Origin of the sequence: Cellulophaga sp. (genome assembly GCF_039943695.1) — a bacterium.
Classification (GTDB): Bacteria; Bacteroidota; Bacteroidia; order Flavobacteriales; family Flavobacteriaceae; genus Cellulophaga.
On the sequence record NZ_JBDVAA010000113.1, the window covers coordinates 1 to 57,671 of the forward strand.

The 57,671-nt window shown below is 33.1% G+C and carries 57 protein-coding genes, 1 rRNA gene and 1 riboswitch (1 of these 59 running past the window's edge); of the genes, 37 read left to right on the top strand and 21 right to left on the bottom strand.

From position 1 onward, the window contains the following. From rrf to ABJD66_RS07780, 5 genes are all read left to right on the top strand, one after another. Nucleotides 1-91, top strand: a 5S ribosomal RNA gene (rrf, locus tag ABJD66_RS07760); the annotation flags it as partial. 537 nt (nt 92-628) lie between these two features. Next, the gene (locus tag ABJD66_RS07765; RefSeq protein WP_348130087.1) at nt 629-3,433 is read left to right on the top strand and encodes a TonB-dependent receptor; all 2,805 of its coding nucleotides are present in this window, start codon (nt 629-631) and stop codon (nt 3,431-3,433) included. A gap of 9 nt (nt 3,434-3,442) precedes the next feature. After that, nucleotides 3,443-4,966, top strand: coding sequence for an SGNH/GDSL hydrolase family protein (locus tag ABJD66_RS07770; RefSeq protein WP_348130090.1), 1,524 nt, complete (start codon nt 3,443-3,445; stop codon nt 4,964-4,966). A 227-nt stretch (nt 4,967-5,193) separates the two neighbouring features. Further along, nucleotides 5,194-6,702: a F0F1 ATP synthase subunit beta gene (atpD, locus tag ABJD66_RS07775; protein ID WP_100894668.1), complete on the top strand. Its 1,509-nt coding sequence runs from the start codon at nt 5,194-5,196 to the stop codon at nt 6,700-6,702. A 67-nt stretch (nt 6,703-6,769) separates the two neighbouring features. Then, nucleotides 6,770-7,048 (top strand): F0F1 ATP synthase subunit epsilon, encoded by a 279-nt coding sequence (locus ABJD66_RS07780; protein WP_100894669.1) that lies wholly within the window; start codon nt 6,770-6,772, stop codon nt 7,046-7,048. 305 nt (nt 7,049-7,353) lie between these two features. Here ABJD66_RS07780 and umuD read toward each other — a convergent pair whose 3' ends face one another. The 4 genes from umuD to ABJD66_RS07800 form a co-directional block, all read right to left on the bottom strand. Next, a complete protein-coding gene (gene umuD / locus ABJD66_RS07785; protein WP_100894670.1) occupies nt 7,354-7,788 on the bottom strand; it encodes a translesion error-prone DNA polymerase V autoproteolytic subunit in 435 nt (144 codons plus the stop codon). A gap of 2 nt (nt 7,789-7,790) precedes the next feature. After that, complete coding sequence (locus ABJD66_RS07790) at nt 7,791-9,047, bottom strand: Y-family DNA polymerase (protein WP_348130095.1); 1,257 nt, start codon at nt 9,045-9,047, stop codon at nt 7,791-7,793. 61 nt (nt 9,048-9,108) lie between these two features. Next, entirely contained in the window at nt 9,109-10,230 is a 1,122-nt protein-coding gene (locus ABJD66_RS07795; RefSeq protein WP_348130098.1) for a C1 family peptidase, read from the bottom strand. Nucleotides 10,231-10,270: 40 nt separating this feature from the next. Then, the gene (locus tag ABJD66_RS07800; RefSeq protein WP_100894673.1) at nt 10,271-10,708 is read right to left on the bottom strand and encodes an ankyrin repeat domain-containing protein; all 438 of its coding nucleotides are present in this window, start codon (nt 10,706-10,708) and stop codon (nt 10,271-10,273) included. A 194-nt stretch (nt 10,709-10,902) separates the two neighbouring features. Here ABJD66_RS07800 and ABJD66_RS07805 point away from each other — a divergent pair, with 194 nt between their 5' ends. From ABJD66_RS07805 to ABJD66_RS07845, 9 genes are all read left to right on the top strand, one after another. Continuing rightward, complete coding sequence (locus ABJD66_RS07805; RefSeq protein WP_348130101.1) at nt 10,903-12,063, top strand: pyridoxal phosphate-dependent aminotransferase family protein; 1,161 nt, start codon at nt 10,903-10,905, stop codon at nt 12,061-12,063. Beyond that, nucleotides 12,060-12,434: a DUF2007 domain-containing protein gene (locus ABJD66_RS07810; protein ID WP_303545721.1), complete on the top strand. Its 375-nt coding sequence runs from the start codon at nt 12,060-12,062 to the stop codon at nt 12,432-12,434. The genes ABJD66_RS07805 and ABJD66_RS07810 overlap by 4 nt, the downstream gene beginning before the upstream one ends. A gap of 12 nt (nt 12,435-12,446) precedes the next feature. Next, complete coding sequence (bioD, locus tag ABJD66_RS07815; RefSeq protein WP_100894676.1) at nt 12,447-13,061, top strand: dethiobiotin synthase; 615 nt, start codon at nt 12,447-12,449, stop codon at nt 13,059-13,061. A gap of 137 nt (nt 13,062-13,198) precedes the next feature. Continuing rightward, complete coding sequence (gene bioA, locus ABJD66_RS07820) at nt 13,199-14,464, top strand: adenosylmethionine--8-amino-7-oxononanoate transaminase (RefSeq protein ID WP_348130106.1); 1,266 nt, start codon at nt 13,199-13,201, stop codon at nt 14,462-14,464. Between the two features lie 2 nt (nt 14,465-14,466). Beyond that, a complete protein-coding gene (locus ABJD66_RS07825; protein ID WP_348130109.1) occupies nt 14,467-15,621 on the top strand; it encodes a beta-ketoacyl synthase N-terminal-like domain-containing protein in 1,155 nt (384 codons plus the stop codon). A gap of 61 nt (nt 15,622-15,682) precedes the next feature. Beyond that, nucleotides 15,683-16,261 (top strand): hypothetical protein, encoded by a 579-nt coding sequence (locus ABJD66_RS07830; protein ID WP_100894679.1) that lies wholly within the window; start codon nt 15,683-15,685, stop codon nt 16,259-16,261. Nucleotides 16,262-16,265: 4 nt separating this feature from the next. Continuing rightward, on the top strand, nt 16,266-17,687 hold the full coding sequence (locus tag ABJD66_RS07835; protein WP_100894680.1) for a flotillin family protein: 1,422 nt from the start codon (nt 16,266-16,268) through the stop codon (nt 17,685-17,687). 134 nt (nt 17,688-17,821) lie between these two features. Next, entirely contained in the window at nt 17,822-18,916 is a 1,095-nt protein-coding gene (gene bioB, locus ABJD66_RS07840) for a biotin synthase BioB (protein WP_100894681.1), read from the top strand. A 141-nt stretch (nt 18,917-19,057) separates the two neighbouring features. Then, entirely contained in the window at nt 19,058-19,915 is an 858-nt protein-coding gene (locus tag ABJD66_RS07845; RefSeq protein WP_348130113.1) for a cupin-like domain-containing protein, read from the top strand. 8 nt (nt 19,916-19,923) lie between these two features. Here ABJD66_RS07845 and ABJD66_RS07850 read toward each other — a convergent pair whose 3' ends face one another. The 3 genes from ABJD66_RS07850 to ABJD66_RS07860 form a co-directional block, all read right to left on the bottom strand. Next, entirely contained in the window at nt 19,924-20,403 is a 480-nt protein-coding gene (locus tag ABJD66_RS07850) for a regulatory protein RecX (protein ID WP_348130116.1), read from the bottom strand. Nucleotides 20,404-20,530: 127 nt separating this feature from the next. After that, nucleotides 20,531-22,081 (bottom strand): ribonuclease E/G, encoded by a 1,551-nt coding sequence (locus tag ABJD66_RS07855; protein ID WP_100896809.1) that lies wholly within the window; start codon nt 22,079-22,081, stop codon nt 20,531-20,533. Between the two features lie 271 nt (nt 22,082-22,352). Beyond that, complete coding sequence (locus ABJD66_RS07860) at nt 22,353-22,643, bottom strand: HU family DNA-binding protein (protein ID WP_013620605.1); 291 nt, start codon at nt 22,641-22,643, stop codon at nt 22,353-22,355. 125 nt (nt 22,644-22,768) lie between these two features. Here ABJD66_RS07860 and mutY point away from each other — a divergent pair, with 125 nt between their 5' ends. The 4 genes from mutY to gldD are packed head-to-tail and all read left to right on the top strand — an operon-like array spanning nt 22,769 to nt 26,209. Next, complete coding sequence (mutY, locus tag ABJD66_RS07865; RefSeq protein WP_348130120.1) at nt 22,769-23,794, top strand: A/G-specific adenine glycosylase; 1,026 nt, start codon at nt 22,769-22,771, stop codon at nt 23,792-23,794. A gap of 34 nt (nt 23,795-23,828) precedes the next feature. Beyond that, nucleotides 23,829-24,311 carry a single-stranded DNA-binding protein gene (gene ssb / locus ABJD66_RS07870; protein ID WP_100894685.1) on the top strand — a complete coding sequence of 161 codons (483 nt, stop codon included), beginning with the start codon at nt 23,829-23,831 and terminating at the stop codon, nt 24,309-24,311. Nucleotides 24,312-24,330: 19 nt separating this feature from the next. Then, nucleotides 24,331-25,662, top strand: a complete 1,332-nt coding sequence (locus ABJD66_RS07875) for a gliding motility-associated protein GldE (protein ID WP_100894686.1) — start codon at nt 24,331-24,333, stop codon at nt 25,660-25,662. Continuing rightward, the gene (gldD, locus tag ABJD66_RS07880) at nt 25,652-26,209 is read left to right on the top strand and encodes a gliding motility lipoprotein GldD (RefSeq protein WP_348130124.1); all 558 of its coding nucleotides are present in this window, start codon (nt 25,652-25,654) and stop codon (nt 26,207-26,209) included. The genes ABJD66_RS07875 and gldD overlap by 11 nt, the downstream gene beginning before the upstream one ends. A gap of 90 nt (nt 26,210-26,299) precedes the next feature. Here gldD and ABJD66_RS07885 read toward each other — a convergent pair whose 3' ends face one another. After that, nucleotides 26,300-26,689, bottom strand: coding sequence for a heavy metal-associated domain-containing protein (locus ABJD66_RS07885; protein ID WP_348130127.1), 390 nt, complete (start codon nt 26,687-26,689; stop codon nt 26,300-26,302). Between the two features lie 222 nt (nt 26,690-26,911). On the opposite strand from ABJD66_RS07885, the gene ABJD66_RS07890 reads away from it, so the two are divergent. Next, complete coding sequence (locus tag ABJD66_RS07890; protein ID WP_348130130.1) at nt 26,912-27,097, top strand: hypothetical protein; 186 nt, start codon at nt 26,912-26,914, stop codon at nt 27,095-27,097. Nucleotides 27,098-27,208: 111 nt separating this feature from the next. Here the strand turns inward: ABJD66_RS07890 and ABJD66_RS07895 are convergent, their stop codons facing one another. Both ABJD66_RS07895 and ABJD66_RS07900 read right to left on the bottom strand, forming a co-directional pair. Beyond that, complete coding sequence (locus ABJD66_RS07895) at nt 27,209-29,266, bottom strand: pitrilysin family protein (protein WP_348130133.1); 2,058 nt, start codon at nt 29,264-29,266, stop codon at nt 27,209-27,211. Nucleotides 29,267-29,270: 4 nt separating this feature from the next. Beyond that, a complete protein-coding gene (locus ABJD66_RS07900; protein ID WP_100894691.1) occupies nt 29,271-30,593 on the bottom strand; it encodes a pitrilysin family protein in 1,323 nt (440 codons plus the stop codon). Between the two features lie 289 nt (nt 30,594-30,882). On the opposite strand from ABJD66_RS07900, the gene rplU reads away from it, so the two are divergent. Both rplU and rpmA read left to right on the top strand, forming a co-directional pair. Next, nucleotides 30,883-31,518, top strand: coding sequence for a 50S ribosomal protein L21 (rplU, locus tag ABJD66_RS07905; protein ID WP_100894692.1), 636 nt, complete (start codon nt 30,883-30,885; stop codon nt 31,516-31,518). A 42-nt stretch (nt 31,519-31,560) separates the two neighbouring features. Further along, a complete protein-coding gene (gene rpmA / locus ABJD66_RS07910; protein ID WP_100894693.1) occupies nt 31,561-31,821 on the top strand; it encodes a 50S ribosomal protein L27 in 261 nt (86 codons plus the stop codon). 196 nt (nt 31,822-32,017) lie between these two features. Here rpmA and ABJD66_RS07915 read toward each other — a convergent pair whose 3' ends face one another. Both ABJD66_RS07915 and ahcY read right to left on the bottom strand, forming a co-directional pair. After that, nucleotides 32,018-33,121: an SDR family oxidoreductase gene (locus tag ABJD66_RS07915; RefSeq protein ID WP_348130138.1), complete on the bottom strand. Its 1,104-nt coding sequence runs from the start codon at nt 33,119-33,121 to the stop codon at nt 32,018-32,020. A gap of 99 nt (nt 33,122-33,220) precedes the next feature. Then, nucleotides 33,221-34,537 carry an adenosylhomocysteinase gene (gene ahcY, locus ABJD66_RS07920; protein WP_348130141.1) on the bottom strand — a complete coding sequence of 439 codons (1,317 nt, stop codon included), beginning with the start codon at nt 34,535-34,537 and terminating at the stop codon, nt 33,221-33,223. 130 nt (nt 34,538-34,667) lie between these two features. Here ahcY and ABJD66_RS07925 point away from each other — a divergent pair, with 130 nt between their 5' ends. The 6 genes from ABJD66_RS07925 to ABJD66_RS07950 all read left to right on the top strand — a co-directional run bounded on the left by ABJD66_RS07925 (nt 34,668) and on the right by ABJD66_RS07950 (nt 40,902). Next, a complete protein-coding gene (locus tag ABJD66_RS07925) occupies nt 34,668-35,303 on the top strand; it encodes a 4'-phosphopantetheinyl transferase family protein (RefSeq protein ID WP_303545204.1) in 636 nt (211 codons plus the stop codon). Nucleotides 35,304-35,333: 30 nt separating this feature from the next. Beyond that, on the top strand, nt 35,334-35,594 hold the full coding sequence (locus ABJD66_RS07930) for a hypothetical protein (RefSeq protein WP_348130144.1): 261 nt from the start codon (nt 35,334-35,336) through the stop codon (nt 35,592-35,594). After that, nucleotides 35,578-36,216, top strand: a complete 639-nt coding sequence (gene pnuC, locus ABJD66_RS07935) for a nicotinamide riboside transporter PnuC (protein WP_348130146.1) — start codon at nt 35,578-35,580, stop codon at nt 36,214-36,216. The genes ABJD66_RS07930 and pnuC overlap by 17 nt, the downstream gene beginning before the upstream one ends. Then, nucleotides 36,171-36,737, top strand: a complete 567-nt coding sequence (locus ABJD66_RS07940) for an ATP-binding protein (RefSeq protein WP_100894699.1) — start codon at nt 36,171-36,173, stop codon at nt 36,735-36,737. The genes pnuC and ABJD66_RS07940 overlap by 46 nt, the downstream gene beginning before the upstream one ends. Then, complete coding sequence (locus tag ABJD66_RS07945; protein WP_348130149.1) at nt 36,734-38,272, top strand: DUF4301 family protein; 1,539 nt, start codon at nt 36,734-36,736, stop codon at nt 38,270-38,272. The genes ABJD66_RS07940 and ABJD66_RS07945 overlap by 4 nt, the downstream gene beginning before the upstream one ends. 201 nt (nt 38,273-38,473) lie before the next feature. Beyond that, nucleotides 38,474-38,568: riboswitch (TPP riboswitch) on the top strand. A 111-nt stretch (nt 38,569-38,679) separates the two neighbouring features. Further along, entirely contained in the window at nt 38,680-40,902 is a 2,223-nt protein-coding gene (locus tag ABJD66_RS07950; RefSeq protein ID WP_348130151.1) for a TonB-dependent receptor, read from the top strand. Between the two features lie 60 nt (nt 40,903-40,962). On the opposite strand, the gene ABJD66_RS07955 is transcribed toward ABJD66_RS07950, so the two are convergent. Beyond that, entirely contained in the window at nt 40,963-41,406 is a 444-nt protein-coding gene (locus ABJD66_RS07955) for a hypothetical protein (protein ID WP_100894702.1), read from the bottom strand. Nucleotides 41,407-41,517: 111 nt separating this feature from the next. Here ABJD66_RS07955 and greA point away from each other — a divergent pair, with 111 nt between their 5' ends. Then, nucleotides 41,518-41,994, top strand: a complete 477-nt coding sequence (gene greA / locus ABJD66_RS07960) for a transcription elongation factor GreA (RefSeq protein ID WP_100894703.1) — start codon at nt 41,518-41,520, stop codon at nt 41,992-41,994. Continuing rightward, on the top strand, nt 41,994-42,386 hold the full coding sequence (locus ABJD66_RS07965) for an HIT family protein (protein ID WP_303545224.1): 393 nt from the start codon (nt 41,994-41,996) through the stop codon (nt 42,384-42,386). Before greA ends, ABJD66_RS07965 begins: the two co-directional genes overlap by 1 nt. On the opposite strand, the gene ABJD66_RS07970 is transcribed toward ABJD66_RS07965, so the two are convergent. Together ABJD66_RS07970 and ABJD66_RS07975 are read right to left on the bottom strand one after the other, a co-directional pair. Then, the gene (locus ABJD66_RS07970) at nt 42,373-42,729 is read right to left on the bottom strand and encodes a hypothetical protein (protein ID WP_348130155.1); all 357 of its coding nucleotides are present in this window, start codon (nt 42,727-42,729) and stop codon (nt 42,373-42,375) included. The genes ABJD66_RS07965 and ABJD66_RS07970 overlap by 14 nt on opposite strands. A 2-nt stretch (nt 42,730-42,731) precedes the next feature. Further along, nucleotides 42,732-43,880: a HAMP domain-containing sensor histidine kinase gene (locus ABJD66_RS07975; RefSeq protein ID WP_348130158.1), complete on the bottom strand. Its 1,149-nt coding sequence runs from the start codon at nt 43,878-43,880 to the stop codon at nt 42,732-42,734. A gap of 106 nt (nt 43,881-43,986) precedes the next feature. On the opposite strand from ABJD66_RS07975, the gene ABJD66_RS07980 reads away from it, so the two are divergent. From ABJD66_RS07980 to ABJD66_RS08005, 6 genes are all read left to right on the top strand, one after another. Continuing rightward, nucleotides 43,987-44,883 (top strand): flavin reductase family protein, encoded by an 897-nt coding sequence (locus ABJD66_RS07980; RefSeq protein ID WP_348130161.1) that lies wholly within the window; start codon nt 43,987-43,989, stop codon nt 44,881-44,883. 39 nt (nt 44,884-44,922) lie between these two features. Next, nucleotides 44,923-45,306, top strand: coding sequence for a DUF3127 domain-containing protein (locus ABJD66_RS07985; protein WP_100894708.1), 384 nt, complete (start codon nt 44,923-44,925; stop codon nt 45,304-45,306). A 5-nt stretch (nt 45,307-45,311) separates the two neighbouring features. Continuing rightward, entirely contained in the window at nt 45,312-45,956 is a 645-nt protein-coding gene (gene aat / locus ABJD66_RS07990) for a leucyl/phenylalanyl-tRNA--protein transferase (protein ID WP_348130164.1), read from the top strand. A gap of 2 nt (nt 45,957-45,958) precedes the next feature. Beyond that, nucleotides 45,959-46,699 (top strand): GNAT family N-acetyltransferase, encoded by a 741-nt coding sequence (locus tag ABJD66_RS07995; protein ID WP_348130167.1) that lies wholly within the window; start codon nt 45,959-45,961, stop codon nt 46,697-46,699. A gap of 42 nt (nt 46,700-46,741) precedes the next feature. After that, entirely contained in the window at nt 46,742-47,563 is an 822-nt protein-coding gene (locus tag ABJD66_RS08000; protein WP_348130170.1) for an AraC family transcriptional regulator, read from the top strand. 74 nt (nt 47,564-47,637) lie between these two features. Next, complete coding sequence (locus ABJD66_RS08005; RefSeq protein ID WP_348130173.1) at nt 47,638-48,207, top strand: NAD(P)H-dependent oxidoreductase; 570 nt, start codon at nt 47,638-47,640, stop codon at nt 48,205-48,207. 100 nt (nt 48,208-48,307) lie between these two features. Here the strand turns inward: ABJD66_RS08005 and ABJD66_RS08010 are convergent, their stop codons facing one another. The 3 genes from ABJD66_RS08010 to tyrS form a co-directional block, all read right to left on the bottom strand. Next, nucleotides 48,308-49,603 (bottom strand): hypothetical protein, encoded by a 1,296-nt coding sequence (locus ABJD66_RS08010; RefSeq protein ID WP_348130176.1) that lies wholly within the window; start codon nt 49,601-49,603, stop codon nt 48,308-48,310. Nucleotides 49,604-49,608: 5 nt separating this feature from the next. Next, complete coding sequence (locus ABJD66_RS08015) at nt 49,609-51,981, bottom strand: prolyl oligopeptidase family serine peptidase (RefSeq protein WP_348130179.1); 2,373 nt, start codon at nt 51,979-51,981, stop codon at nt 49,609-49,611. 255 nt (nt 51,982-52,236) lie between these two features. Further along, nucleotides 52,237-53,532, bottom strand: coding sequence for a tyrosine--tRNA ligase (gene tyrS, locus ABJD66_RS08020; RefSeq protein ID WP_100894715.1), 1,296 nt, complete (start codon nt 53,530-53,532; stop codon nt 52,237-52,239). Between the two features lie 94 nt (nt 53,533-53,626). Here tyrS and ABJD66_RS08025 point away from each other — a divergent pair, with 94 nt between their 5' ends. Beyond that, nucleotides 53,627-54,634: an NAD-dependent epimerase/dehydratase family protein gene (locus tag ABJD66_RS08025; protein ID WP_348130182.1), complete on the top strand. Its 1,008-nt coding sequence runs from the start codon at nt 53,627-53,629 to the stop codon at nt 54,632-54,634. On the opposite strand, the gene ABJD66_RS08030 is transcribed toward ABJD66_RS08025, so the two are convergent. The 3 genes from ABJD66_RS08030 to ABJD66_RS08040 are packed head-to-tail and all read right to left on the bottom strand — an operon-like array spanning nt 54,600 to nt 57,126. Continuing rightward, nucleotides 54,600-55,025: a DUF4296 domain-containing protein gene (locus ABJD66_RS08030; RefSeq protein ID WP_348130185.1), complete on the bottom strand. Its 426-nt coding sequence runs from the start codon at nt 55,023-55,025 to the stop codon at nt 54,600-54,602. The genes ABJD66_RS08025 and ABJD66_RS08030 overlap by 35 nt on opposite strands. Nucleotides 55,026-55,061: 36 nt before the next feature. Further along, nucleotides 55,062-56,396 (bottom strand): dihydroorotase, encoded by a 1,335-nt coding sequence (locus tag ABJD66_RS08035; protein WP_348130188.1) that lies wholly within the window; start codon nt 56,394-56,396, stop codon nt 55,062-55,064. A gap of 1 nt (nt 56,397) precedes the next feature. Further along, complete coding sequence (locus ABJD66_RS08040; protein ID WP_100894719.1) at nt 56,398-57,126, bottom strand: polyprenol monophosphomannose synthase; 729 nt, start codon at nt 57,124-57,126, stop codon at nt 56,398-56,400. A gap of 185 nt (nt 57,127-57,311) precedes the next feature. Here ABJD66_RS08040 and ABJD66_RS08045 point away from each other — a divergent pair, with 185 nt between their 5' ends. After that, nucleotides 57,312-57,671 carry the 5' portion of a DUF4271 domain-containing protein gene (locus ABJD66_RS08045; RefSeq protein WP_100894720.1) on the top strand. It continues 294 nt past the right edge of the window, so the window shows 360 of its 654 coding nt (coding positions 1-360); its start codon is at nt 57,312-57,314; its stop codon lies beyond the right edge, outside the window.

Sequence of the window (57,671 nt, forward strand, 5' to 3'; positions counted from 1 at the left end):
AGGCTCACCCCTTTCCATTCCGAACAGGGAAGTTAAGCTCATCTGCGCCGATGGTACTGCCACTAGGTGGGAGAGTAGGCCGTCGCCTTTTTTTTGAGAAGCCCTTATCTAACGATAAGGGCTTTTTTTATACCCTAAAATTAAAGATTATAAATTATAAACTGCTTTGTATATGTTATACAAAGAATACTTTATAGTTGTAATAAGATTATACCAAACAAAACAAAAGTCCTAGAAGCTAACTTCTAGGACTTTTGTTGTTTATATGGGGTTGTAGTGAGTAATATCTAAGTTATCACTTAAAAGAGCTACAAAACCGTAGTGTAGTTTGTCTTGGGGAGTAGTTTTGAATCTAGTTACTATGTAATAGTGGAATAATTATTAAATTTTAGAATCTTATTAATATCTATCTATAATAAATTAAATCTTAAAGTTAACAATGTAGGTTTAAAACTACTAATCTTGTTATTTATTAATAATTAGCAACTATTTTTAGAGTATAAATAAATTTTTAGGTCTAAAAATGTTAAAAAATTACTATGCACGCATAATTTAATAGTGTTAATAGTTGTTAAAATCAAAAAAAAATATAACTTCACAATCAAAACTAACTTAATTCAATACTAGAATGAGAAAAATAATTCTTTTTTCTTTCCTTATTTTTAGTGTTTTGGGATATTCTCAGACCACAATAAAAGGAAAGGTTGTTGATCAAAATGATCAACCAGTGTCCTCGGCCAACGTTGTAATTGTTGGAAAGGCCGAAGGTGTAGTAGCTAATTTTGATGGACTTTTTACGTTAACCACGTCACAAGTTCCTCCATTTAAATTAAAAGTATCAAGTATTGGTTACTCTTCCGTTACAGTAGACGTAACAAAAAATAATCAAACATTAACCGTAACTCTAAACGAAGAGGCGGAACAGTTAGGTGAAATTGTAATTTCTGCTTCTAGGACTCCAGAACGTATTTTTGAGTCTCCGGTTTCTGTAGAGCGCTTTGGTTTAAAGGATATTAAGAATACTGCTTCTTCAGATTTTTATGATGGTTTAGAAAATTTGAAAGGAGTAGATATTAACACAAACAGTTTAACATTTAAGTCTATTAATACCAGAGGTTTTGCAACTTTTGCAAATACAAGGTTTATGCAAATGGTAGATCAAATGGATAATGCAGCTCCTGCCTTGAACTTTCCTTTAGGAAATTTATTAGGTATGACCGAGACTGATGTTTTGAGTGTAGAGTTACTGCCTGGTGCAGCTTCAGCATTATATGGAGCAAATGCATTTAACGGAATACTATTTATGAGGAGTAAGAGCCCTTTTGATTTTGAGGGTATTAGTGCTTATATTAAAAGAGGTGTAACATCTCAAGAAGTTTCAGGAGATAATACGTATACTGATTTTGGTATTAGAGCTGCGCATAAATTCAGTGAAAAATTTGCTGGTAAAGTTAACTTTGGTTATTTAAAAGGTACAGATTGGGGAGCTGATAATGAAACGGATAAGTTATTTAGAGGTTTTACTAGAGATGATTTAGATTATGATGGGGTAAATGTTTATGGTGATGAAGTAAGTCAGAATATGTTTAGTGTAGCACAAATACTTACCAAAACTAATAACCCAGCTACAGGAGAGCCAATTTTACCTGCTGGAGCAGAAGCACTAGTGCCTAATGTTAATGTGAGTAGAACTGGTTATAATGAAAAATATTTGACAGATTATAATGCAGAAAGCATTAAGGCTGATTGGGGACTTTATTATAGACCGTGGGAAAATGATTTTGAAATTTCTTATGTGGGTAAAGTAGGTTCTGGGTCTACAATTTACCAAGGAGCAAACAGGTATGCTATTGATGATTTCTTTTTACAACAGCATAAAATTGAAATTAAGAACGATAATTTTTTCTTAAGAGGATATATGACAGAGGATAAAGCAGGAGATTCCTATGATATGGTATTTACAGGGATTAATATAAACAGAGCTTGGAAATCTGACCCACAATGGTTTGCAGAATATGTTGGTACGTATGTACAGAGTACTTTAGGTGGTGCAACATCAGACCAAGCACATGCTAATGCAAGAGCACAAGCTGAATCAGGGAGATATCTACCGGGTACACCTGAGTTTCAGGCGGCATTTGAAAAAAGTATAAATGATCCGGATTTAAGTTCTGGTTCTAAGTTTCAAGATAATTCAAAAATTTATCACGCAGATGCAAACTATAATTTTTCTGAAATAATTGAATTTGCAGATATTCAAGTGGGTGGATCTACAAGAACATATGAGTTAAATTCTTCAGGTACAATTTATACAGATAATGACGGACCTATTAGGTATTCTGAATTTGGTATTTATACACAAATACAGAAAAAATTAATGGAAGATCGTTTAAAGCTAACAGGTTCTTTACGTTATGATAAGTCGGAGCTGTTTGATGGTTTCTTTTCTCCAAGATTAGCTGCTGGTTATACTTTAGGTGAAAATAAAAACCATAATTTAAGAGCATCTTTTCAAACAGGATTCAGAAATCCAACTACACAGGATTTATATATTGGGTTAGATGTAGGTAGAGCTATTTTAATAGGTGGAGCTAAGGATAACTTAGATAGAGATGTTAGAACATATAATGTAAGTACTGATGCACAAGATGATCTTGGTCAACCTGCAACTATAGAAAAATCAGGAGATGGTGCTTACAATAATTCTTATTTGGCAAGTTCTTTACAGGCTTTTGGAGCTTCAGGAAACCCAGCAGATTTAAAAGTGGCAAATTCAAACTTAGCAAAACCAGAGCAGGTAACTTCGTTTGAATTAGGATATAGAGGTAAAGTACATGGTGTTGTGATAGATTTGAGTGGGTATTACAATATTTATAAAGACTTTTTGTCTAATGAAACAGTGGTTTCTACTTATTATGGTGAAGCAGGTGATAATAGCTTATCTGTTTTAGCAATAGCAAATGGAGATTATCAGGCTTATCAAACATATACAAACTCTGAGGCAAATGTAAACTCTTATGGTGCTACATTAGGTTTGGATACTAAAGTTTTAGGCGGATTTGATTTAGGAGCAAATTATACATATTCTAAATTAGATTTTGACCAAGAGGCAAATCCTGATTTTAAAACAAATTTTAATACTCCAGAGCATAAGTTCAAAGCTAATTTTGGAAAAGCTGATTTGTTTGAAAACATTGGATTTAATGTAGCTTACAGATGGAGTGATTCTTACTTTTGGGAAGCATCATTTGGAGATGGTCAGGTGCCTTCTTTTAGCGTTTTAGATGCTCAGGTAAATATTACTGTGCCAAGTATAAAATCTAACTTTAAAGTTGGTGCTTCTAATTTATTAGGAGATGAGTATTTTACAGCATTTGGTACTGGTTACGTAGGTTCTCAATACTATGTTTCTTGGACAATTAATAATTTATAAGATTTAAATATGAAAACTAAATATATATGGCTAGTAGCCGCAATGGTGGCATTTTCTTCTTGTAGTGATGATGACGATTCGTCTACAATGAAGGAAGAACAATTACCGGAATTAACAGCAGGGACGGCAGATTTTTCAAATTATGTTTCATTAGGAGCTTCTTTTACTGCAGGATATACAGATGGAGCTTTGTTTAAAGCATCTCAGGAAATGTCTTTTCCAAATATACTTTCTCAGAAGTTTGTTAATGCGGGTGGTAGTACAACATTTACACAACCATTAACAAATGATAATTTTGGAGGATTAGCCTTAAACGGAGATAGAATTGCAGATCCTAGATTAGTTTTTGGTGGAGCAGGACCAGTGCCATTAGAGGTGGCGCTTCAAAGTTCTGTTACTGTTTCTACAGATATAATTTTAAATAACCCAACAGGTCCTTTTAGTAATATGGGAGTTCCTGGAGCTAAAAGTTTTCACTTATTAGCAAACGGATACGGAAATATATCTAATTTGTCTGCAGGAGCAGCCAACCCATACTTTGTTAGGATGACAGGTAGTACGCCAGATGCAAGTATGATAGAGTTAGCGGCAGCACAAAATCCAACATTTTTTACACTATCGGAAATAGGAGGAAATGATGTTTTAGGATTTGCTGTTTCTGGCGGTATAGGAGTTGATCAAACAGGTAATCCTAATGCAGCTTCCTATGGCTCAAATGATATAACAGATCCAGGTCTTTTTCAAGTTGTGCTAAGTGGTTTAGTAGATGCTTTAACTGCAAATGGAGCTAAAGGTGCTGTAACTAACGTACCTTATATTACAAGTTTGCCTCATTTTACAACCGTACCTCACAACCCTTTACCAATGGATGAAGCTACTGCTACACAAGTAAACAATGGTTACGCCCAATACAATGGAGGTTTACAGGCAATGGTTACAGCTGGTTTATTAGATGAAGAAGAGGCAAAGGCACGTACAATAGAATTTGTTGCATCTGCGACCAACGCAGTGGTTATAGAAGATGAAGATTTAACAGATTTAACAGCATTTGGATTGCCAAGTTATAGGCATGCAACAGCAGATGATTTATTAGTTTTGCCAGCATCATCTTTTATTGGAACTAAAGTAAATGATGACCCAACAATGGTTAACGGTGTATCTGTGCCGTTAAAAGATAAGTGGGTTTTAGTAGCAAGTGAGCTAGAATCTATAAAAACGGCAACAGACGCGTATAATGCAACAATTGCATCTGTTGTTTCTGCAAAAGGATTGGCGTTGGTAGATTTAAATGCTATTCTTATACAAGCGTCAGAATCTGGTGTCCCTTTTGATGAGTATACAGTGAATACAGATTTAGTATTTGGAGGCTTAATAAGTTTAGATGGTATACATTTAACTTCTAGAGGTTATGCATTAATGGCAAACAAATTTTTAGAGGCTATAGATGCAACTTATGAGTCTAATTTTGTGGCGTCAAAAAACTTAGCTAAAGCAGCAAATTATCCAACAAATTTTTCTCCTGCGTTGCAATAGAAAAATATAAATGTTATAGAAAAGCGCCTTATTTAATAAGGCGCTTTTTTTTATAAAATGTGTTTAAGAACTAAAAGGTTTTCAATAAGTTAAAAAAACAATAAAAAGTAGTTTTTATTTAAATTTGAAAAACTTATCTTTGCACCCTGAAAAACACGGGGTCTGTATTACAGGGTTTTATGTTTTTTAAAAAACGAAAAATTATATATAAATAAATACTGATAGCAATGTCTAAAGTTACAGGTAAAGTTTCCCAAATTATTGGCCCAGTTATAGATGTGGAGTTCCAAGCAGGGGTAGATCTTCCAAAAATTTATGATTCATTAGAAATTAAAAAAGCAGATGGATCAATTTTGGTTTTGGAAGTACAATCACACATTGGTGAAAATACAGTAAGAACTATCTCTATGGATTCTTCTGATGGTTTAAGCCGTGGAGCAGAGGTTAATGCAACAGGAAGCGCTATACAAATGCCGGTTGGAGATGACGTTTACGGACGTTTATTTAACGTAATTGGAGACGCTATTGATGGTCTTGGAAATTTACCAAAATCTGGTAAAGATGGTCTGCCAATACACAGACAGGCACCAAAATTTGAAGACTTATCTACTTCTACTGAAGTATTATTTACAGGTATTAAAGTAATTGACCTTATTGAGCCTTATGCAAAAGGTGGTAAAATTGGTTTATTTGGTGGTGCCGGTGTAGGTAAAACAGTATTAATTCAAGAATTAATTAACAACATTGCAAAAGGTCACGGTGGACTTTCTGTATTTGCTGGTGTAGGTGAGCGTACTCGTGAGGGTAACGATTTACTACGTGAGATGTTAGAGTCTGGTATTATTAAATACGGAGATGACTTTATGCACTCAATGGAAGAAGGCGGATGGGATTTATCTAAAGTTGATAAATCTGTAATGAAAGATTCTAAAGCAACTTTTGTTTTTGGACAAATGAATGAGCCACCTGGAGCACGTGCACGTGTTGCATTATCTGGTTTAACTATTGCAGAATATTTCCGTGATGGAGCAGGTGAAGGTCAAGGTAAAGATGTACTTTTCTTTGTAGATAACATTTTCCGTTTTACACAAGCTGGTTCTGAGGTATCTGCATTACTTGGTCGTATGCCATCTGCGGTAGGTTACCAACCAACATTAGCAACAGAAATGGGTGCTATGCAAGAGCGTATTACATCAACAAAAAGAGGTTCTATTACATCTGTACAGGCGGTTTACGTACCTGCGGATGATTTAACGGATCCAGCTCCGGCAACAACGTTTGCTCACTTAGATGCAACAACAGTATTGTCTCGTAAAATTGCAGAGTTAGGTATTTACCCAGCAGTAGATCCGTTAGATTCTACTTCTAGAATCTTAGCTCCAGAAATTTTAGGAAAAGATCACTATTCTTGTGCGCAACGTGTAAAAGAGTTGTTGCAACGTTATAAAGAATTACAAGATATTATTGCTATCCTTGGTATGGAAGAATTGTCTGAAGAGGATAAAATGGCAGTTGGTAGAGCAAGACGTGTACAACGTTTCTTATCTCAGCCATTCCACGTAGCAGAGCAATTTACAGGTCTTAAAGGTGTTTTAGTAGATATTAAAGATACTATTAAAGGATTTAATATGATTATGGATGGTGAGTTAGATCACTTGCCAGAATCTGCATTTAACCTTAAAGGTACTATTGAAGAAGCTATAGAAGCAGGAGAAAAAATGCTTGCTGAAGCATAAATAATACATAATATTACGTGTTAGCTAAATGGCTTTCACGTAATATTTATTTAATACTTTTATAATTATGTATTTAGAAATTGTATCACCAGAAGCTACATTATTTGCAGGAGAAGTTGTTTCTGTAACTGTACCTGGTATTAATGGAGATTTTCAAATGTTATCTAATCACGCACCAGTTGTTTCGTTATTACAGCAAGGTACTGTTAAGATTCAAGGAAATGTATCTATAGATGAGGCTTTTGAGGGTAAATTCTCTAAAGGTTCTAACGGAGATACTGTTTTAGCTATAAGCAGTGGAACTATAGAAATGAAAGATAATAAAGTTATTGTACTAGCGGATTAAGTATAGCTAACTCTACTAAATAAATATAAACGTGAAGTTAAATGCTTCGCGTTTTTTTATGCCTTGCTTTTAAATTGTGATATTTTATAATGGCATTATCTTATTTTGTAAGAAAATATGTTAAATAATAAATATTTAAAGGTAATTTCTTACATTTGATATATCTAAAGTATATGTTTTAAGCGTATTTAAAAGAAACACAGCGCATTATAATAATGTGTATTATATAATATTTATTTTATTATTGGAGTTAGTATCTGTAATAAATGTAAAGCGTAAAGTGTAAACTTTGCGCTTTTTTGTTGTTATACTTTTTTTATAACATTGGTAACAATGCCCCAAATTATAAAGTTGTTTTCTTCAGTAATTTGTATGGGTTTGTAATTGGGGTTTTCTGGTTGTAGCCAAACTATATTATTTTCAACTTTTAGTCTCTTTACGGTAAATTCACCGTCTAAATAGCAAACAGCAATTTTATTATGAGATGCTTCTAAACTTCGGTCTATAACTAATAAATCATTATTTTCTAAACCAGCGCCAATCATAGACTCACCACTTACTCGTGCAAAAAAAGTTGCTTCGGGGTTTTTAATTAGTTCTTTGTCTAAGCTAATTCTGTTTTCTTTAAAGTCATCAGCCGGAGACGGAAAGCCAGCAGAGATACCAGTATCTATAAAAATAGTAGAGCTACTGGTAGAGCTATCAACAGAGAAAAAAGTAAGATTTGTATTTTTTATCACGCTTAATTTACTTTTATAATGTCGTTAAACCTTGTAGTGTACTTAGGAGATAAGTGTTCTTGTTTCATTTTCCAGGTTCGCTCCAAATCTTGATTGGCAATTTTTAATTTTTGATCACCATATTTAAAATTTAATTTATCTATGGCTTTCATTAAAGGTTTGTGCTTTGGGTTTTCTGTGGTAAACAAATGCAGTTGGTGATTATTTGTGGGTACTAAACCAGTAACAATAACACCAGCACGCTTGTAGTTAATACCAGGTTTGTATATGTGTTCTATAGCTTTTATAGCTGCGTTGCTAATTGCTAGGCTAGAATCTGTTGGGTAAGACATATTTACGCTAAAAGTTCCTCTATGTTGTTCTGCGCCTTGTTTATGTTTATCACTACTTAATAAAACAACTACCGTATGGCAACTGGAGTTTTGTTTGCGCAACTTTTCTGCACAGCTACTAGCAAAAGTAGATATACGCTCTTTTATATTTTCTATGTCAGAAAAAGTATGCTCAAAACTTCTGGTAGTTGCTATAGATTTCTTATTCTCTTTAATTTCTAGATCTAAAGTAGGTATGCCTTCCAAATCTTTTTTTAGTCGCCACTCGGTTATAGAAAAGTTTTTGCGCACCCAATCGTCAGGTAGGTTAACAAAGTCTAATGCTGTTTTACAATTTTTAATTGCTAAGCGCTTATGAAGCCTTCTTCCAATTCCCCAAACGTCCTCAAGTTTTATCCATTTTAAGGCTTTTATACGTTTTTCTTCAGTATCAATAACATAAGTTCCTTTTGTTTGGTTGGGAAATTTACGTGCAATTTTGTTTGCTACTTTGCTAAGCGCTTTTGTTGGAGCAATACCAACGCAGGTAGGTATGCCAGTCCATTTTAAAACACGGTCTCTTATTTCTGTTCCATAGGTAGTAAAATTATAATTGTCAAAGCCTTTAAACTGAATAAAAGCTTCATCAATACTATATACTTCTACATCTGGAGAAAATTGTTGTAGTATGCTCATTACTCGACTGCTCATATCGCCGTATAATGAATAATTAGAAGAAAAAACGTGGACATTATTAGCTTTAAAAAAGCTTTTGTATTTAAAGGCAGGAGCGCCCATAGGTAAGCCAATTAATTTAGCTTCATCGCTTCTAGAGATTACACAGCCATCATTATTGCTTAAAATTGCAATAGGTTTTCCCTGTAGGCTAGGGTTAAAAACCCGCTCACAGGAGGCATAAAAGTTGTTACAATCTACTAGTGCATACATTGTTGCAAAGGTACAAGATTTGCTCTTTACATTTTGTATGTGCACTAGTAGTATGTGTTAATTATAATTTTATTTTTTTAGTTAAGTCTTTTGGTAATGCATCTTTGTGTACCATAACACTTATTGCTTTAAGTCGCATATAAGCCTCGCTAAAATATACATAGCCGTTATGTGTGGTTCTGCTAGCATCTGTGCCCCAACTGTTTTTTACTTTGTAGTATTTTGTTCCGTTTTGGTCTTTTACTGTGCCTGTTATGTGCATTAAGTGATCGTCTGTAGTTGTAAAGTTTTCAAACTCGTTTTGTCTGTAGCTTTGCGTAACTTTTAGCTCTGGATAAATGCCTTCTAGTGCTTTTTTATTGTTTTCATAATTTGCAGGTACTACAGCAACTCCATGTTTAGATGAAAATGTACGCTCGCTAACATCACAATCTAACTCAACAGTAAATCCGTTTTCTAGAGCATTATCAATAGTATTCATCATTTCGTTTAAAGTAACATTGTACATACTACCGTTACTCCAGTTATCAGGTATGTTTAATATAAACGAACTGTAAAAAGGAGCGTGTGTAAAAGAAGTAATTGTAACATAGTCTTCTGGTGTAATTTTGGTCATTTTTAAAAATGAAACAGGAGTATATTCTTTTCCTTGATAAGTAAAAGACGTTTTATTTGCTCCTAAATACACATCTAAAACAGCATTTACGGCTTTAGACCAGTTTTTGCTTAACTCTCCAGCAGGATTGTCTGCGTATGTTTTTACCATAGCTTCTAGCACTGCAACTAATTCCGCGTGATTGTGAAAGTTGCTATTTTCTAGAAGTCCATTATATGCTTCTTGTGGTACAAGACCATAATTTTTAACCGAGTTAATTACATCGTGTGCTAGTCCACCTTCGCTAAACTGAGCTTTACCTTGTCGCATCACAAAGTTTTCTGCTTTTTTAGGATAAGTATTACGCACAGTGTACATCTCAGATAAATCTATTTGCTTTCCGGTGAGTCGTATAATTTCCGATTCTAAAAATGAAGAAGTAGAAAAACTCCAACATGTGCCCGTAGCTCCTTGACTAATAACAGGTGTTGCGTCTAAATCTATAACATCTGTAAATTTATATGCTTCTTGTGCGTTTATAGCACCTATGGCAAGCATAAAGCCAAGGCTTAAAAGTAGTTTTCGCATAGTGTTCTTAATTAATTAGTGCTTTGCGGTTAGCGTATTTTTATTGATTAAAAGATTTTATGTATTCTATAAACTCTTTTCTCTCATATTTTTTAGCAAAATCTAAAGCAGACTGTTTATCATTGTTTCTAAGTGTAATCTCTGCACCTGCTTTAACAAGTTTTTTTGCCATTGCTAATCTGTTGTATTTGGCAGTATACATAAGAGGGGTTTTGTTGTTGCACGTTTTTTCTACGTTAGCACTTTGTGCTATTAGTTCTGCAAAACAAGATTTCGCGTTAAGTTTTATAGAAAGTGTTAACAAAGTGTATTCAGACTCTTCAAACTTAAAGCAGTTATTAATTTCTTTGGTTGTTATGTGTTTTTTAAGAGCGGTAACATTATCGCTTTCTAAAGCACTTTTAATGTCGTTGTTTAGTTCTTGTGCGCTTGCATAAGTAGAAATAATAAGTAGGAATGTTAAAAATAGGGTTTTCATTATTTTGAGTTTATTTAATTTAACTAATGTTTATATAAAACGTTAGTGAGTTAAATTTATTCTTTTTCTTTTACATATTCTAAAATATCTGATGGTAGTTGTTTTTTTTTCAATTTGTTGTTAATATAACAATTGCTAGTTTCTAATACTTTTTTTAGCTTCAATTAAAATCCATCTCTTCGTATCTTTGCCAAATGCTACCACAAAAACTTCAGAAAAAATTAGAAGAACGACAACAGAATATATCTTTGCGTACATTACCTGTGTTTAAACAATTGGTAGATTTTTCTTCTAACGACTATTTGGGTTTCTCTGGGAATGCTTCAATTTTTAATGCTACGCACCAATACTTGGTAGATGGGAGTTTTTTTAAAAATGGAGCAACAGGTTCTAGGTTACTTTCTGGTAATCATAATTTATACGATGAGTTAGAGTCTAAATTGGCATTATTTCATCAATCTAAAGCAGCAATAGTTTATAACTCTGGTTATGATGCTAATATTGGTTTTTTTAGTTGTGTTCCTCAGCGCGGAGATTTGGTTTTTTATGACGAATATATACACGCAAGTATAAGAGACGGTATTGCTATGAGTAATGCTAAGAGTTATAAGTTTAAGCATAATAGCCTGTCCGACTTAGAAAAATTAGTTGAAAGGCATTCGGCTATAATAAAAGATGATGAAACTGCTATTTACGTAGTAACAGAATCTGTTTTTTCTATGGATGGCGATTCTCCAAACTTAAAAGAAATGGCATTATTCTGTAAAGAACATAAACTATTTTTTGTGGTAGATGAAGCACACGCTGTTGGTGTTTTTGGTGACTTAGGTCAAGGTTTGGTACAGCAACAAAACATTGTAGATTTGATTTTTGCGCGCATTATAACATTTGGTAAAGCTTTAGGTTGCCACGGCGCAGCTATATTAGGTAGTGCTGAGTTAAAGAGCTATTTGGTTAATTTTTCGCGTAGTTTTATATATACAACAGCCTTAGCGCCGCATAGTGTAGCTACAATTTTACAGTCGTACTACTTTTTAGAAAGTAAAGATGGTAAAATGCAGCAACAACTTCTGCGAAATGCTGTTCAGTTTTTTAAAAATGAAGTTGATAAGTGTAGTTTAAAAGAGCACTTTATGCCAAGTGATTCTGCAATACAATGTTGTTTAATATCAGGAAATAATAAAGTAAAAGATATTGCGAAAAAGCTTGAAGAAAATGGGTTTAATGTAAAAGCTATATTATCGCCAACAGTACCAAGAGGTGAAGAACGATTGCGTTTTTGCCTGCATGCATACAATACACCAAAAGAAATAGAAAAAGTAATAACCGTTTTGTGTAATTATATAAAAGAATGAGTCAGAAATTTTACAAATTAGCTGCATTTGAGTATTTGGCAGATACTGTTATTATAAAAGGCAAGCTAGAGTCTGAAGGTATTGAGGTGTTTTTAAAAGATGAAAACACGGTAAATTCAGACCCATTAATTAGCAACGCAATTGGCGGAATTAAACTTTTGGTTTTAAATGAAGACAAAGAAAAGGCAATAGAAATTTATAATGAAATTAGAAGCTATGCAGTAGATGATAACGGAAAACCTTTAGCGTGCCCAAATTGTAAAGCAGAAAAACTAGAAGGGTATTATTCTGGAAAGGGAATTTTTTACAAATTGTTTCCTTTTTTTGAAAAACGAAAGTTTCGTTGTTTTAACTGTAATATAGTTTCTTAAATAAGCAATAAGATGAAAACAAAACAAATATTTGTAACTGGTATATCTACAGAGGTTGGTAAAACGGTTGCTTCAGCAATACTAACAGAGGCTTTAGAAGCAGATTATTGGAAGCCAATACAAGCGGGAGATTTAGATACGTCAGACAGTCACAAAATAGCAGATTTTATCTCTAATTCTAAAACGGTAATACATAAAAATAGTTACGCGTTGCAAACACCTATGAGTCCGCATGCAGCAGCAGAAATAGATGGTGTGGTAATAGAGGTAGATAAAATAGTGGCGCCAAAAACAAGTAATCACCTGGTTATAGAAGGGGCAGGTGGTTTATTAGTTCCTTTAAATAATAATGATACCATATTAGATATTATAGATCCTAGTTACCAAGTTGTAGTGGTTTCTAGACATTATTTAGGCAGTATAAATCATACTTTATTAACCGTAAATTATTTAGAAGAGCGTGGTTTTAAAGTGTCTATAATTTTTAGTGGAGAAGAACACAAAACAACAGAAAGTATTATATTATCTAAAACAAATGCAAAACTTATAGGCCGTATAGAAGAAGAACCATATTTTGATAAAAATGTGATAAAAGAATACGCAGATTTGTTTAGAGATAACCTATAAAATCTAGGCTGGTTTGTATATTTGCCAAAAAATAATAGCTATTTGTGTGGTGTAAAATATTGCAAAAACACATTTTAGAAATCTACTAATAAATTAAATGCCATAAATCCTGATACTAATAGGATGGCATACAGCTTATGAATCTTACAGAGAGAGATAAAAAACACTTGTGGCACCCGTTAACCCAGCATAAATTACATAGCACAATGTTGCCAATTGTAAAGGCTAAAGGGGCAGTGTTAACAGATGATAAAGGAAAAGATTATATAGACGGAATATCTTCATGGTATACCTCTGTGTACGGACATTGTAACGATTATATTTTAGGAAAAGTTCAGACGCAAATGCAACAGTTAGACCAGGTTGTGTTTAGTGGTTTTACGCATGAACCAGCTATAGAACTGTCTGAAGAGTTAATAAAAATATTGCCAAACAATCAGCAGAAGTTATTTTTTTCAGATAACGGTTCTACTTCGGTAGAAATAGGAATTAAAATGGCATTGCAATATCATTTTAACAAAGGTGAAAAGCGTAATGTAATGTTAGCTTTTGAAGACGGATTTCATGGCGACACGTTTGGTGCAATGTCTGTGTCTAGTTTATCTGTTTATAACGGTCCTTTTGAAGATTTTTTTATAGATGTAGAACGTATTCCTGTGCCTACAGAAGAAAATATAGAAGCTATTTTATTGCAAATTGAAGATTTGGTTAATACTAAAGCTATTGCAGGTTTTGTGTACGAGCCTCTTGTACAAGGAGCAGCAGCAATGAAAATGCATAATGTAGAAGATTTAAATAAAATTTTATCAGCCTTAAAAAAGCACAATGTTCTTTTAGTTGCAGATGAGGTAATGACTAGCTTTGGTAAAACAGGTAAGTTTTTTGCTTCTGATTATATGGATGTAAAGCCAGATGTTATATGTATGTCTAAGGCATTAACGGCAGGTTTGGTCCCAATGGCAGCTACTAGTTGTACGCAACAAGTTTATGATGCTTTTTATGATGATGATATTTCTAAAGGATTATTTCACGGGCATACATACACTGCAAATCCTTTGGCTTGTACTGCTGCGTTAGCAGGTTTAGAGTTGCTTAAGTCTGCAGAAATGCAAGATAATATTGCTAGAATTATAGCTTCCCATAAGCAATTTAATGAAGAGGTTAAAAATCATCCTAAAGTTGCAACAACAAGACAGTTGGGTGTTATTTATGCATTAGATCTTAATATAAAAATGGAGCGCTACGGTAATTTAAGAGATAAATTATTTAAGCATTTTATGGATTCTGGAGTGTTTTTACGTCCGTTAGGAAATACAATTTATATTTTGGCACCTTTTGTAACTACAGATGAGCAACTTCAAAAAATATACAACTCAATTAAAGAAGCACTAGAAATAGTTTAAGTATGAGTATTTACATTACGGCACTGGCATCTATTTCTCCTTTAGGAACTTCCTTAAATGAGGTTTGGGAGAGTTATAAAAACGATGCACATTTACTGCAAGATAAAAATATAGGCAATCAAAAAAGTTGGGTTGCCAGCTTAAATGATGAAGCCAAACAAGAAATAGAAGCTTTAAAAAACTCTGACTTAAAATATAAAAGTTTAGATGACACGGTATTGTTTGCTATGTATGCTTCAAGAAAAGCGTTAAAACAAGCCGGTTGGAGTTCTAAAGATAATTTTGGTGTAAACTTTGGATCTTCACGCGGAGCTACAGCTTTGTTTGAAAAATATCACACAGAGTTTTTAGAAAAAGATAAAGCATCAACCTTATCATCACCAACAACTACATTGGGTAATATTTCTTCTTGGGTTGCTCATGATTTGCAAACGCAGGGTCCAGAAATATCGCACTCTATTACTTGTTCTACAGCATTACATTCGTTATTAAATGGTGTTGCTTGGGTAAAAAGCGGAATGGCAAATAAATTTTTAGTAGGTGGTAGTGAGGCTCCTTTAACGCCTTTTACCATTGCGCAAATGAAAGCTTTAAAAATTTACGCAAGAGGCACAGAAGCATATCCGTGTAAAGCTTTTGATGTAACAAAGGACCAAAACACTATGGTTTTGGGAGAAGGAGCTGCGGTAATTGGTATAGAAAACGGAAATAAAGAAAATGCTCTAGCGGAAATTATAGGTGTTGGTTATGCTACAGAAGTTTTAAAACATAATATTTCTATTTCTTCTGATGCTGTATGTTTTCAACGTTCTATGAAAATGGCTTTAGAAGGAGTAAATCCGGACGATGTGGACGTTATTGTAATGCATGCACCAGGCACAATTAAAGGAGATTTGTCAGAAATTGAAGCAATACATAAAGTTTTTTGTAACAAAATACCTTCTTTAACTACAAATAAGTGGAAGATAGGTCATTCTTTTGGCGCTTCAGGGATGTTAAGTATAGAGCTAGCAATAGCAATGTTGCAAAAACAAGAATTTATAAAAGTTCCTTTTGTAAACTATGCAGAAACTCCAAAGAGTATAAAAAAGGTGCTAATAAACGCTGTTGGCTTTGGCGGTAACGCTGTAAGTATTTTATTGCAAAAAACTTTTTGAAACTAGTCATTAGCTAAGTTGTATTTTATTATCTTTCACAAACCAAACTAAATTTTTATTTATGGGAGAATGGTATGCAAGCTTAGAGTTGTTTCCAAAAGTGTACTGGAGTATTGCCTTAATTGGCTCTGTGGTAATGATTGTCTTTTTGTTGCTAACCTTAATTGGTGGTGATGTAGATGGTGTAGACGGTGATGTAGATGCAGAAATAGAAGGTGATTCGGGAATTGGGTTTCAATTTTTATCTATTAAAAACTTATCAGGATTTTTTGCCATTTTTGGATGGACAGGTATTGCTTGTATAGAAGCAGGCTTTTCTAATGTGCTAACGATACTAATTTCTGTTATTTGTGGTTTATTAATGATGCTGTCTATGGCGGCATTATTTTATTACCTAAGTAAATTGCAAAGTAGCGGAACACTACGCTTAAAAAATGCTTTAGGTCAAGTTGGAGAAGTGTACTTGACTATAGGTGCAAACAGAAGTTTTATAGGTAAAGTAAGTATAACAGTGCAAGGGTCTTTGCGTGAGCTAGAAGCACTTACAGATGAAACTGTGAATCTTACACAGGGTAATGTTGTTAAAGTAGAAGACATTACAGATAACGGAATTTTAATTGTTAAATTATTAAATAAATAACCATATGATTTTAGTACCCCTTCAGTTGGGCGGTAATGCCAGTTTAATTGGTATTGCAGTAGCCATTTTGTTCTTTTTTATAATTGTGATCTCGTTTATACGTAGATACAAACGATGTCCTTCAGACAGGATTTTAGTTGTGTACGGTAAAGTGGGCGGAGGAAATTCGGCCAAATGTATACACGGTGGAGCCGCTTTTATTTGGCCAGTTGTACAAGATTATGAATTTTTAGATTTAACACCTATATCTATAGAGGTTAACCTAGTAAATGCATTAAGTAAGCAAAATATACGTGTAAACGTACCTTCAAGATTTACAATTGGTATATCTACAGAGCCTGGAGTTATGCAAAATGCTGCAGAGCGTTTATTAGGATTAGGTCAGAGTCAAATTCAAGATTTAGCACAAGAAATTATTTTTGGACAATTACGTTTGGTAGTTGCTTCTATGGATATTGAAGAAATTAACAACGATAGAGATAAATTTTTAACTAACATATCTCAGAGTGTAGAAACGGAATTAAAAAAGGTTGGTTTAAAATTAATCAACGTAAATATTACAGATATTGTTGATGAGTCTGGATATATTGAAGCTTTAGGTAAAGAAGCTGCTGCACACGCAATTAATGCAGCGCGTAAATCTGTAGCAGAGAAAACAAGAGATGGTTCTATTGGTGAAGCTAACGCATTACAAGATGAGCGTACACAAGTAGCAGCAGCAAATGCACAAGCTGTAGAAGGTGAAAACATTGCAAAAATTAATGTTGCAAATTCAGATTCTTTACGTCGTCAAAGAGAAGCAGAAGCAGAGCGTACGGCAATTGCATCAGAAAAAGTACAATCTGCAAAAGCATTAGAAGAATCTTATGCGGCAGAAAAAGATGCGGAACTTGCAAGAGCAGAACGTGTGCGTAGTTCACAAATGGCAGATATAGTTGTACCTGCAGAGATAGATAAGAAAAAAGTAGAGATAGATGCAGAAGCAGATGCAGAGCGTACAAGACGTTTAGCAAAAGGTGAAGCAGATGCAATCTTATTTAAAGCGCAAGCAGAAGCACAAGGTATTTTAGAGGTTTTAACTAAGCAAGCACAAGGTTTAGATGAAATTGTAAAAGCTGCGGGAGACAATCCTAAAGATGCAGTATTATTATTAGTGGCAGATAAGTTACCAGAATTGGTTAAAACACAAGCAGAAGCTATTAAAAATATTAAAATTGATAAGGTTACTGTTTGGGATTCTGGAGCAAAAACTGCAGATGGTAAAGGTTCTACAGCTAACTTTATTTCTGGTATGTACAAATCTGTACCACCACTACAAGAAATGTTTAATATGGCTGGTATGCAATTACCAGAGTATTTAAAAGGTAAAGATGTAGAGGCAGTAGATGTAGAAGAGAAATCATCTAAAAAAGACGAAAATAAATAAAAAACGTTTTTTGATATTTATATGTAAAATGAACCATTAGATTATATCTTTTGGTTCATTTTGTTATTTAAAAACCTTTATTGGGATTTAATTACTAAATAGGCTATTTTTGACAACTGATTTAAAATAATCGTATGAGCGAAGTAAGACACAACTGGAGCAAGCAAGAAATTTTAGATATATATAATAAACCGTTAATGGATTTACTGTATGAGGCAGCAACAATTCATAGACAAGAACACGATCCTAACACAGTACAAGTATCTACTTTGTTATCTATAAAAACAGGTGGTTGTCCTGAAGATTGTGGGTACTGCCCACAAGCAGCTAGGTATCATACAGATGTAGAAGGCAATGATTTAATGTCTGTGCAACAAGTAAAAGCACAAGCTTTACGTGCAAAATCTTCTGGAAGTTCTAGAGTTTGTATGGGGGCAGCTTGGCGTAATGTTAAAGACGGACCAGAATTTGACCAAGTATTAGAAATGGTACGTACAATAAACAAACTAGATATGGAGGTTTGTTGTACACTTGGTATGATTACTGAAAACCAAGCGCAAAGATTAGCTGAAGCTGGTTTGTATGCTTATAACCATAACTTAGATACATCTGAAGATTATTACAAAGATGTAATTTCTACTCGTGCTTTTGAAGATAGATTAGATACTATTGAAAATGTACGTAAAACCAATGTTACTGTTTGTAGTGGTGGTATTATTGGTATGGGCGAAGCTTTAGAAGATAGAGCAGGTATGTTAGTTGCATTATCTACTTTAAGTCCGCAACCAGAATCTGTGCCAATTAATGCATTAGTAGCTGTAGAAGGTACACCAATGGAGGATATAGAGCCGGTATCTATTTGGGATATGGTGCGTATGGTTGCAACCACACGTATTGTTATGCCAAATACTCAGGTTAGGTTATCTGCAGGGCGTACGCAAATGAGTAGAGAAGGGCAAGCAATGTGTTTCTTTGCAGGTGCCAACTCAATCTTTGCAGGAGATAAATTATTAACTACTCCTAATCCAGATGTAAACGAGGATATGGAAATGTTTAAGATGTTAGGTTTAAATCCGCAAAAACCATTTACTAAAGTTTCTCAACCAAAAACAGTAGAAGCTCAGGATTCTGAGTATCAAAATTTAGGTGAAAAACCAAAATGGTCTAGACCGGGTCATAAAATAGAACGTAACGAGGCTGCTAAAGAAAAAGCAAAGCTTACAAAATAATAAAAACATCAAGTTATATAAAGCCGCTATTTAATTTTATAATTAGATAGCGGTTTCTTAATTATTCTAGGTTTTTAAATGATTTTAAGAATTATTTAAATCGTATTTTTTATTTTTATCTATTATTTAATATAATTTCTATTGCAGTTACAAGATATTCCAAGGGTAAAAACCATTACCAAAGAAGATTTTATAAACCACTTTTTTAAGCCTCAAAAACCAGTAGTTGTTGAACGTTTTATTGAAGAGTGGCCTGCGTATTCTAAATGGAATTTAGAATATATGAAAACTGTAGCGGGAGATAAACTTGTACCGCTTTATGATGATAGGCCTGTAGATTATAAAGATGGTTTTAATGAACCACACGCCACAATGAAAATGGCAGATTATATAGATTTGCTTAAAAAAGAGCCTACTAAATTCCGTATCTTCTTGTGGAATATCTTAAAGGAAGTTCCTCATTTACAAAAAGATTTTAAGTATCCAGACTTTGGCTTACGATTAATGAAAAGTCTTCCTATGTTATTTTTTGGCGGTAGAGATTCTTATACATTTATGCATTATGATATTGATTTAGCTAATATTTTTCATTTTCATTTTGAAGGAGATAAAGAGGTGGTTCTTTTTGATCAGTCTCAGAATAAACACTTATATAAAGTGCCACATTCTTTAATTACAAACGAGAGTATAAATTTTTCTGACCCAGATTATAGTAAATGGCCAGCACTAAAAAATGCTAAAGGCTTTAAAACAACATTGCAACACGGAGAAGTGCTATATATGCCAGAGGGCTATTGGCATTATATGAAGTATATTACGCCAGGTTTTTCTATGAGTTTGCGGGCAATAGCGCGTAACCCTAAAAACTTAAGTAAAGCGCTCTACAATGTCTTTATAATGCGTAATTATGATAATCTAATGCGTAGAATTAAAGGTCAAAAATGGATAGATTGGAAAAATAATAAATCTATAATAGATACAAATAAGGCATTAAAATAATGTGTTATTTAATTGGTAGGAGTAAGTTCTTTTACTTTTTCGTAAACCAAATGACTTTCCCAGCCTCTGTATAGTAAATAGTCTGCTATTTTTTTTCTTTTTTTAAATACATTGGTTTCTTTAACTTCATTAGCTCTTTTAGTGGCAAGGGCATCTAATGTCTCTGTGTATTTATTGTCTTCTATTTCTTTTAAAGCTGTTTTAATATTGTAAATAGATATGTCTCTAAACTTTAGTTCGTTTACAATTCTATTTTTGCCCCATTTTTTAATATTAAATTTTCCACGAGCAAAACTTTGAGCAAAACGCTCTTCGTTTAAGTAGTTTTCTTTAATTAAATGAGTAATTATAACATCTCTAGCATCTGTAATCATCCCCATATCTTTTAGTTTTTGGGTAACTTCTTTGTGGCAACGTTCTTGGTATGCGCAGTACTGCTCTAATTTTTTAGTTGCTTCTTTAATAGTGTAAGAGGGTTGTAGACTCATATTACAAATGTACGTAAACAAAAAAAGCGACCACATTGCTGAGGTCGCTTTTTGCTTATTTTTTATATAGCTCTTTTGGTTTTGAGAAGATCTATATAACAAACCGTTTTTTAAGTAAAGGTATATTTTAATATATGGTTTTACCTTTTTTGTTTTTAAAGCGATATTCTAGATACGTATATGCGTCTCTAGGCTGCACTTTAACCCATTTTTTATATTCCATAAACCACTTGAAACGAATGGATTGTAATCCTTTTGTAAGATATGCTGCAATAAACGGGTGTATGTGTAGAATAACATCGTTGTCTTTTGCAGGGCCGTTTAGTAGTTTTTCTAAATCGGATTTAATCTTATCTATTAAAACTATAGGAGCTTCTACCTCTGCGCCATTTACGCCGCTAGGGTTTTTCTCCATTGTTTTAATGTTCCTTTCTGGTCTTACTCTTTGTCTTGTTATTTGAATAAGTCCAAATTTACTTGGTGGTAAAATTTTATGCTTAGCTCTGTCATCTTTCATTTCATCACGTAGATGATCAAAAAGTTTTTTTCTATGATCTGGCTTGCCCATATCTATAAAATCTACAACAATAATACCTCCCATATCGCGTAAGCGTAATTGTCTGGCTATTTCTGTAGCAGAAATCATATTTACCTCTAATGCTGTATCTTCTTGGTTTTTTGCCTTATTAGATCTGTTACCACTGTTAACATCTATAACGTGTAGGGCTTCAGTATGTTCTATTATTAAATAGGCGCCTTTACTCATAGAGGCAGTTCTACCAAATGAAGTTTTAATTTGTCTTTCTATTCCAAATTTCTCAAAAATTGGTACGGAAGACTCATATAATTTTACAATAGATTCTTTCTTTGGTGCAATTTCCTGCACATAATCTTTTATTTCATTGTAAAGCGTTGTATCATCAACATGTATTCCTGTAAAGGTGTCGTTAAATACGTCTCTAAGTATAGATGATGCTCTGTTTAGCTCTACTAATACTTTAGATGGGTGAGGTGCTTTATACAATTTTTTACACATTACTGTCCATTTGTCCAGTAAGTTTTCTAGATCCTTGTCTAGCTCTGCAACTTTTTTGCCTTCGGCAACGGTTCTTATAATTACACCAAAACCTTTTGGTTTTATGCTTCTTACAAGTCTTTTTAACCTCTCTTTTTCTTCTTTGCTTTCTATTTTTTGAGAAACAGAAACTCTGTCTGAAAATGGTACCATAACCACATAACGTCCTGCTAATGAAAGCTCGGAGCTAATTCGTGGTCCTTTGGTAGAGATAGGTTCTTTTACAATTTGTACTAATAAGGATTGATTAGATTTTATAGCATCGTTAATGCTACCGTCTTTATCAATATCTTTTTCAAAAGGGAAGTCTTTTAATGAAAAATCTTTTAATTTTCCAGTACTTGCTCCCTTTACGAATTTCAGCATAGAAGATAACTGCGGACCAAGGTCATGATAATGCAAAAATGCATCTTTTTCATAACCAACATCTACAAATGCAGCGTTAAGGCCAGTAACGGGTTTTCTTATTTTGGCAAGAAATATATCGCCAACAGAAAAATTGTTATTGTCCTCTTCTTTGTGAAGTTCTATTAGTTTTCCGTCCTTAGTTAAGGCAAAATCGACAGCGTTAGAACCAGATCTTACGATTAATTCTTTATTCACCTGAATCAATTTTTATTTAACTCTGCCTAATAATTAGGTAAGTTAAATGGATTAAACAATAGTTGTGCGGGTAAAATTTACCCGCTGAAATTCTTTCGTTAGAATCTCTATGTCAATGAACGTTTTTAAAACGAAAAAGTAGTTGTTAACAACTACTTTTTCTTGTGTCGGTTAGCTCTTCTACGCTTCTTGCGCTTGTGAGTAGCTACCTTATGTCTTTTTCTTTTCTTACCACTAGGCATAAAATCTACTTTTTAATTAATATTATGTTTTATTTTACTTGTACGTTGCTCTTTACACCTTCAACAAAAACCTTTGCAGGCTTAAATGCAGGGATGTTATGAGCTGGTATTTTAATGGTAGTGTTTTTTGAAATATTTCTACCAGTTTTTTCTGCTCTTGTTTTAATAATAAAACTACCAAAACCTCTTAGGTAAACATTATCTCCATTCTCTAATGAAGTTTTAACCTCTTCCATAAAAGTTTCAACAGTAGCCTGTACATCTCCTTTTTCAATACCCAGTTTATCTGAGATTTTCGATACGATATCTGCTTTCGTCATTGTCAGTATATATTATGTCCTTGTTTTTTCGGGTTGCAAATATATAAATTAAATTTATTCTTTTACGTTAATAGACTTAATTTTAAGTATATAAACCTGTACTTTTGTTTATTATTATTTATTTGATGACTTTTTCCCAAAAAATTCTTGATTGGTACGCCTTAAATAAACGCTCTTTACCTTGGCGAAGCACTGTAAACCCTTATAAAATATGGCTTTCGGAAATTATGCTTCAACAAACAAGAGTTGCTCAAGGTACGTCTTATTATTTAAGTTTTGAAAAACATTTTCCCACAATTTTTGATTTAGCTAATGCTTCAGAGGAAAAAGTTTTAAAATTATGGCAAGGTTTGGGGTATTATTCAAGGGCAAGGAACCTTCATTTTACGGCAAAACACATTGTAAATAATTTAAATGGCGAGTTTCCTAATACATATAAGGAGTTGGTAAAACTAAAAGGAGTGGGTGATTATACTGCCAGTGCTATTGCATCTATTTCTTTTAATGAGCAACAAGCAGTTGTAGATGGTAATGTGTACAGAGTTTTGTCTAGATATTACGGTATAGATTTACCTGTTAATAGTACGGAGGGGGTTAAATATTTTAAAACGTTGGCTACAGAAGTAATGCATTCCTCTAATATTAGAGATTACAATCAAGGTATAATGGAATTTGGAGCAATCCAATGTGTGCCTAAAAATCCAGATTGTAAAATATGTCCTTTAAATGATAGTTGCGTTGCATTAGAGAAAAACTTAATAGCCACTTTGCCAGTTAAACTAAAAAAGATTAAAGTTAAAAAGAGAAACTTTAATTATTTGGTCGTGGTTGATGCTGTAGGCAATACTTTATTACAGCAGCGTACAGGAAAAGGAATATGGCAAAATTTATATCAATTTCCTTTGCTAGAGGAGGAGGTTAGTGAGGATACAATATTAGAGTTATATAATAAGGTGTTGCCTAAAATAGATGTAAATAGTGTTACCTTATATAATAAGGTAGCAATTGTGCATAAACTATCGCATCAGCATTTACATACACACTTTTGGGTGCTTCATACAGATGCTGTTTTAGAAGAAGGAATTCCTTTTTCTGAATTAGAAAAATATCCTGTACCTGTTTTAATAGCAGACTACATAAAAACATTGTAAATTTTTGTATTTTTGATTTTAATATAACAAAATTATGAGTGGTACGTTAAACAAAGTGATGCTAATTGGGCATTTAGGAGATGCAGTAAAAATGCACTATTTTGAAGGAGGAAACTGTATAGGAAGATTTCCTATTGCAACTAATGAGTCTTATACAAATAAGCAAACAGGAGAGCGTGTTACAAATACAGATTGGCACAATGTTGTAGTGCGTAATAAAGCCGCGGAAATATGCGAAAAGTATTTAAGCAAGGGAGATAAAATATACGTAGAGGGAAGATTAAAAAACCGTCAATGGCAAGCAGAAGATGGTACTACGCGTTATGCAACAGAGGTACACGTGCAAGATTTTACATTTTTATCTACTAAGCAAGAGAGTATGAATAATGCACAAAATAATTCTGCACAACCAGCTCAGCAGCAGCAAAGTCAAGCTGCGCCACAACAAAGTGCTCCTGTGCAACAAAATACTGCAGCTCCTAGTGAGCCTGTAGAAGATGACGATTTACCGTTTTAATACAACTAAATTATAATTATTGGACCCTGACCCCCTTATTTTACTGCTAAACGCAACTGTTTTTGATGGCGCCTTAATAACTAAGTTTATTGTGCTAGTTGTACTATTGCTGTTGTCTGCCTTAATTTCTGGTGCAGAGGTTGCATTTTTTGGTATGTCTGCAACAGACATTAATGCTATTGGAGAAGAGAAATCTGCAAAAGGAGAATCTGTAATAAAGTTATTGCAAAAACCTAAAAAATTGCTAGCAACTATTTTAATTGCTAATAATGCAATAAATATTGGCATTGTTTTATTATTTAGTGCCATTGGAGATGTTATTTTTTCTAGCATAACATATAAGTTTTTAGATGTTATTTCAGTTCGCTTTTTGTTAGAAGTTGTTTTGGCTACTTTTCTAATTTTAATGTTTGGGGAAATTATGCCTAAGGTATATGCAAACAGAAATAGGGTTCAGTTTTCTTATTTTATGGCATTTCCTTTGCGCTTTTTAGATGTAGTTTTTACACCTTTAAGCTCGCCAATGAGATCTGTAACCTTGTATTTGCATAATAAATTAGGAAAACAAAAATCTAGTTTAAGTGTAGATCATTTGTCGCAAGCTTTAGAAATGACATCTGAAGATGATACGACTAAGGAGGAGCAGAAAATTTTAGAAGGTATAGTGTCTTTTGGTAATACAGATACTAAGCAAGTAATGAGGCCTAGAATAGATATTTTTGCCTTGGACGCAGAGCTTAAATTTTTAGAAGTTGTTGCTGAAATTAAGCAGAAAGGATATTCTAGAATTCCGGTTTTTGAAGAAAATGTAGATAATGTAAAAGGTGTGCTTTATGTTAAGGATTTACTACCTTATATAGATAGAAAAACATTTAACTGGGTAAGCTTATTAAGAGAGCCTTATTTTGTGCCAGAAAATAAAAAATTAGATGATTTGCTAAAAGAATTTCAAGAAAAGAAAAACCATTTAGCGGTTGTTGTAGATGAGTATGGTGGTACTTCTGGTATTGTTACTTTAGAAGATATTATTGAAGAGATAGTTGGTGATATAAGTGATGAATTTGATGATGAAGATTTAGTGTTTTCTAAAATTGATGACTTAACCTTTGTGTTTGATGGTAAAACAACTTTAAAAGAGTTTTATCGTGTAGCACGTATAACTGAAGATGAAGATGCTTTTGAAGAGCAAAAGGGAGAGTCTGAAACTATTGCTGGGTTTGTGTTAGAAATAGCGGGCAGTTTTCCTAAACGAGGAGAAAAAGTTTTATTTAAAGATTATCAGTTTGTGGTAGAGAGTTTAGATAAAAAAAGGTTAAAACAAATAAAAGTAATGTTGCCAAATGATGCGTAAATATATTTTTTTAATAGTGATTTTTAGTGCTTTGGTGGTAAGTTGTAAAGAAGATACTTTGCCAAAACCAAAGGCAATGTTAAGGTTGGAGTATCCGGACAGTACTACCGTGAATTTTGTTGCAAGCAAATATTCTTTTGATTACAATGCGTTAGCAAAAATAAATAAGAAGAATGAGAGTGCGGTTACTGTAGAGTACCCAAGAATGAATGGCTCTATATTTTTAAGTTATAAACCTGTAGCTGGTAATTTAAATCAATTATTATCTGATGCACAAAAACTTTCTTATGAGCATGCGGCAAAAGCAGATAATATATTAGAACAGCCTTTTGTTAATGAAGATGCAAAGGTTTACGGTATGTTTTACGATGTAAAAGGAGATGCAGCATCACAATCTCAGTTTTATGTAACAGATAGTACGGAGCATTTTTTAACAGGTTCTTTGTATTTTTCTGTTAAACCTAATTATGATTCTATTTTGCCTGCTGCTGTTTATTTGCAGGAAGATATTAGAAAAATTATGGAAACATTACGTTGGAAAAATTAACGTGTGTTTAAAGCTTACAAATTCAAAAAAAAAGCCAATGTCTACTAGTAGATATTGGCTTTTTTAAATATTATTATAAGGGTGTTTTCTTTATTCTGCTGCTTGCATATTTTCAACAGTATAAATATCTCCAGAAGCTGCAGATGTTACTGTTTTAGTTAAATCTTCTGTAGAAACAGAATTTTTATCATATTCTACAATCGCTAGTTCTTTATCAAAAGAAACAGTGGCAGATTTTACGCCTTCCATTTTAGCTAATTTTTTTTCAATTGTAGCGGCGCATCCAATTTGGCACGTCATTCCTTTAATTGTAAATTCAGCTTTGCTAAACTCAGCATTTTCAGTAAATACTTTTGTTTTCTCTTTTGCAACTGTATTATTAACGGTAACAACTTCTGGCTCTTTCTTATTTTCTTTACAAGATGCAAATAATGTTAAAGAGGCAACAAGAGCTAGACTAATATTTTTTATAAGTTTCATCTAAATAGGTGTTATAATAAGTTGTAAAAGTACTAATTTTTAATTTTTTAGTTCTTAAAATATAAAATCATATTCTAAATAAAATCATAAAAAAAGCTGTCTAAATAATGTTGAATGGCTTTGTGGTTTACGTTGACAAATATTTTTTTGCAAATTTCTCTAGAATTAAAAGTAGTTATTAATGAGTGTGGCTGAAAATATGGTTTAAATGTAAAATGTATTATGAAAAAATCAAGACCCAAAACATTACTCTATTTTGAGATTATAGCTATGTTAATATTGTGTTATTTAAGTTATGCTAAAATAATAGAGGAGTGGCAATTTTACTTTATAGTAACAGGTTATATGATTATAGCATACTTACATTGGTTTTTTGTAGTGTCTAAAAATAAAAAAGAAGAAGACTAGTCGGGTTTACAGAAGGTGTTACTATTCTGGCGTGTTAAAAAAAATATAAAAGCCCCCTGAAAATTAAATTTTCAGGAGGCTTTTTTTGTTCTTTCGTTAATTTAAAACTACTTACTTAAAATCTTCAGCAGTAACGCCTTCGTTAACTTTCACTTCGGTAACGTTAAAATCAAACTTTTGTGGTCCCATTGCTTGTTTCCATACAAAAGGAAATTGTACTCCAGACACTTCTTTGTAATCTGTGTAACTAATAGTAGCGCTACCTTGTGGGGTTGTTGTAATATCTGCAATTTTTAATCCCGTTTTGGTATTGTAGGCAGCAGATTTAGTATCGTTAAACTTAATAACATAGGCTTTAGTTCCGTCAAAATCTTCTATGCCAGTTAATGTTGCGCCTCCATTTAGGAAATTAAGTTCAGGAAAAGGAGCAGATTCTGCTTTAATAGCAGCTATTTGAGCTTCTTGTAAGTCCATTTTACGACCTTGAATAACCATAAATCCGCTGTCGCCATCTAATACTTGCTTGCTTACAGAGTTGCCCATCATACTAACATTTTGCATAAATTGGTTGCTAGTAGTTTTTTTAACTTCTAACAGTAACTCTTGTCCTTGTACTGTTGCCTTAGCTTTTATGTAGTAAGATGTAACGCTTTCTAATTTAGCTTTACCACCAATTGCAGCTACATAATCTGCTAAAATTTTATTAGCATCAACACCTTCAGGAATAGCAACGTCGTACTTTGGCTTTTCAACTGCGTTTCCGTATTTGTCAAAATATTTAACAGGAATAGATTCTCCTTTAAAAGTGACTTTTTCTAAGTTTTCTAAAACTTCACTTCCTTTTCCGGTAACAACAATACGTGCATTAGAAGATTTAAAATACTTTTTAGCTGCATTTTCTACATCAGCAACAGTAATAGCGTTTATTTTTTCTAAGTATGTTTTGTAGTAGTCTTTGTCTAAGCCTTCAGTTTCTATGTTAAGTGCATAGCTAGCCATAGTGCTTGGCTTTTCTAGTGCCATAATAAAGTTTCCTATATATGCAGCTTTTGCAGCGCTTAATTCTTTTTCAGACACTGGTGTGTTTGCTATTTTATCAATTTCGGATAAAATTTCTACTACAGCGCTATCTGTAACGGCGTTACGTACACTTGCATAAGCTCTAAATCTAGATACTGAGTTTTTGTCGTTTCCAACACTAGAGTAAGCTCCGTACGTATATGCTTTATCTTCTCTAAGGTTTAAGAATAGCCTAGCAGATCCGCCACCACCTAAAATACGATTTGCCATTAATGCAGCAAGGTAGTCAGGGTCGCTCTTCTTAAGAGGCACTAAATTTTCAACAGCTACATCAGATTGTACTGCGTTAGGTACGTCTACAAAGTTAATTTGTGTGTATTGTACATCTTTTGGAGTAGGTAAAGAAAAAGAAGGAGGGGTTGCTTTTGTCCAAGAGACAAAATTGTTCTTTATTAATTTTTTCACCTCTTTAAAGTCTACATCTCCAATAATAACCATATATGCATTAGCAGGCACAAAATAGTCACTGTAAAACTGCTTCACATCTTTTAGTGTAATGTTGTTTACAGTTTTTTCTGTTACTTGTTCTCCATATGGATGTTTTTGTCCGTATGCTAAAGTGCTTTGTACGTTTCTAGCTATACTAGCAACATTTTTTTCATCAGCTTTTAAGCCGGTTAAAAGCTTTTCTTTCTCTTTGTCAAATTCCTCTTGTGTAAAGTTAGGGTTAATACTGGCATCTGCCATTAACTCTATAATTCTAGGGAAATATTTAGATAAAGAAGAGGCGGAAGCGCTTTCTGATCCAAAAGACATTCTTGCTCCCATAAAATCTAACTCCTCATTAAAATCGTCTTTAGAAATTGTTTTAGAGCCGTTACCTAATAAACTAGATACAAAAGAGCTAACGCCGGCTTTGTTGCCTTCTGCAACAGGAGCATTATCTATAATTAATTGTACAGAAACACGTGGTAGTTTGTGGTTCTCTACAACCATAACCTTAAGTCCGTTTTTAAGTTCAAAACGCTGAGGTTCAGATAGGTTTATTTCTGGTAGTGGTCCTGCCTTTGGCATTTTACTACGGTCTACTTGTGCTTGTAGGTTAAAAGCAATTAATGCTATAACCAGTAAAGAATATATTTTTTTCATTTTATTAGTTTTCAGGTTTTGCAACAGGTAAGTATTCTAATTCTACGCGTTGGTTAGGCTTAAGGTATTTGTTGGCTACATTTTTAATATCTTCTCTGGTAATAGCTCTGTAGATTTCTATTTCAGTATTAATTAAATTTGTGTCGCCGTACAACATATAGTTTCTTGCTAAAGAGTTAGCAATACCTTCTACGCCACTGTTAGAGTTAACAAAGTTGTTCTCGAACTTATTTTGTAATTTTTGATAATCTTTTTCTGTAATTAACTCTGTTTGTAGTTTTGCAATTTCTTTATCAAATTCAGCAATTAAATCATTTAAAGATGTTTCTCCTAAAGGTAAAGCTCCTATAATGTAAGAACCATAATCTTCCTGTGAATTATTGAATGCAAAAACTTGTAAAGCCATTTTTTTGTCATCTACTAAGCTCTTGTATAATTTAGAGCTTTTTCCGCTAGTTAAGTATGTAGATATCATATCTAATACGTATGCATCTTTTTCTGTGTTAGCAGGGGTTCTGTAAGCAGTAAAAATTGCAGGGATTTGTATGTTAGGGTCGTTGTAGCTAGCCTTAATTGTTTTTGTTATAGGCTCTTCTGTGTACTTGTTTCTTTTTATTTCTTTGCCTCTAGGAATAGGTCCAAAATAATCTTGAATCATTTTTTTAGTGCTAGCAACTTCAAAATCACCCGCTATAACTAAAACGGCATTATTAGGTACGTAGTAAATTTTATTAAAATCCTGAAAATCTTCTAAAGTAGCATTTGCTAAATGCTCTAAAGAGCCAATAGTTTGCCATTTGTAAGGGTGATTTTTAAATAAGTTAATACCTATTTGTTCTTGAAATTTACCGTAAGGTGAATTGTCTACACGCATACGCTTTTCTTCTTGAACAACCTCTTTTTGTGTATCTACACCTATTTGATTAATTACTGGATGCATTAATCTTTCAGATTCTAGCCATAATCCTAATTCTAATTTGTTAGAAGGGAAAACTTCGTAGTAGTATGTACGGTCTTGTGTTGTATTTGCATTGTTAGTTCCTCCGTTAGATGAAACTATTTCAAACCACTTGCCACGCTCTATGTTCTTTGTTCCTTCAAAAAGTAAATGCTCAAAAAAATGTGCAAAACCTGTTTTTTCTGGATTTTCATCTTTGGCACCTACGTGGTACATAACAGAAGTTGTTACAATAGGAGCTGTGTTGTCTTGATGCAAAATAACGTGCATGCCGTTATCAAGATCATATTCTTCAAAAGCAACTTGCTGTGCTTGCATCGTAAACGCTGCACAGAAAAGAGTTGCGGATAGGAATAAATTTCTTTTCATTTTAATAGTGTTTTATTTAGTTAAATCATAAGTCTAAAATTACTGGATTTGTTACATATTTAGATGAAAAAAATAGAAAAAAAGAAGAAAATACTTTCAATGTTTGGTTTTAAAGCCTTCAAAAGGTGCAAAAAACAGTTTTAAAATACGGAGATTATTAGAGGTTAATAGTGTGCTGTCTTTTTTTTATAAAATAGCTTGTAAGTTAAGGAATTAGCAGTATATTTGCATCCGCTTATTTAGGTAGGCAAGTTCATTAAATTAAACATAATTAATTAATACACAAGCTATGTATGCAATTGTAGAGATAGCAGGGCAGCAATTTAAAGTTGCGAAAGATCAAAAAGTGTATGTTCACCGTTTACAAACTGAAGAAGGTCAAAAGGTAACTTTTGATAACGTTCTTTTGTTAGAGAATGGAAAGGACATTACTATTGGCGCCCCAGCTATAGACGGAGCCGCTGTTGAGGCAAAAGTCGTGAAGCACCTTAAAGGTGACAAAGTTATCGTCTTTAAAAAGAAAAGACGTAAAGGGTATAAAGTGAAAAATGGTCACCGTCAGTATTTAACGGAGATTGTTATTGAAAACATTTTAGCCTCTGGTGCAAAGAAAGCTGCACCAAAGAAAGAAGCTGCTCCTAAAGCAGAAGCTAAAAAAGCTGCACCAAAGAAATCTGCAAAAGCAGACGATTTGAAAAAGGTTGAAGGAATTGGACCTAAAATTGCAGAAACATTAGCTGCGGCAGGAATATCAACTTTTGCTGAATTAGCAAAAACTGATGCTGCTAAAATTTCTGAAATCATTGCAGACGTTCGTGGTAACCACGTAACTGATACATGGCCAGCACAAGCTAAATTAGCTGCTGACGGTAAATGGGATGAGTTAAAGAAATGGCAAGATGAATTAGACGGTGGTAAAGCATAATTGCATTATCATTTAAGTATAACAAAATAAAACCTAGAAATTATGGCACATAAGAAAGGTGTTGGTAGTTCGAAAAACGGTAGAGAATCAGAATCGAAACGTTTAGGAGTTAAAATTTTTGGTGGTCAAGCAGCTATCGCAGGAAATATTCTTGTAAGACAGCGTGGTACTAAACATAATCCAGGAGATAATGTTTATGCTGGTAAAGATCATACTTTACATGCCAAAGTAGATGGTATTGTAAAGTTTCAGAAAAAAGCAGGTGGTAAGTCTTATGTCTCTGTAGAGGCATTTGAAGCTTAAGAAACTAGCTTAAAATTCTATAAATAGCTCTTCCTTTTACAAGGAAGGGCTTTTTCTGTTTTTAATATTTATTAGATTTTTTTGCGTGCTTTAGGTTTAATTAAGCTTAAGCAGTGAGTAGTTTTTTTATATTAAATAAGAATAAAAAAGGGGTAACATAAAATGTTACCCCTTTTTAAATTTAAGTGTGGTTATACTACCATTTCTGGTTTCTAAAATTTTTAAGCTTTGCAAACTCTACTGTATTGGCTAGGTATTGCTCTAAGTCGTATTTAGGTATGGGTAAAATACTTTCTAGTAAAGATGTGTCCCATTCATATGGTTTAGACGTTAAATACGGGTTTAAGTGTACGCCAATAGTCTCGTAGTAAAATTGTTCTAATTTAGATTCAAAACCTGCTGCTTTGGTAATAATATCTTGTGTAATATTGTACGAGGTAAAATCTACCGTATCTAAAATTTTAGAAATACCGTTGCTAATGTTAGTTGCTTTGTTGTGTACAATATTTAATTGTTTTACATCAGTGTCAAAAACCTTCACAATAACTTTGGCGGCGTAATCTGTAGGTATAATGTTAAGTCCGCTATCTGCATTTGCAGTAATTCTAATATGGTCTTTGGATGGGGTGTTGTAAAAGAACTTAGCAAATAGGTAAAATACCATGTACTTAGAGATAAAGTAACTTGGATTGTCCATAGCATTACCGCCTAGAACACTGGGTCTTAGTATTTGTAATGGTATGTTGTTTTTTTTGCTTGCTTCAGTTAAAAATTTTTCTGATGCATGTTTAGAAGCTTCGTAGAAATTACGATAGGTTCCGCCTTCAATTTTTATATAATCATCACCTATAATTCCACCTAAATCACCAATAGAAAAAGCGGTACTTATGTATATAAATTTTTTTAAGTATGGTAAATATGCGTTGTAAATAGACTTGGTAAAGTTAAAATTTTCTTCAAAAATTTCATCTTTATTCGCAGGGTCTACAGATAAGTTTACAAAGCCAGCAGAGTGTATAAAAAAATACTTTTCTTGTTGGTTTAAATAGGTATTTGGTTTTAAAATGTCTGATGCGTCAATAACCTTAATTTTAGAGACAACAGCTTCTAGATTATCTTTTATAAACTGCGGAGCATATTCGCTCTTTAGCATATTAGTTACTCTTTCTAATGGAGCGGTTAAACCTTTTTTACGAACCAATAGATACACCTTATTAATTTGGTTGTATTTTGTTTCAAAAAGAGTGTGTAAAACTTTAGAGCCTAAGGTGCCTGTTGCTCCTGTTAAGATAATATTCATTACTGTTATTGTGTAAGTAAGGTTTGTGTATAAAAAAGCTCTTTTCCAAATAGATTTATATATAGGAAAAGAGCTAAGTTATTTTATAGTGCTAAAAAATTAGTATCTGTAATGTTCTGGCTTGTATGGGCCTTCTACTGTTACACCAATATAACTAGCCTGATCTTCTTTTAACTCAGTAAGTTCAACGCCAATTTTAGCTAAGTGTAATTTGGCTACTTTTTCATCTAAAGCTTTTGGTAGCATATAAACATCGTTTCCGTATGCTTCTTTGTTGTTCCAAAGTTCTATTTGAGCTAAAGTTTGGTTTGTAAAAGAGTTACTCATTACAAAGCTAGGGTGTCCTGTAGCGCAACCTAAGTTTACTAAACGACCTTCTGCTAAAAGAATAATATCTTTTCCGTTTATAGTGTATTTATCAACCTGTGGCTTAATTGTGTTTTTGGTGTTACCGTGTTTCTCGTTTAACCATCCTACTTGGATTTCGTTATCAAAGTGACCAATGTTACAAACAATAGTTTTGTCTTTCATAGCTTCAAAATGCTCAGCACGTACAATATCTTTGTTACCAGTTGTTGTAATAATAATGTCAGCATTACCAACAACAGTCTCTAGTCTTTTTACTTCAAAACCGTCCATTGCAGCTTGTAATGCACAAATTGGATCAATTTCTGTAACAGTTACTATAGAGCCTGCGCCTTTAAAAGAGGCAGCAGTACCTTTACCAACATCACCATAACCACAAACAACAACACGCTTACCAGCTAACATAACATCTGTAGCTCTACGTATAGCATCTACGGCAGATTCTTTACAACCGTATTTGTTATCAAATTTAGATTTAGTAACAGAATCATTTACGTTAATTGCAGGCATTGGTAATGTACCATTTTTAACACGCTCGTAAAGTCTGTGTACACCAGTTGTAGTTTCTTCAGATAAACCATTAATTCCTTCTGCTAACTCTGGATATTTATCTAAAACCATATTAGTTAAATCTCCACCATCATCCAATATCATGTTTAAAGGCTTGCGATCTTCGCCAAAAAATAAAGTTTGTTCTATACACCAGTCAAACTCTTCTTCTGTCATATCTTTCCAAGCATAAACAGCAGTTCCTGCAGCAGCAATTGCAGCGGCAGCTTGGTCTTGAGTAGAAAAAATGTTACATGAACTCCAAGTAACCTCTGCTCCTAAAGCTTGTAAAGTTTCTATTAAAACGGCAGTTTGTATTGTCATATGCAAGCAACCTGCAATTCTAGCACCTTTAAGAGGCTGAGAATCTTTGTACTCTTCTCTTAAAGACATTAAACCTGGCATTTCTGCTTCAGCTAATTCAATTTCTTTTCTTCCCCAATCTGCTAGAGAAATATCTTTTACCTTATTTGGTACGTAAGCAACTGTATTTGAGCTCATTTTTTCTTTTTTTCGTATTTTTAATAAAAAGAAACACTTTGGCGTAGCGTTTTAAATAGTTAAATTCGCTTACCAATACTATTTCATTTGCCTTAAGCAGTGCAAAGATACTAATATCTTAAATAATGCTATGCCTCTTTACAAAACTATAACAGTAAACAATACCACAAAACTCTACATTTGGAAAATAGAAGAGTCTGAGGCGGAATTAGCTGATCCAATTGCACTTACAGATCATTGTCAAAATAGATTAAGTGGAATGAAATCTGATATGCATAGAAAAGGTTTTTTAAGTATTAGGCATTTGCTTAAACAAGCTGGTTATACAGATTTTGATTTGAGATATGATGAGGTAGGAAAACCACATCTAAAAGACGGTAATTTTATATCAATAACACATTCTCATCACTTTACAGGCATTATTATTAGTGAGGTAGAAGAGGTTGGTATTGATATAGAAATGCAGCGTGATAAAATTTTAAAAATAGCGCATAAATTTACTCCAATTGAAGAATATAAAACCATAGCCAATGTATCTGCTTTACTGCAAAAGTTAACTGTAGTTTGGGGAGCAAAAGAATCGCTTTATAAAATTTATGCACAAAAAGGATTAAGTTTTTTACATCATATAAATGTAAAAGATTTTACGTTTGCAGATGAGCAAACAACAGCAGAGATTTTATACCAAGGAGCATCTTCATTTTACAATGTAGCTTTTTTAGAATTTGAGGGTTTTACTTGTGTTTATGCATTAAAAACAACATAGACTTACTAATTTATTACTAATAATTTTACAATGAATATTTCTGTAGAACTTACATTTTCACCGCTTCAAGATACGTTTGAAGAGCATATAATTAATTTTATTAAAAAACTAAGAGCATCTGAATTAACAATTTTAGAAAACCCATTAAGTACCCAAGTTTATGGAGATTATGATGAGGTAATGCAGGTTTTAAACATAGAAATTAAAGAAGCGTTTGATTTAATGGACAAAGGATTGCTTTTTATGAAAATTGTAAAATCTGACAGAAGCGATTATGAGCCACATTTTTGATTGGATTTTTGCGCAGTATAATGGCGTGCCAACACATTTAATAGTTTTAGAATCTATTGGTGTTTTATTTGGATTGCTAAGTGTTATTTACTCTAAAAGAGAAAACATATTGGTTTTTCCAACAGGTATTATTAGCACCGCTATTTTTGTGTATATATTACTAGTGTATGGACTGTTGGGTGATATGATGATAAATGCATATTATTTTTCTATGAGTATCTATGGTTGGTACATTTGGACAAGAAAAGTAGATGCTAATCATTTTATACCAATAACCACAACTACAGTTAAAGATAGAAAATGGTCCGTATTTTTATTTGTATTTACTGTTGTGTTTGTAGCCTTAATTTATTTATTTTTTGATAAATTTAATAGCTGGACCTCTTATGTAGACACATTTACTACAGCAATTTTCTTTGTGGGTATGTGGTTAATGGCAAAAAAGAAGATAGAAAACTGGATATATTGGATTATAGGAGATATAATTTCTGTTCCATTGTATCTTTATAAAGGGCTTGTTTTTACGGCCTTACAATATTTTGTTTTTACAGGAGTAGCAATTTTAGGATATTTAGCATGGAAGAAAAGTATAGGCAAAAGCCCACAGACGTTATTAAAGTAGTTTTGTTTGGGCCAGAGTCTACTGGTAAAACAACGCTGTCAGAACAATTAGCAAGGCATTACCATTCTGTTTGGGTCCCAGAGTATGCTAGGGAGTATTTGCAAGATAAATGGAACAACGAACGTAAAACCTGTGAACCCAAAGACCTTTTGCCAATTGCAGAAGGACAAATGAGAATTGAGAACAGCCTAGCTGAAAAAGCAACAGATGTTCTTATTTGTGATACAGATTTGTTAGAAACAAAAGTATACTCAGAAGCCTATTACATTGGCACTTGTGATCCTGTTTTAGAAAAATACGCTTTAGAAAATACGTACGATTTATACTTTTTAACCTATATAGACGTTCCTTGGGAGGCAGATGATTTAAGAGATAAGCCAGGAGAGCGCCAAGAAATGTTTAATTTTTTTGAGCAAACATTGCTAAAGTATAACAGGAATTTTATTACTTTAAGGGGCGGTAAGGCAGAAAGACTAGCTACAGCAGTAGCAGCAATAGACAAAATATTAAAAAATAGATGAATTTTACAGATATAGATTTACAGCAATTTGCAGCAAAAGGAATTACCAACGAAAAGGTTTTAGGTCAAATAGAAACCTTTAAAGAGGGGATACCTTTTGTAAATTTATCTAAAGCAGCCGTTGTGGGTGATGGTATCTTAAAATTTACAACAGATGAAGAGCAGCAATTAATTTCTTTATTTGAAAAAGAACGTACAGCTAAAAAATTGCTGAAATTTACGCCTGCCTCTGGTGCGGCAACACGTATGTTTAAGGCTTTGTTTGCTTTTTTAGAAGTATATAACCCTAAAAAACAAACATTACAAGAGTATATAAATACATCAGAAGATGGTGCTGTTAAGGCTTTTACAGAAGGGTTAAAGAGTTTCCCTTTTTATGATGATGTAAAACAGCGTATAGGGTCTAATTTTTCTTCTACAGGTGAGGAGGTTTATGCTTTTGTAAGTGAGTTGCTTTCTGATGAAAAATTAAATTATGGTTTTTATCCTAAAGGTTTATTGCCTTTTCATAACTATAAAGACCAAATTGTGACTCCTTTTTATGAGCATTTGAGAGAAGCCGCTTTATACGCTGCTACGGATAATAAAGCAAAACTGCACTTTACAATATCTGAACAACACCAACAAATGTTTTTAGATAAGGAAGAGCAAGTCTTGGGTAAAGTGAAAAAGGAAACAGGAGTTAGCTTTAGTGTGGACTATTCTTTTCAAAAAAAAGAAACAGATACTATTGCTGTAGATATGAGTAACAAGCCTTTTAGGCTTAAAAACGGAAGTTTGTTATTTAGACCTGGAGGACACGGAGCCTTAATAGAAAACTTAAACGATAAAACAGCAGATGTTATTTTTATTAAAAATATAGATAATATAGTTGTTGAGGAGCATTTAGAAACGATAGCTAACAGCAAAAAAATGTTAGCAGGTTTTTTATTAAAAGTACAGAACAAAGCTTTTAAATATGCATCAATTTTGGATAATAATGATATTGATGACGAGTTGATTAATGAAATTAGATTATTTTTAAAAGAAGAGCTGAATGTCAGGTTTAAAAATGGTTTTATTCATTTAGGGAAAAAAGATCAAATAGCACTTTTAAAAGATTATATTAATAGGCCAATTAGGGTTTGTGGTATGGTTAAAAATCTAGGTGATCCAGGAGGCGGACCTTTTTGGATTAAAGATTATCAAGAAAACGTGTCTTTGCAAATAGTTGAATCTGCACAGATAGACACCTCTAATTACAACCAAGCCAAAATATTACAAAATGCAACACATTTTAATCCTGTAGATTTAGTTTGTGGTGTTAAAAATTACAAAGGAGAAAAATATAATTTGTTAGAATTTGTAAATGAAAAGCAAGGATTTATAACAGAAAAAACAAAAGAAGGAAGGCCTGTAAAGGCCTTAGAGTTGCCTGGTCTTTGGAACGGAGCAATGGCATATTGGAACACAATTTTTGTAGAGGTGCCAAGTATTACTTTTAATCCGGTAAAAACAGTAAACGATTTACTTAAATCTGCTCACCAACCTAAATAGTTATATGTTTTCCTGTATTTATTAATTTCATTAACAAATACAGGAAAACATAGGTTTTGTGTAAAATGTCTTAGTATTATGCTGTTGTATGTGTTTAAACTTGCTGTAAATACTCCCAATTTCATAATATAGGTTTAGTTGCAGAGGTTAATAAAATTAACTTTTTTTTATGATTACAAGAAAGTGTGCCATACATTTGCTCTTATCTCAAAGGGGTGCTTATTTATGTAGGCTGAGATTATACCCAACGAACCTGAGCAGATAATGCTGCTAAGGGAAGTAATAGCAATACAAAATATTAGTGTTAGCTAGGTTTAAAGGCAAGTAACAAATAGAGTTTGCCACTCTTAAAAATCAATATAATTTAATAAAAATAACAGCCCCTTTTATTTGTAATACTATTACGAATGAAAACAAACTGTTTTAAATTTAATGCTACTGCACGCAAAAATAGCAGTAATAATAGGCAGCCTAGCTTAAAAACTTTAGGCGCAACTTTTGCTTTTTTTGGTTTAGCTTTTTCTGGTTTAGCTCAAGAAAAGGAAATAGACACTTTAGAAGGTAAAAAAGTGATTTTAGATGAGGTTTTGGTGTCAGGAATACGTGTTACAACACAATCTCCTGTTACATTTACAAATTTAACAAAAGAACAATTTAAGTCGCGTAACCTTGGTCAGGATATTCCAATTTTAATGAACTTTTTGCCAGCCGTAGTAACCACTTCAGATGCAGGTGCTGGTGTTGGTTACACAGGAATTAGGGTTCGTGGTACAGATGCTACGCGTGTAAATATTACCATAAATGGTATACCTTATAACGACTCTGAGTCTCACGGTACTTTTTGGGTAAATATGCCAGATTTTGCTTCTTCTACAGAGAATTTACAGCTGCAAAGAGGTGTGGGTACATCTACAAACGGTTCTGGTGCTTTTGGAGCTAGTTTAAACATTTTAACAGATGCCGTTTCTGAAGATGCTTACGGGCAAGTTTCTACATCAATTGGTAGTTTTAATACTTTAAAAAACAACATAAAGTTTAGTACTGGTTTGTTAAATAACCATATTGAAATTTCTGGTAGATTATCTAGGATAGCTTCAGATGGTTATGTAGACAGGGCTTCATCTAACTTAGAATCGTACTTTTTACAAGCCGCTTATGTAGATGACAATACTTTAATTAAGGCATTGCTTTTTGGAGGTAAACAAGTAACGTATCAATCTTGGGACGGTATAGATAGAAAAACATTAAAAGAAGACAGAACATACAACCCGGTTGGTGCATACCAAGATGAAAATGGAGTTACTCAATTTTATGAAAATGAAAATGATGATTACAAGCAAGATCATTTTCAACTACTTTGGAACGAACAAATTTCTGATACTTGGTCTACTAACCTAGCGGTACACTATACAAAAGGACGTGGTTTTTTTGAGCAATACAAGGAAGATGAAGACCCTGCAGATTATAGCGGCATTGTGGCTGGTTTTAACGGAACAGGTGTTACAGATTTAATTAGAAGAAGGTGGTTGGATAATGATTTTTATGGAACTACTTTTTCTGCTAACTATAAAGAAAATGCTGTAAACTTTATTGTTGGTGGTGGTTACAGTAAATATAAAGGAGACCATTTTGGAGAAGTAATTTGGGCACAACAATTTGCAGTTAATAGTAGTTATGAAGACCGTTATTATGATGATAACTCTACTAAGACCGACTTTAATATCTACACTAAATTAAATTATGATGTAGATAATAAATGGAGCCTTTTTGGAGATGTACAATACAGAAGCGTTGGTTATAAAGCTAACGGAGAAGATACAGGTTTGGTAAATGATAGGTTTAACTTTATAAATCCAAAAGCAGGTGTAACCTTTAACTTAAATAAAAATAATAATTTTTATGCTTCTTTTGCTGTAGCAAGTAGGGAGCCTAATAGAAATGATTATGAAGAGGGGTATCCTAAACCAGAAAAGTTATTTGATTATGAATTGGGCTGGCGCTATGTAACTTCTGCGGTGCAAGTAAATACAAACTTATATTCTATGATTTATGGAGATCAACTGGTTTTAACAGGTGGTTTAAACGATGTTGGTGCTCCGCTTAGGCAGAATGTAGATGGTTACCGTTTGGGTATAGAGGTAGATGCTAATATTGTTTTTAGTGATCAATTTTCAACAAGGCCAAATGTAGCGTTGAGTACAAATAAAAACAAAGATTTTGAAACAAACAGAGATGGAGTTTTAGAGAACTTAGGAGATACAAATATTGCATATTCTCCTAGTGTTGTAGCAGGAAATATTTTTACATATTCGCCAAAAGAGAACATAAAATTATCTTTTTTATCTAAATTTGTGGGCGAACAATACTTAAGTAACACAGACACAGCAAAATCTAAACTAGATAGCTATTTTGTAAATGATTTTAATGTGGCTTACGAGATAAAATTTAATAAAATATTTAAGTCAGTTGTGTTAAGCGGGCTAGTAAATAATGTTTTTAATGAAAAATATGTATCTAACGGATACACTTATTTAAACAATTGGAAAACTCCTGGTACTACTTTTGAAGTACAAGGTTATTACCCGCAAGCAGGAACTAACTTTTTGTTAGGAGCTACATTTAACTTTTAAAATTTTGAACACTAACCATGTTTATAAAGGGGTGAGCCTTATTTTAGGTTTGCCCTTTTTTTAATTTCTAACGGTAACAATATTTCCGTTAATAGACGAGCTATAAAAAAGCATATCGTGGTATCTTGTATCGCCTTCTGGTCTATTTAAAAACTGACCTGTAAATAAATTATATTTATAGTCTTCGCAAGAGCAAGTAACATTTTGTTTATCAGCATCTAAAATCATTGTAGAGCAAGCACTAGGTTCGTGGTTGGGACAACTAGCTTCAAAAGCCATAAAATTATCAAAACCTGTGTTTATTACAAATATACCCTTGGTGCCAACACCTTGACTGCCTACGTATACACCACTTCCTGTATTTTTTAAAGCACTGTATGATGGTAAGTTTAAGTTTAAATCTATTCTAAAACCTATCTCTTGTAAATAAGGGTTTCTGTTGGTTCTACCGCTATCGCAGGCAAATAAAAGTAAAACTGCAAAAAGTGAAAAAAGTGATCTCATAATATATTCTCTTAGTACTAATACAACAGCAAATGTGAACAAAAATTATGTATATTTGTATAAAATCCTCTAGAAATAAGAGGATTTTCTTATTTATAAAACGATAATGTTATGAGTAACGTATCTTATTATACCGCAGAAGGTTTAAAAAAGTTAAAAGACGAGCTTAATCAGCTTAAAGATATAGAGCGCCCAAAAGCGTCACAGGCAATTGCAGAAGCAAGAGATAAAGGAGATTTATCTGAAAATGCTGAGTATGATGCAGCTAAAGAAGCACAAGGATTGTTAGAGCTTAAAATTTCTAAGTTAGAAGAAATTGTTTCTGGAGCCAGAATTATTGATGAGTCTCAGTTAGATACATCTAAGGTGTTAGTTTTATCTACGGTTAAATTGAAAAATCAATCTAACGGTATGGAAATGAAATATACTTTAGTTGCAGAAAGTGAGGCCGATTTAAAAACAGGAAAAATATCTGTAAACTCTCCAATAGGTAAAGGTTTGCTAGGTAAAAGTGTTGGTGATGAGGCAGAAATTGCTGTGCCAAACGGAAAAATTAAACTTACAATTTTAGAAATAACCAGAGCGTAATGGCATCTATTTTTACCAAAATAATAAATGGCGAAATACCTTGCTATAAAGTAGCAGAGGATGCTAATTATTTTGCTTTTTTAGATATTAGTCCAAATGCAAAAGGGCATACACTTTGTGTGCCTAAGCTAGAGGTAGATAAAATTCTAGATTTAGATGAAGAAACCTATATGGGTTTAATGGCTTTTTCTAGAAAAGTAGGTAAAGCTATAGAAGCTGTTATTCCTTGTAACCGTGTTGGTATGTCTGTAATAGGTTTAGAAGTGCCTCACGTGCACGTGCATTTAATACCATTAAATTCTATGGCAGATGCTTCCTTTAAAAAGAAGGAGGAAGTTACTAAAGAAGAGTTTAAATTACTAGCTGCAGCAATAGCTGCTAAAATTCAATAATTTTCTGTGTAAAAACATACACCGCTGCAGCTACTACAGCTGTTAGTATAAGCATAACAATGTAAAATAAAGAGGTGAATTTTACACTTGTTTTTTGTGGTATAGCTAATTTTTGGTAATAGTTAAAAGAGCGCTCTATATCGTCTGTCCAGTTTACAGGATATATAGTAGAGTGACATCTTTGGCATTTGATATCATTAGTAACCTCATTGGTGGTTTTGTGTATAAATTTCCCAAATTTTTGCTTTTGATAAAACGTAACCGTTAGCTCGTTATGAAAACATTCCGGGCAGTTATTTTTTATATTAGCCTCTTTAAGTACTACTAAATTCTCCTTAGACATAGTTAAACTTTTGTTTTTAACGAAATCTGCATCACAGTGCCATCTTTGCTCGAAGATAATACTTTTACTTTTCCGTTATGGTATTCTTCTACAATTCTTTTAACCAAAGACAGTCCTAAACCCCAGCCACGACGCTTAGATGTGTGCCCTGGATTAAAAATTGAAGCATAGTTTCCTTTGGGTATTCCGTGCCCAGTGTCAGACACTAAAATATTAACAATACTTCCGGCAGGGATAATTTCTATAGCAATATGGCCTTTGCCTCGCATAGCGTCAATTCCATTTTTTACAAGATTTTCAATGGTCCAGTTAAATAAAGGTTTGTTTAGCATAACAGGTAGTTCATCAACCTTACTGTCAAAAGAAAATTGTATAAGTTTAGAGCTTCTTCGTTTTAAATAGTCAAAAGCACTTTTTGTCTCGGCAACAATATCTTTTTCTTCAAGCTTAGGCAATGATCCTATGTTAGAAAACCTGTCTGTTATGGTTTGTAATCTAGAGATATCTTTTTCTATTTCTACAGATATTTCTGGATTTATATTTTCATCTTTTAAAAGTTCATTCCATCCTAAAAGAGAGGTAAGCGGAGTGCCAATTTGGTGTGCTGTTTCTTTGGCCATGCCAGCCCAAAGTTTACTCTGTTCAGATGCTTTGTTTGTTTTAAAGAAAAAGAAAATTACGGCGCCAAATAAGAATATGATTAAAAGTAGCGCTAAAGGGTAATATTTTAAATTGTTTAAAACCTCAGAGTTACCGTAATATAAAGTAGCAATTAACTCTCCTTTATGTGTCATTAAAATAGGCGTATTTTCTTTTTTAAAATCTTCTATTTTTTGTTTGATGAATGTAGTGTCTTTTGCTTTTTTACTTTCTATGTTTTTAGCATTGAGTGTACCGTTTTTATTCACCAGAATCATTGGTGTAGAAGTATTGTTCTGAAAAATTTTTAAGTGTAAATCACCTAAGTCTTCAGTTTGTGAAGAATTACGAAACTCTGTTTGTGCCGTAGCCCAAATCTCCATTTTATGGCGTTCTTCTTTTTTAAATTGTTCAAAAAAACTATTTGTATTCCATAAAATAAGGCTTACAATAAAGAAAGCCCCAATCATTAAGGAAATGTTTATAGTTTTGTTTTTTGGGTTAAAATTCATCTAGCCAATTATAGGGTTTAAAGATAACGTAATTTAATGCACATTTGGTATTTCTATCTCTGCATCTTGTTTTAAATAGCGTACAAATTATGTACCTTTGCATTCTATGAAAAAAACAATATCTATAGTTCCAAACGAGGTAACCACAGCAAAATTGCATGGTTATCTTTTGGGGGCAGTTGGTCCTAGACCTATAGCATTTGCTAGTACAGTAGATAAAGATGGTAATCCTAATTTATCTCCGTTTAGCTTTTTTAATGTATTTAGCGCAAATCCGCCAATTCTTATATTTTCGCCTGCTAGGCGTGTAAGAAACAATACAACAAAGCACACGCTAGAAAATGTATTAGAGACCAAAGAAGTTGTTGTAAATATTGTAAATTACCCAATAGTGCAGCAAATGTCTTTGTCTAGTACAGAGTATGCTGCTGGTGTAAATGAGTTTAAAAAGGCAGGTTTAACAATGTTAAAGTCTGATGTGGTTACACCTGCAAGAGTAGCAGAATCTCCTGTTCAGTTTGAGTGTAAAGTTACAAAAGTAGAGGCTTTGGGTGATGAAGGTGGTGCTGGAAACCTAGTTTTTTGTGAGGTTGTAAAAGTACACGTAGATACAGCTGTTTTAGATGAAAACGGAGTTATAGATCAGCATAAAATAGATCTTGTGGCACGTATGGGAGGTAATTGGTATAGTAGGGCAAACCAAGGTATGTTTGAAGTTCCAAAACCATTATCTACACTAGGTATTGGTATAGATAGTTTGCCTGCTAAAATAAAAAACAGTAAGTTGTTGTCTGGTAACGATTTAGGTTTTTTAGGAAATATAGAAGAGTTACCATCTGTAGAGAGTGTAACACAATTTGTAGAAAATAATGAAGAGGCCCAAGCAGTATTAGCAACTAATGACAGTATGCAACTACAGTTAAAAGCTAAAGAGTTTATTTTTAATGAAGATGTAGTAGGAGCATTAAAGCTTTTAATAGCTGGTATAGATATTATAGAGTAAGAACTAAATTAATAAACACGCATAAGAAACTAATTTAAGATGGAAGTACAAGGAAAAGTAAAAATGGTTGGGGAAACTCAGACTTTTGGAAGTAACGGATTTAGAAAAAGAGAAGTAGTTGTTACAACAGAGGAGCAATATCCACAACATATAATGGTAGAGTTTGTTCAGGATAAATGCGATTTATTAAACGGATACAGTGTTGGGCAACCAGTAAAAATTAGCATTAACTTAAGAGGTAGAGAATGGGTTAACCCACAAGGAGAAACAAAATATTTTAACTCTATACAAGGTTGGAGAATTGAAAACCTACAAGGAGCAGCTCCAGAAGGTGGAGCGGGAATACCTCCAGTAGCACCAGCACAAGCTTTTGAGCCAGCTGATAATTTAAATGAAGAAGATCACGACGATTTGCCTTTCTAGGTTAAATGGTGAATCCTATATGTTATTTAACAGATAAGTTAGAGTTTCCTCCAGTACATACAGCTAATGAAGAAGGTTTGTTAGCGGCTGGAGGAGATTTATCTGTAGAACGATTACAACTTGCCTATAAAAGCGGAATTTTTCCTTGGTTTGATGATGATAGATTGCCACTTTGGTGGAGTCCAGATCCAAGAATGGTATTGTTTCCGCAAGAATTAAAAGTTTCTAAAAGTATGCGTAAGCTTTTACGCGATGAGGCTTTTACTGTTACAAAAAATAAAAAATTTGAAGAAGTAATTCACCGTTGTGCTACTGTACCAAGAGACGGGCAGCCAGGCACGTGGATTACCCAAAATATGCAAAACGCATATATAGAATTGCATAAAAAAGGCTTTGCACACTCTTATGAGGTTTGGTTAGATAATCAACTGGTAGGTGGTTTGTACGGCATAGATTTAGGTACCGTGTTTTGTGGAGAAAGTATGTTTAGTGATGTTAGCAATGCATCTAAATATGGTTTTATAACAATGGTACAAGAAATGCAAACTAACAATTACAAACTTATAGATTGCCAAGTCTACACCCAGCATTTAGAGAGTTTAGGCGCTAGAGAAATAGATAGGGATTATTTTATGGAGTTTATAAAATAGTTGTGCTTAATTTTGAAACCGTGCTAAAAACAAACTTTCATCCTTCCGGAAAACATCTTGCTGATATAAAAAATTGGTTGATCAAAGAATCGAATATAACGAATAGCGGATTTTATTGTAATTGGAAGGTAATTGAAGGCGAGTTTGCGAAAAATAATGTAGCTGTAATAACCGAAAATGATTTTGCAATCGGATTTACAGTCTATAGAATCTATGAATTTCGAGCAGTAATCGATATAGCCGAAACAAAACCAACTGAAAGGAAAAAAGGAATTGCAAGAAAATTAATTAGTGATACTTTAGAATACTTTGGACAAAAAGGTATTTTAGTTTGTGAGCTATTTTGTTCGCCTGAAAATTCAGAGCCTTTTTGGAAAAAAATTGGATTTGAAAATTTCCCTGATTTACCACATAATTCAAGAATTAATATGTTCAAACCACTCGTTGAGACTTTAAAGTCGACTGAAAAAGCAGAATCTGAAACAAAAATCAGCTTGTGGAATTGTGAACCTTATCAAGCGGTCAGAGAAAAGCCAAAATGGAATTGGGACTTGAATTTCGCAGAGGACAATGAGACTTTGACAAAACCGATTATTTTCCCAGTTTCAGGTGATTGGCAAGTGGAATTGACAAAAAATGGACAAAAAATAGTAACGGAAAAAGTTAAAAGATTTCCGATTGATTTAGTAGATTATGGTAGTTTTATGATTATCCGAAAATTAACACATATAAACCGTAACTGACGGTTATACGAAAACGTTGGCAACAAGACGATAGAAAAAGTAATGGAACAAAACGGTGAAAAATATGATAGTTTCAGAATAGCTGTTCCAGCAGATTATAAAGAAATATTTTCTCATTTCTATTTTGCCGAAAATAAATCTAATAAAACCATAACAAAAACCTTATTGCCATCATACCAAACTATTTTAATTTTCAATTTTGGCGCAAGTGCAATACTTAATTCTAAAAACAATTCACATATAGAAATAGAGAGGTGTATTGTTTTGGGAACAATACGGAAGGCATTTGATTATTCTTTACCTCCAAACACAAAAATTTTGGTTGCTAATTTCAAAGACGATGCGTTTTATCGTTTTTTTGGAAATTCTTTACTTGCTAAAAACTTACCCGTTAACCCAGATGAATTATTAAATGAAAATTGCTTTACTGCAATGTGGTATAAACTAAATAAAATTGTTGATGTAAACCAGCAAGTAAATTACATTCTTGAATTTTGCTCATTTTATATAAAGGAGCGTGATAAAGTTGCTGAACAATTATTAAAATTCACTAAAAAAAACTTAAACCCCATTAAGTCTGTTGCTAGCCAGAATAACCAAACAGAAAGAAATATTCAAATTAAACAAAAAAAGTACTTTGGGTATTCTGCTAAAGAAATTAACCGTTACCAACGTTTTTTAAAGGCGATTGAATACATTGGCAAGAGTGCTTCAAAGATTTCAAAAGAAGATTGGTTTACTATTATAAATGATTGTGGTTACTATGACCAAAGTCAACTAATTAACGACTTTAAATATTACATTAATATTAGTCCCACAGAATATCTAAAATTTCAACAAGATATATGTAATCCAGTAAACTGATTTTCGTTTTCTTACAATTTTAATAGAAAGCAACATTCTACTTTTGCTCTAAAGCATTTTAAAAAAGTAGAAAAATGAAACATTTAATCATTTACGCTCATCCAAATGAACAAAGTTTGAATGGATACCTAAAAAAAATAGTTTTTGATACACTAAACCAACAAAGACACGAAATAAAAGTTAGGAATTTGTATCAACTTAATTTTAATCCTGTACTTTCTTTAGAAGATATAGAAGGACAAAGAAAAGGAAAAGTTTATGAGGATGTAAAAGCAGAGCAGAATTACATTGCTTGGGCAGATAGTATTACTTTCATCTATCCAATTTGGTGGACTGGTTTACCCGCTATTATGAAAGGTTACATTGACCGTGTTTTTAGCTATGGTTTCGCCTATAAGTATGATAAAGGAATTCAAAAAGGCTTACTTGCGGGTAAGCAAGCCATAATTATTAATACACACGGAAAATCACGACAAGAGTATAACGATATAGGAATGGATAGAGCTCTTAAGCTTACGTCGGATAAGGGAATTTATACCTATTGTGGTTTAGAGGTTAAACACCATTTATTTTTTGACCAAGCGGATAGAGTAGATGCTGAAATTATTGAGCAGTGGGCAAAGGAAATCAAATCAATATTTTAAAATTGATAAAAATATGATCTATTTGCGAATCCCGATGTTCTGGGATTCGCTTTTTTTTTAATACACTAATTGTCTAGTGCAATTTTCACTAAAATGTCAACTACTTTAAACTACTTGCTGTGTGTGGGTTACTTAGCAACTCTTTAAAAACAGCCCAACGTTTTTCTGGTTGGTCCACAGTACCACCTTTTGCTTTTACATAATCTGCAACTAGGTCTTTACCTAAATTATAGTTTATAACATAGCTACGGTATTGGTCTATAAAACGTGTGCGTTGCAATGCTCTGTCTGGCGCGTAAAACAAATATTTTTCTAGCCATTTAGCAGCTTCTTCTCTAGAGATTTCTCCGTTTAAATATTTTCTTGCAGCTTCATTACCTGCGTAATTTAATTTGCCAATTAACCCTAGAATTTTATAGTATTTATCTGCCTTGCTAGCATCTAAACCTGCAATAGGGAAAAGTACTTCTTTTTCAAAAGCAACACGTTCATCCCCAGGGAAAGCTACGTCTATACCATAGTTTGCACTACCTTCTGCAATTAAAGACTGCGGAGAAAATAATGGATATACCGAAAATTCTTTCCATCCTTTGGCATCAACTAAATTTTGTTCTAATAGCGCGTTAAATACATGGTGACCAGGGTAACCCTCGTGGCAAGCTAAGTCTATTGCACGCTGAATAAAAATTGGAAAATCTGTATTTATCTGTATTAAACTTTTACTTTTTCCTTGGTAGTAATTGTAACCAGACCAGCTTTTATCGTTTACATATTCTAAAACAAAATCTTCATTCTGCGGTAATTTAAAATGGTGGTTTGTTCTTTTTCTTGCTTCTGTTATAGCTACTCTAAAAACAGTATCTAACTTATCTTTTGGTATTATAAATTGCTGTTCAAAAGCGGTATATCTAGTGGCTAAATCTTCATCCCCAGGTAACTCTTCTTCAAGTGCGGCAATAAGTTTGTTAAAGTGTTCTTCTGTAAAATGCGGTGGTTCTGCATCATACAAAAGTTTAGCTTCTTCATCAAAACTATAGGTTTTGCCTGCCAGCATCTCTAACTTAGTTTTTACAGCAATTAGTTGCTTTTTAAACATCGTATGTCTTGCGGTTTCAATACTAGAAAAAGCAGTTGTATCTACTAAATTAGCGTTTTCTATTAATGTGTTGGCTCTGGCAATAAAATCTGAAGCTGGTATAGTATCTAATTTAGCTGAGGTTGGTTTCCATTCTTCTGGACCGTAATAAGCATCAACAAAATCACTATTATATTGTCCTACTTCTAAAACCAGTTTTACATAATCTTCTGCTAAAGCATTCATTTTAGGTTTTTCTGGTGGTTTACTACAAGATCCTAATGCTATTACAGCAAATAAGGCTGCTATTTTATTTTTCATAGGTGTTATTCTTTAGTGGTAATGTTTAAAAGACTCTCATTAAACAAATTAAAAATACGTGTATATTCATCTGTCCAGCTACTTGGTTCTACAAAACCGTGACGCTCTACAGGATATACGGCCATTTCCCAATTCTTTTTTTCTAACTCTATTAAGCGCTGAGATAAACGTACCATATCTTGAAAGTGCACATTGTCATCTACCATACCGTGTAGAATTAATAAGTCTCCCTTTAAACCATCTGCAAAATAAATAGGAGAACTTCTTCTGTAAGCAATACTATCTGTAACAGGGGTATTTAAAATACGTGCAGTATAACCGTGGTTGTAAGCAGCCCAATCACCAACCGAACGTATTGCAGCACCAGCTTTAAAAGTGTCTGGAGCATTAAACATTCCCATTAGCGTAATAAAGCCACCATAAGAACCACCGTAGATTCCAACTTTATCTTTGTCAATCCCGTATTTTTCTACAAGTAATTTTGCGCCATCCACTTGGTCCGATAGATCTTTGCCTCCCATATGACGGTAAATGCCTGTGCGCCATTTGCTGCCATAACCAGCGCTGCCTCTGTAATCTATATCTAAAACAGTATACCCGTTATCTACCAATAGGTTATGAAACATATACTCTCTGTAGTAAGAGCTCCACCATTTATGAGCATTTTGTAAATAACCAGCTCCGTGTACAAAAATTATGGCAGCTTTATTTTTTGTTGTTGTTTTAGGTTGATATAACCTTGCGTAAACCTCTGCACCATCTTCTGCATTAAAAGTAATTACTTCAGGATCTTTCCAGTTGTATTTTTTAAAGTTAGGGGTAAGTGAGTTTGTTATTTGTTTTGGAGCTGTTTTAGCTCTATTTTTTATTGGGTTAGGCTGTAAATATAATTCTGTTGGTTTATTGCTGTATGAGTATAAAATAGCCATTTGGCGTTCATCTGGAGATAAAGTAACCTCGTTATTACCAACCATTGTAGTTAACTGAGTTAATTTACCGCCTTTTAATGGCATTGTATAAAATTGTCTGTCTCCAGGATGATTTTTATTAGCCGTAAAATACCAACGTTTTTTGTCTATAGATATGGTTGGTTCATAAATTTCAAAATTACCAGAGGTAAGTGCTTTTGTTTTTTTGGTTAACACATTAGTGCTGTACAAATGAGAATATCCCGTTTTTTCAGACTGGTACCAAATACTATTGTCATCTGGTAACCAACCTAAATTGCCCCAACCAATTCCTGGGCCGGCAATCCAAGCTTTATCGTGCTGGTGGTCTAAATTTGTAACAGTACCATCAGCAAGGTTTAAAAGAACTATCCAACGGTCTTTATAATCGTTAGAGCTAATGTCTAAAACGGCTTTTTTGCCATCTGCACTCCAAATAGGACCAACTATGTAGCCAATTCTGTTGTCGTTTTTATAGGCTTTGTTTGGGTAATCTTTAGTATACTCTGGTACATAGTCTAAACCTTCTAAATTATCTAAAGATACAGGATACGTTTTTTTGTTTTTAATATCGTAAATATGAAGCTCGTAGCTGCTTGGCTTGTCGCCAACCTTAGAGCGAGTATTTTCATTTTCTACATAACCAGATTCTGTTACAAAGTGTGGCATTGTAGTACGCTTGTTATTTGCATAAGTAGCGGCAATATAGGTTACATAACTACCATCTGTACTAATACTCTGACTACTAATAGATTTGCCTTCTGTGTATATAGAAAACAACTCTTTTTCTTTGTAACGCTTCATTGCCTTTTTACGAGCATCTTCTTTTGCTTTACGCTCTTTTAAAACATTAAAAAGAGCAAGTTGGTCGTTACGTAACCACTCGTCTTTATCGCTTAAACGTTTTTCTTGATCTTTTTTATCTGTAAAATTTGTGATTTGTACAGTTGCACCAGTTGTTGTATTCCAAGTATAAATATTTTGTCCTTTTTGATATGCAATTTTACTGTCGTACTCTATAAATTTAGCATTTCTTTCTCGGTCTTCTGTCTGTGTAATTTGTATGGTTTTGTTGGTGGCAACATCAGTATAAAAAATGTCTCCACGTTTTACATATACTTTTTTTGTTCGTTCAGAATTAAAAGTAGGGAAAGAGGGTATGTTGTATTCGGTTTCAAAATCTACTTTGGCTGTTTTTGTTGTGTTTAGATTGTACACATATAATGAGTCGTTAAATGCATTTTCTGTGTTCCAATTAAAGTAAATGCTTTTACTGTCTTGAGCCCATTTAGGGGCAGAAGGTAAGTGGCCAACAAAGGCATCTCCTTGCATAATTTGTTTAATGCTTAAAACCGATTTGTTATTTTCTTGTGCGTAGATTGATAACGAGCAAAGCAGAATGCTTATGCTAAAAAGGAACTTCTTTTTCATTTTTTTTGGTTCTTTCTGATGATTTTTAGACTAGGTCAGCGTCTGTAGTTTTTTAATGCACTAAAGTTAGCATTATTTCCAATTACATAATAATATATTCCAAGTATCTGTTTGGCCTGTAAATGTATGGTTGCGGAATATGAAACTTAATTTAAGTAAAAACTAAAATAGCAAAAATGGATTCTCAATTTAAAAAAAAGGAATAAAAAAAGGCTGGTAAAAACCAGCCTTACTAATATTATGAGTGTTATAAAATTAATTTACAACCAATACAAAATAGTTCTTTTTACCACGTTGTAATAAAACAAACTTATTGTTAATTAGGTCTTTGCTTGTAATAACGTAATCTTCTTTTACTTTTTCTTTATTTACAGAAATAGAATTTTGTTTAAGTTCTCTACGCGCAGCACCATTAGAGTCTAAAAATTGAGTTTTAGCAGCTAAAGCACCAATCATATCTAAGCCTTCTTCAATATCGGTTTTAGTTACTTCTGCTTGTGGTACACCTTCAAAAATATCTAAAAAAGTTTTTTCGTCTAGTGTTTTTAAATCTTCAGAAGTAGATTTTCCAAATAAAATATTACTTGCTTTTATAGCATTGTCTAAATCTTGTTTAGAGTGTACGCTAATGGTAATTTCTTCGGCTAATTTTTTCTGTAAAGCACGCATATGTGGCGCCTCTTTGTGTTCTGTAATTAAGGCATCAATCTCTTCTTTAGTTAAAAAAGTAAAGATTTTTATAAATTTTTCTGCATCCTCATCTGACGTGTTTAGCCAGTATTGGTAAAATTTATAAGGAGAAGTACGTTCTGCATCTAACCAAATGTTACCACCTTCGGTTTTTCCAAACTTAGTACCATCTGCTTTTGTTATTAATGGGCAAGTAAGTGCGTAGCCTTTGCCGCTGCCAATTCTACGTATCATTTCTGTACCAGTAGTAATATTTCCCCACTGGTCACTACCACCCATTTGTAATGTACAGTTGTGTTCTTTAAACAAGTGGTAAAAATCGTACCCTTGTACTAATTGGTATGTGAACTCTGTAAAAGACATTCCTTCTTTGGCTTCAGAACTTAAACGTTTTTTTACAGAATCTTTAGCCATCATATAGTTAACGGTAATATGCTTACCAACATCACGAATAAAGTCTAAAAAAGAAAACTCTTTCATCCAATCGTAATTATTAACTAAAACAGCAGCGTTTTCTTCGTTGCTTTTAAAATCTAAAAAACGAGATAACTGGTCTTTTATAGCGTTTTGGTTGTGTCTAAGTGTTTTTTCATCTAATAAATTACGCTCAGCAGATTTGCCAGACGGATCACCAATCATACCTGTAGCTCCACCAATTAACGCATAAGGTTTGTGGCCTGCTAGTTGAAAATGACGCAACATCATTACACTAACCAAGTGGCCAATGTGTAAAGAGTCTGCAGTTGGGTCTATACCCACATAAGCAGCACGCATTTGTTCTAGTAAGTGTTCCTCTGTGTCGGGCATAACATCGTGTATCATCCCTCTCCATTTTAATTCTGCGATAAAATTAGAAGCCATTGTATTTTATATTTTGTAATAGTAGATGCAAATATAAAAGAAATAGAGAGCTTTGGCAGTAGTCTATGGTAAATTAAATTCCTAAATTTGAACTATGATATTGGTAACAGGAGGCACAGGATTGGTAGGTGCGCATCTTTTATTGCAGCTACTAAAAACAGAAGATAGTGTAAAGGCTATACATAGGCCAAGTAGCGACTTAGATAAGGTTAAAAAAGTATTTTCTTATTATGTAGATAATGCAGATGAGTTGTATGCTAAAATTAAATGGGTTGTTGCAGATATTACAGATATACCTGCTTTAGAGAATGCCTTTATTGGAGTTACACACGTGTATCATTGTGCTGCTTTAATTTCTTTTGACCCCAATGATTATTTTAGGTTAAGACGAACAAATGCAACAGGTACAGCTAATATTGTAAATTTTTGCTTAGCAAATAGTGTGGAAAAGCTAGCTTATGTAAGCTCTATTGCTACTATTGGGAAAAATGAAAACTCTCCTATTGTTACGGAAGAAACAGATTGGAATGAAGCAGATGTAAATGTATATGCAATTACAAAATATGCGGCAGAAATGGAAGTTTGGCGTGGCACACAAGAGGGGTTAGATGCTGTTATTGTTAATCCGGGTGTTATTTTAGGACCTGGATATTGGAACTCTGGTAGTGGACAGTTTTTTAGTAAAACAGCAGACGGATTAAAATACTACCCACCAAATGGTAGCGGATTTATTGGTGTTGGTGATGTTGTAGTTATGTGTATTAGGTTAATGAAATCTGACTTAAAAAACCAGCGTTATATTGCTGTAGCCAAAAATGCTACGTTTAAAGAGGTGTTGGGTAAAATAGCAACTGCATTAGGAAAACCAGAGCCTAATAAAGCCTTAAAAATATGGCAGTTAAATATTTTGTATAGATTAGATTGGCTAGCACATTTGTTAACTAGAAGAGGTAGAAAACTCTCTAAAATGCAAGTTCACGGTCTAAAGAGTCAAGATATTTATGAAAATACAAAAATCACAACAGCAATAGATTTTACGTATACAGATTTAGATGAGGTTATTAAAACTACTTCTTCCCTGTTTTTGCAGGAGCAACTTTAAGCTTTTCTGGATTCTTTTTTCTGCTAGCGGCAATACTATCTGCTTCAAACTGTCTTTTACGTTCTAGTCGTTTTTTAATAGTATCTAGTTTGCTTTGTACATCTTTATAAAATCCTTCATAAACAGTTGGGTTAGCCGCGTAATATAAATCGCTATCTGCAAACTGAGTACTATCTATTTTATATTTGTTGTAGATGTACGGCATTGTTTTTACATTGTTTTCTACTAAAACATTAGAATTGGTATTTTTAGCAGCAGTAATAAGTGCTAAGTCGTACAAAATGTTTACCATTTCTTCTTCACTAATAAGATTATCGGGTTTTTTAATAGCTTTCTCAGCACAAGAAACTACAGTTGCAATTACTAAAAGTAACGTTAAAAACTTTTTCATCTTTTTTGTGTTAATGGTGTAACGTTAACCGTTTAATTATCTGTTAAACGTTAGTCTATGTGCATTTTTCTCTTCTGAAACAACGCCATTTTCATATGCTAAATGACCATTTACAAAGGTATGAGAAATTTTAGATTTAAATGTGTAATCTTCAAACGGTGACCAACCACATTTATACAAAATATTAGATTTACTTACTTGCCAAGGTGTATTGGTATCTACAATAACTAAATCTGCAAAGTATCCTTCTTTGATATAACCTCTTTTTTCTATCTGAAATAAAATAGCAGGGTTGTGGCACATTTTTTCTACCATACGTTCTATAGTAATTGTACCATCTAAAACTTTCTCTAGCATAGCCGGTAAAACGTGCTGTACCAATGGTCCGCCAGATGGTGCTTTCGTGTAAACGTTATCTTTTTCTTCAAAAGTATGTGGTGCGTGGTCTGTAGCAACAACATCTATGCGGTCATCTAAAAGGGCGTCCCAAAGCATAGACCTGTCTTCTGCCGTTTTAACAGCAGGATTCCATTTTATAAGTGTGCCTTTTTCTTTGTAGTCTTCATCAGAAAACCATAAGTGGTGCACACAAACTTCTGCTGTAATTTTTTTATCTTTTAAAGGTATGTCATTTCTAAAAAGGCTAGTTTCTTTACCTGTAGATAAGTGAAAAACGTGTAGTCTTGCCCCTGTTTTTTCTGCTAATGCAATAGCTTTAGAAGAAGATAAGTAACACGCCTCTGTACTTCTAATAATTGGGTGGTATTCTATAGGAATATTGTCTCCGTACTTTTCTTTGTAGGTGGCCATATTTTTGCGAATAGTAGTCTCATCTTCACAATGAGCCGAGATTACCATTTCTGTATTGCTAAATATTTTTTCTATAACCTCTTCATTATCTACCAGCATATTACCTGTAGAAGAACCTAAAAATAGTTTTACACCAGAGCAAGCATTTTTGTCTAGTTTTTTTAATTCTTCTAAATTATCATTAGTGCCACCAAATAAAAATGAGTAGTTAGCATAAGAGCTTTCTTTTGCTACTGCAAATTTTTCCTCTAATTTTTCTATAGTTGTTGTCTGCGGATTTGTGTTTGGTTGCTCCATAAAGGTAGTTACACCACCGGCAACGGCAGCCCTACTTTCTGTAGCAATATTACCTTTGTGTGTAAGTCCTGGTTCTCTAAAATGTACTTGGTCATCTATAATGCCAGGTAAAACATAATTACCTTTAGCATCTAAAACAGTAGCGTTAGCATCACTAATAGAACTACTTATTTTTTCTATATAATTACCGTTTAAAAGAATATCACAGTTAGTAACTGTACCTTCATTTACAACTTTAGCGTTTTTTATTAGTGTCTTTTTCATTTTAAAATTTGTTTTTTTGAAACAAGCTTATGTATTTCATTTTTATGACTCCAAAAACAGCTTCGCCAATAATTGAAGAACTCATTTTAGATTTTCCGCGTACTCTATCTGTAAAAACAATAGGTACTTCTTGTATTTTAAAGCCTTTTAAATGTGCTCTAAATTTCATTTCTATTTGAAAAGCATAGCCAATAAAACGTACTGTATCTAAACTAATATTTTCTAAAACTTTTCTTTTGTAACATATAAAACCAGCAGTTGGGTCGTCTACACGCATACCCGTTATTATTTTTACGTAAAACGATGCGCCGTAAGAAAGCAAAATTCTAAAAAGAGGCCAGTTTACAACGTTTATACCTTTTACATACCTAGAACCAATGGCTAAATCTGCGCCAGCAATACAGGCGTTGTATAGGTTTATTAAGTCTTTGGGTGAATGAGAAAAATCTGCATCCATCTCAAATATATAATCGTATTTTTTAGCAATAGCCCACTTAAAACCGTGAATGTAAGCAGTTCCTAAACCAGCTTTTTCTTTACGAACCTCTAAAAATAATTTACCAGGAAATTGTGTTATTAATTCTTTTATTTTTTGAGGAGTACCGTCTGGCGAGTTGTCATCTACAACAAGAATGTGAAATTCCTTTTTTAATGCAAAAACTGCATTAATAATAGCTTCTATATTTTCTATCTCATTAAAAGTAGGAATTATAACTAAGCTATCTGTCATTCTTTTTTTAGTATTGAATTTACAAAAGTACTATTTAAATTTTAGTGATAAAACCTTAAGCACGTTTTATGATTTATTTACCACTGTATTGCGTCTTTTTTGTGTTTAAACACGTATTAATAAATAAAGTTGGTCTAAGTATTAATTTGTAGTTTTGTGCCACTTAAAAGAAGACAAAAATAATAATGGAATCTATTACTAGGGTTTTTAATAATGTAGATTGGGTTACCACCATATTTGTGGTTAGTCTTTTTGTGTTGGTTTTAAGTAAAATCTTTTTTTACAATAAGTTTATAAATTTTGTGGTACTACCTTTTAATAACAAATATATTTTTTTGCACAGCAAAAAGCATATTTTATTTAATTGGTTTAATGCATTGTGGAGTTTGTTTTTGTGGTTAAACGTAGCACTGTTTTTTTATTATATACTTGCTATTTTTAAAATAGGAGAAGTAGTAACGCCAACTAAATACCTTTTAATTTTTGGAATATTAGCGTTATTTATTTCTTTAAAATTGATACTTCAGTTTATAAATGGGTTTGTT

Bases quoted from the DNA above. Each gene is read 5' to 3' on its own strand.
- ABJD66_RS07765 (WP_348130087.1), top strand. From the start codon at position 629: ATGAGAAAAATAATTCTTTTTTCTTTCCTTATTTTTAGTGTTTTGGGA.
- ABJD66_RS07770 (WP_348130090.1), top strand. From the start codon at position 3,443: ATGAAAACTAAATATATATGGCTAGTAGCCGCAATGGTGGCATTTTCT.
- atpD (WP_100894668.1), top strand. From the start codon at position 5,194: ATGTCTAAAGTTACAGGTAAAGTTTCCCAAATTATTGGCCCAGTTATA.
- ABJD66_RS07780 (WP_100894669.1), top strand. From the start codon at position 6,770: ATGTATTTAGAAATTGTATCACCAGAAGCTACATTATTTGCAGGAGAA.
- ABJD66_RS07790 (WP_348130095.1), bottom strand. From the start codon at position 9,047: ATGTATGCACTAGTAGATTGTAACAACTTTTATGCCTCCTGTGAGCGG.
- ABJD66_RS07795 (WP_348130098.1), bottom strand. From the start codon at position 10,230: ATGCGAAAACTACTTTTAAGCCTTGGCTTTATGCTTGCCATAGGTGCT.
- ABJD66_RS07800 (WP_100894673.1), bottom strand. From the start codon at position 10,708: ATGAAAACCCTATTTTTAACATTCCTACTTATTATTTCTACTTATGCA.
- ABJD66_RS07805 (WP_348130101.1), top strand. From the start codon at position 10,903: ATGCTACCACAAAAACTTCAGAAAAAATTAGAAGAACGACAACAGAAT.
- ABJD66_RS07810 (WP_303545721.1), top strand. From the start codon at position 12,060: ATGAGTCAGAAATTTTACAAATTAGCTGCATTTGAGTATTTGGCAGAT.
- bioD (WP_100894676.1), top strand. From the start codon at position 12,447: ATGAAAACAAAACAAATATTTGTAACTGGTATATCTACAGAGGTTGGT.
- bioA (WP_348130106.1), top strand. From the start codon at position 13,199: ATGAATCTTACAGAGAGAGATAAAAAACACTTGTGGCACCCGTTAACC.
- ABJD66_RS07825 (WP_348130109.1), top strand. From the start codon at position 14,467: ATGAGTATTTACATTACGGCACTGGCATCTATTTCTCCTTTAGGAACT.
- ABJD66_RS07830 (WP_100894679.1), top strand. From the start codon at position 15,683: ATGGGAGAATGGTATGCAAGCTTAGAGTTGTTTCCAAAAGTGTACTGG.
- ABJD66_RS07835 (WP_100894680.1), top strand. From the start codon at position 16,266: ATGATTTTAGTACCCCTTCAGTTGGGCGGTAATGCCAGTTTAATTGGT.
- bioB (WP_100894681.1), top strand. From the start codon at position 17,822: ATGAGCGAAGTAAGACACAACTGGAGCAAGCAAGAAATTTTAGATATA.
- ABJD66_RS07850 (WP_348130116.1), bottom strand. From the start codon at position 20,403: ATGAGTCTACAACCCTCTTACACTATTAAAGAAGCAACTAAAAAATTA.
- ABJD66_RS07860 (WP_013620605.1), bottom strand. From the start codon at position 22,643: ATGACGAAAGCAGATATCGTATCGAAAATCTCAGATAAACTGGGTATT.
- mutY (WP_348130120.1), top strand. From the start codon at position 22,769: ATGACTTTTTCCCAAAAAATTCTTGATTGGTACGCCTTAAATAAACGC.
- ssb (WP_100894685.1), top strand. From the start codon at position 23,829: ATGAGTGGTACGTTAAACAAAGTGATGCTAATTGGGCATTTAGGAGAT.
- gldD (WP_348130124.1), top strand. From the start codon at position 25,652: ATGATGCGTAAATATATTTTTTTAATAGTGATTTTTAGTGCTTTGGTG.
- ABJD66_RS07885 (WP_348130127.1), bottom strand. From the start codon at position 26,689: ATGAAACTTATAAAAAATATTAGTCTAGCTCTTGTTGCCTCTTTAACA.
- ABJD66_RS07890 (WP_348130130.1), top strand. From the start codon at position 26,912: ATGAAAAAATCAAGACCCAAAACATTACTCTATTTTGAGATTATAGCT.
- ABJD66_RS07895 (WP_348130133.1), bottom strand. From the start codon at position 29,266: ATGAAAAAAATATATTCTTTACTGGTTATAGCATTAATTGCTTTTAAC.
- ABJD66_RS07900 (WP_100894691.1), bottom strand. From the start codon at position 30,593: ATGAAAAGAAATTTATTCCTATCCGCAACTCTTTTCTGTGCAGCGTTT.
- rplU (WP_100894692.1), top strand. From the start codon at position 30,883: ATGTATGCAATTGTAGAGATAGCAGGGCAGCAATTTAAAGTTGCGAAA.
- rpmA (WP_100894693.1), top strand. From the start codon at position 31,561: ATGGCACATAAGAAAGGTGTTGGTAGTTCGAAAAACGGTAGAGAATCA.
- ABJD66_RS07915 (WP_348130138.1), bottom strand. From the start codon at position 33,121: ATGAATATTATCTTAACAGGAGCAACAGGCACCTTAGGCTCTAAAGTT.
- ahcY (WP_348130141.1), bottom strand. From the start codon at position 34,537: ATGAGCTCAAATACAGTTGCTTACGTACCAAATAAGGTAAAAGATATT.
- ABJD66_RS07925 (WP_303545204.1), top strand. From the start codon at position 34,668: ATGCCTCTTTACAAAACTATAACAGTAAACAATACCACAAAACTCTAC.
- ABJD66_RS07930 (WP_348130144.1), top strand. From the start codon at position 35,334: ATGAATATTTCTGTAGAACTTACATTTTCACCGCTTCAAGATACGTTT.
- pnuC (WP_348130146.1), top strand. From the start codon at position 35,578: ATGAGCCACATTTTTGATTGGATTTTTGCGCAGTATAATGGCGTGCCA.
- ABJD66_RS07940 (WP_100894699.1), top strand. From the start codon at position 36,171: ATGGAAGAAAAGTATAGGCAAAAGCCCACAGACGTTATTAAAGTAGTT.
- ABJD66_RS07945 (WP_348130149.1), top strand. From the start codon at position 36,734: ATGAATTTTACAGATATAGATTTACAGCAATTTGCAGCAAAAGGAATT.
- ABJD66_RS07950 (WP_348130151.1), top strand. From the start codon at position 38,680: ATGAAAACAAACTGTTTTAAATTTAATGCTACTGCACGCAAAAATAGC.
- ABJD66_RS07955 (WP_100894702.1), bottom strand. From the start codon at position 41,406: ATGAGATCACTTTTTTCACTTTTTGCAGTTTTACTTTTATTTGCCTGC.
- greA (WP_100894703.1), top strand. From the start codon at position 41,518: ATGAGTAACGTATCTTATTATACCGCAGAAGGTTTAAAAAAGTTAAAA.
- ABJD66_RS07965 (WP_303545224.1), top strand. From the start codon at position 41,994: ATGGCATCTATTTTTACCAAAATAATAAATGGCGAAATACCTTGCTAT.
- ABJD66_RS07970 (WP_348130155.1), bottom strand. From the start codon at position 42,729: ATGTCTAAGGAGAATTTAGTAGTACTTAAAGAGGCTAATATAAAAAAT.
- ABJD66_RS07975 (WP_348130158.1), bottom strand. From the start codon at position 43,880: ATGAATTTTAACCCAAAAAACAAAACTATAAACATTTCCTTAATGATT.
- ABJD66_RS07980 (WP_348130161.1), top strand. From the start codon at position 43,987: ATGAAAAAAACAATATCTATAGTTCCAAACGAGGTAACCACAGCAAAA.
- ABJD66_RS07985 (WP_100894708.1), top strand. From the start codon at position 44,923: ATGGAAGTACAAGGAAAAGTAAAAATGGTTGGGGAAACTCAGACTTTT.
- aat (WP_348130164.1), top strand. From the start codon at position 45,312: ATGGTGAATCCTATATGTTATTTAACAGATAAGTTAGAGTTTCCTCCA.
- ABJD66_RS08000 (WP_348130170.1), top strand. From the start codon at position 46,742: ATGGAACAAAACGGTGAAAAATATGATAGTTTCAGAATAGCTGTTCCA.
- ABJD66_RS08005 (WP_348130173.1), top strand. From the start codon at position 47,638: ATGAAACATTTAATCATTTACGCTCATCCAAATGAACAAAGTTTGAAT.
- ABJD66_RS08010 (WP_348130176.1), bottom strand. From the start codon at position 49,603: ATGAAAAATAAAATAGCAGCCTTATTTGCTGTAATAGCATTAGGATCT.
- ABJD66_RS08015 (WP_348130179.1), bottom strand. From the start codon at position 51,981: ATGAAAAAGAAGTTCCTTTTTAGCATAAGCATTCTGCTTTGCTCGTTA.
- tyrS (WP_100894715.1), bottom strand. From the start codon at position 53,532: ATGGCTTCTAATTTTATCGCAGAATTAAAATGGAGAGGGATGATACAC.
- ABJD66_RS08025 (WP_348130182.1), top strand. From the start codon at position 53,627: ATGATATTGGTAACAGGAGGCACAGGATTGGTAGGTGCGCATCTTTTA.
- ABJD66_RS08030 (WP_348130185.1), bottom strand. From the start codon at position 55,025: ATGAAAAAGTTTTTAACGTTACTTTTAGTAATTGCAACTGTAGTTTCT.
- ABJD66_RS08035 (WP_348130188.1), bottom strand. From the start codon at position 56,396: ATGAAAAAGACACTAATAAAAAACGCTAAAGTTGTAAATGAAGGTACA.
- ABJD66_RS08040 (WP_100894719.1), bottom strand. From the start codon at position 57,126: ATGACAGATAGCTTAGTTATAATTCCTACTTTTAATGAGATAGAAAAT.